At 39.7% G+C, this 57,671-nt stretch carries 50 protein-coding genes (1 of these 50 running past the window's edge); 19 read left to right on the top strand and 31 right to left on the bottom strand.

Translation table 11 applies throughout. From position 1 onward, the window contains the following. The first annotated feature begins 649 nt into the window (after positions 1-649). The gene (locus ACED20_RS08945) at positions 650-2,188 is read left to right on the top strand and encodes a hypothetical protein (protein WP_378104229.1); all 1,539 of its coding nucleotides are present in this window, start codon (positions 650-652) and stop codon (positions 2,186-2,188) included. 237 nt (positions 2,189-2,425) lie between these two features. Here the strand turns inward: ACED20_RS08945 and ACED20_RS08950 are convergent, their stop codons facing one another. From ACED20_RS08950 to ACED20_RS08960, 3 genes are all read right to left on the bottom strand, one after another. Continuing rightward, on the bottom strand, positions 2,426-2,860 hold the full coding sequence (locus ACED20_RS08950; RefSeq protein ID WP_378104230.1) for a hypothetical protein: 435 nt from the start codon (positions 2,858-2,860) through the stop codon (positions 2,426-2,428). Positions 2,861-3,332: 472 nt separating this feature from the next. After that, the gene (locus ACED20_RS08955; protein WP_294230567.1) at positions 3,333-3,563 is read right to left on the bottom strand and encodes a hypothetical protein; all 231 of its coding nucleotides are present in this window, start codon (positions 3,561-3,563) and stop codon (positions 3,333-3,335) included. 64 nt (positions 3,564-3,627) lie between these two features. Beyond that, complete coding sequence (locus tag ACED20_RS08960) at positions 3,628-3,864, bottom strand: hypothetical protein (RefSeq protein ID WP_294316952.1); 237 nt, start codon at positions 3,862-3,864, stop codon at positions 3,628-3,630. Between the two features lie 160 nt (positions 3,865-4,024). On the opposite strand from ACED20_RS08960, the gene ACED20_RS08965 reads away from it, so the two are divergent. Continuing rightward, positions 4,025-4,324 carry a helix-turn-helix domain-containing protein gene (locus ACED20_RS08965; RefSeq protein ID WP_294316949.1) on the top strand — a complete coding sequence of 100 codons (300 nt, stop codon included), beginning with the start codon at positions 4,025-4,027 and terminating at the stop codon, positions 4,322-4,324. 98 nt (positions 4,325-4,422) lie between these two features. Here the strand turns inward: ACED20_RS08965 and ACED20_RS08970 are convergent, their stop codons facing one another. From ACED20_RS08970 to ACED20_RS08985, 4 genes are all read right to left on the bottom strand, one after another. After that, positions 4,423-5,739 carry a sensor histidine kinase gene (locus ACED20_RS08970; RefSeq protein WP_378104232.1) on the bottom strand — a complete coding sequence of 439 codons (1,317 nt, stop codon included), beginning with the start codon at positions 5,737-5,739 and terminating at the stop codon, positions 4,423-4,425. Positions 5,740-5,882: 143 nt separating this feature from the next. Next, entirely contained in the window at positions 5,883-7,226 is a 1,344-nt protein-coding gene (locus tag ACED20_RS08975; RefSeq protein WP_294199322.1) for a sigma-54 dependent transcriptional regulator, read from the bottom strand. 14 nt (positions 7,227-7,240) lie between these two features. Further along, positions 7,241-7,483, bottom strand: a complete 243-nt coding sequence (locus ACED20_RS08980; RefSeq protein ID WP_294199321.1) for a PDDEXK nuclease domain-containing protein — start codon at positions 7,481-7,483, stop codon at positions 7,241-7,243. Continuing rightward, on the bottom strand, positions 7,392-8,282 hold the full coding sequence (locus ACED20_RS08985; RefSeq protein WP_378104234.1) for a PDDEXK nuclease domain-containing protein: 891 nt from the start codon (positions 8,280-8,282) through the stop codon (positions 7,392-7,394). Before ACED20_RS08985 ends, ACED20_RS08980 begins: the two co-directional genes overlap by 92 nt. Positions 8,283-8,497: 215 nt before the next feature. Between ACED20_RS08985 and ACED20_RS08990 the strand changes: the two genes are divergently transcribed. From ACED20_RS08990 to ACED20_RS09020, 7 genes are all read left to right on the top strand, one after another. After that, complete coding sequence (locus tag ACED20_RS08990; protein ID WP_294330594.1) at positions 8,498-9,739, top strand: efflux RND transporter periplasmic adaptor subunit; 1,242 nt, start codon at positions 8,498-8,500, stop codon at positions 9,737-9,739. 6 nt (positions 9,740-9,745) lie between these two features. Continuing rightward, entirely contained in the window at positions 9,746-11,152 is a 1,407-nt protein-coding gene (locus tag ACED20_RS08995) for a DUF4932 domain-containing protein (RefSeq protein ID WP_294330591.1), read from the top strand. Between the two features lie 76 nt (positions 11,153-11,228). After that, positions 11,229-11,951 carry an ABC transporter ATP-binding protein gene (locus ACED20_RS09000; RefSeq protein WP_294264583.1) on the top strand — a complete coding sequence of 241 codons (723 nt, stop codon included), beginning with the start codon at positions 11,229-11,231 and terminating at the stop codon, positions 11,949-11,951. A 100-nt stretch (positions 11,952-12,051) separates the two neighbouring features. Continuing rightward, positions 12,052-14,466 (top strand): ABC transporter permease, encoded by a 2,415-nt coding sequence (locus ACED20_RS09005; protein ID WP_294330588.1) that lies wholly within the window; start codon positions 12,052-12,054, stop codon positions 14,464-14,466. A gap of 170 nt (positions 14,467-14,636) precedes the next feature. Further along, a complete protein-coding gene (locus tag ACED20_RS09010) occupies positions 14,637-17,054 on the top strand; it encodes an ABC transporter permease (protein ID WP_294264589.1) in 2,418 nt (805 codons plus the stop codon). A gap of 91 nt (positions 17,055-17,145) precedes the next feature. Beyond that, entirely contained in the window at positions 17,146-18,429 is a 1,284-nt protein-coding gene (locus ACED20_RS09015; RefSeq protein ID WP_294264591.1) for a TolC family protein, read from the top strand. Positions 18,430-18,711: 282 nt separating this feature from the next. Then, complete coding sequence (locus ACED20_RS09020) at positions 18,712-19,179, top strand: hypothetical protein (protein ID WP_294232067.1); 468 nt, start codon at positions 18,712-18,714, stop codon at positions 19,177-19,179. A gap of 454 nt (positions 19,180-19,633) precedes the next feature. On the opposite strand, the gene ACED20_RS09025 is transcribed toward ACED20_RS09020, so the two are convergent. The 5 genes from ACED20_RS09025 to queG form a co-directional block, all read right to left on the bottom strand. Then, positions 19,634-20,932: a cryptochrome/photolyase family protein gene (locus ACED20_RS09025; protein WP_378104236.1), complete on the bottom strand. Its 1,299-nt coding sequence runs from the start codon at positions 20,930-20,932 to the stop codon at positions 19,634-19,636. Between the two features lie 4 nt (positions 20,933-20,936). Next, positions 20,937-21,398: an SRPBCC family protein gene (locus ACED20_RS09030; protein ID WP_294223366.1), complete on the bottom strand. Its 462-nt coding sequence runs from the start codon at positions 21,396-21,398 to the stop codon at positions 20,937-20,939. A 402-nt stretch (positions 21,399-21,800) separates the two neighbouring features. Further along, positions 21,801-22,451 (bottom strand): murein L,D-transpeptidase catalytic domain-containing protein, encoded by a 651-nt coding sequence (locus ACED20_RS09035; RefSeq protein WP_294238432.1) that lies wholly within the window; start codon positions 22,449-22,451, stop codon positions 21,801-21,803. 4 nt (positions 22,452-22,455) lie between these two features. Further along, positions 22,456-23,133, bottom strand: coding sequence for a TIGR02117 family protein (locus tag ACED20_RS09040; protein ID WP_378104358.1), 678 nt, complete (start codon positions 23,131-23,133; stop codon positions 22,456-22,458). Between the two features lie 355 nt (positions 23,134-23,488). Beyond that, entirely contained in the window at positions 23,489-24,433 is a 945-nt protein-coding gene (gene queG / locus ACED20_RS09045) for a tRNA epoxyqueuosine(34) reductase QueG (protein ID WP_294238428.1), read from the bottom strand. 122 nt (positions 24,434-24,555) lie between these two features. On the opposite strand from queG, the gene ACED20_RS09050 reads away from it, so the two are divergent. Next, on the top strand, positions 24,556-24,855 hold the full coding sequence (locus ACED20_RS09050) for a rhodanese-like domain-containing protein (protein ID WP_294224167.1): 300 nt from the start codon (positions 24,556-24,558) through the stop codon (positions 24,853-24,855). Positions 24,856-25,084: 229 nt separating this feature from the next. Further along, complete coding sequence (locus ACED20_RS09055; protein WP_294238425.1) at positions 25,085-25,702, top strand: hypothetical protein; 618 nt, start codon at positions 25,085-25,087, stop codon at positions 25,700-25,702. A 209-nt stretch (positions 25,703-25,911) separates the two neighbouring features. On the opposite strand, the gene ACED20_RS09060 is transcribed toward ACED20_RS09055, so the two are convergent. The 13 genes from ACED20_RS09060 to ACED20_RS09120 all read right to left on the bottom strand — a co-directional run bounded on the left by ACED20_RS09060 (position 25,912) and on the right by ACED20_RS09120 (position 44,161). After that, entirely contained in the window at positions 25,912-26,691 is a 780-nt protein-coding gene (locus ACED20_RS09060; protein ID WP_294232057.1) for an alpha/beta fold hydrolase, read from the bottom strand. A 16-nt stretch (positions 26,692-26,707) separates the two neighbouring features. Beyond that, complete coding sequence (locus ACED20_RS09065) at positions 26,708-27,697, bottom strand: NAD(P)H-dependent flavin oxidoreductase (protein ID WP_378104239.1); 990 nt, start codon at positions 27,695-27,697, stop codon at positions 26,708-26,710. A gap of 79 nt (positions 27,698-27,776) precedes the next feature. Continuing rightward, a complete protein-coding gene (locus ACED20_RS09070; RefSeq protein ID WP_294199849.1) occupies positions 27,777-29,147 on the bottom strand; it encodes a peptidylprolyl isomerase in 1,371 nt (456 codons plus the stop codon). Positions 29,148-29,235: 88 nt separating this feature from the next. Next, entirely contained in the window at positions 29,236-30,159 is a 924-nt protein-coding gene (locus tag ACED20_RS09075; protein WP_294199850.1) for a PfkB family carbohydrate kinase, read from the bottom strand. 28 nt (positions 30,160-30,187) lie between these two features. Continuing rightward, the gene (gene gldD / locus ACED20_RS09080; protein WP_294199851.1) at positions 30,188-30,745 is read right to left on the bottom strand and encodes a gliding motility lipoprotein GldD; all 558 of its coding nucleotides are present in this window, start codon (positions 30,743-30,745) and stop codon (positions 30,188-30,190) included. Between the two features lie 309 nt (positions 30,746-31,054). Next, positions 31,055-32,101, bottom strand: coding sequence for an A/G-specific adenine glycosylase (mutY, locus tag ACED20_RS09085; RefSeq protein WP_294238422.1), 1,047 nt, complete (start codon positions 32,099-32,101; stop codon positions 31,055-31,057). Between the two features lie 122 nt (positions 32,102-32,223). Beyond that, a complete protein-coding gene (locus ACED20_RS09090; protein ID WP_294238419.1) occupies positions 32,224-32,676 on the bottom strand; it encodes a hypothetical protein in 453 nt (150 codons plus the stop codon). Between the two features lie 77 nt (positions 32,677-32,753). Continuing rightward, positions 32,754-34,118, bottom strand: a complete 1,365-nt coding sequence (locus ACED20_RS09095; RefSeq protein WP_294238416.1) for a DUF5458 family protein — start codon at positions 34,116-34,118, stop codon at positions 32,754-32,756. 18 nt (positions 34,119-34,136) lie between these two features. Beyond that, positions 34,137-34,583 carry a type VI secretion system contractile sheath small subunit gene (locus ACED20_RS09100; protein WP_294199855.1) on the bottom strand — a complete coding sequence of 149 codons (447 nt, stop codon included), beginning with the start codon at positions 34,581-34,583 and terminating at the stop codon, positions 34,137-34,139. 257 nt (positions 34,584-34,840) lie between these two features. Further along, a complete protein-coding gene (locus ACED20_RS09105) occupies positions 34,841-36,940 on the bottom strand; it encodes a M13 family metallopeptidase (protein ID WP_378104240.1) in 2,100 nt (699 codons plus the stop codon). A 262-nt stretch (positions 36,941-37,202) separates the two neighbouring features. Beyond that, complete coding sequence (locus ACED20_RS09110; RefSeq protein WP_294199857.1) at positions 37,203-39,230, bottom strand: M13 family metallopeptidase; 2,028 nt, start codon at positions 39,228-39,230, stop codon at positions 37,203-37,205. A 195-nt stretch (positions 39,231-39,425) separates the two neighbouring features. Further along, entirely contained in the window at positions 39,426-42,824 is a 3,399-nt protein-coding gene (locus ACED20_RS09115) for a polysaccharide deacetylase family protein (RefSeq protein WP_378104241.1), read from the bottom strand. An 86-nt stretch (positions 42,825-42,910) separates the two neighbouring features. Beyond that, entirely contained in the window at positions 42,911-44,161 is a 1,251-nt protein-coding gene (locus ACED20_RS09120; RefSeq protein ID WP_378104242.1) for a CinA family nicotinamide mononucleotide deamidase-related protein, read from the bottom strand. A 106-nt stretch (positions 44,162-44,267) separates the two neighbouring features. Between ACED20_RS09120 and ACED20_RS09125 the strand changes: the two genes are divergently transcribed. Then, on the top strand, positions 44,268-44,744 hold the full coding sequence (locus tag ACED20_RS09125) for a hypothetical protein (RefSeq protein ID WP_294324166.1): 477 nt from the start codon (positions 44,268-44,270) through the stop codon (positions 44,742-44,744). A gap of 266 nt (positions 44,745-45,010) precedes the next feature. Here ACED20_RS09125 and ACED20_RS09130 read toward each other — a convergent pair whose 3' ends face one another. From ACED20_RS09130 to ACED20_RS09140, 3 genes are all read right to left on the bottom strand, one after another. Beyond that, positions 45,011-45,550 (bottom strand): lipocalin family protein, encoded by a 540-nt coding sequence (locus tag ACED20_RS09130; protein ID WP_294324164.1) that lies wholly within the window; start codon positions 45,548-45,550, stop codon positions 45,011-45,013. A gap of 282 nt (positions 45,551-45,832) precedes the next feature. After that, positions 45,833-46,567: a LytTR family DNA-binding domain-containing protein gene (locus tag ACED20_RS09135; RefSeq protein WP_294264618.1), complete on the bottom strand. Its 735-nt coding sequence runs from the start codon at positions 46,565-46,567 to the stop codon at positions 45,833-45,835. Further along, a complete protein-coding gene (locus tag ACED20_RS09140; protein WP_378104243.1) occupies positions 46,564-48,348 on the bottom strand; it encodes a histidine kinase in 1,785 nt (594 codons plus the stop codon). The genes ACED20_RS09135 and ACED20_RS09140 overlap by 4 nt, the downstream gene beginning before the upstream one ends. 385 nt (positions 48,349-48,733) lie before the next feature. Between ACED20_RS09140 and ACED20_RS09145 the strand changes: the two genes are divergently transcribed. From ACED20_RS09145 to ACED20_RS09160, 4 genes are all read left to right on the top strand, one after another. Next, a complete protein-coding gene (locus ACED20_RS09145; RefSeq protein ID WP_294264624.1) occupies positions 48,734-49,123 on the top strand; it encodes a hypothetical protein in 390 nt (129 codons plus the stop codon). Positions 49,124-49,315: 192 nt separating this feature from the next. Then, positions 49,316-49,591, top strand: coding sequence for a hypothetical protein (locus ACED20_RS09150; protein WP_294232039.1), 276 nt, complete (start codon positions 49,316-49,318; stop codon positions 49,589-49,591). Between the two features lie 131 nt (positions 49,592-49,722). Further along, positions 49,723-50,397 (top strand): SIMPL domain-containing protein, encoded by a 675-nt coding sequence (locus tag ACED20_RS09155; protein WP_294222723.1) that lies wholly within the window; start codon positions 49,723-49,725, stop codon positions 50,395-50,397. Between the two features lie 229 nt (positions 50,398-50,626). Continuing rightward, complete coding sequence (locus ACED20_RS09160) at positions 50,627-51,007, top strand: STAS/SEC14 domain-containing protein (RefSeq protein WP_294199875.1); 381 nt, start codon at positions 50,627-50,629, stop codon at positions 51,005-51,007. Between the two features lie 104 nt (positions 51,008-51,111). Here the strand turns inward: ACED20_RS09160 and ACED20_RS09165 are convergent, their stop codons facing one another. Then, positions 51,112-52,314 (bottom strand): MFS transporter, encoded by a 1,203-nt coding sequence (locus tag ACED20_RS09165; RefSeq protein ID WP_294238388.1) that lies wholly within the window; start codon positions 52,312-52,314, stop codon positions 51,112-51,114. Positions 52,315-52,453: 139 nt separating this feature from the next. Between ACED20_RS09165 and ACED20_RS09170 the strand changes: the two genes are divergently transcribed. Then, entirely contained in the window at positions 52,454-53,308 is an 855-nt protein-coding gene (locus ACED20_RS09170) for an AraC family transcriptional regulator (RefSeq protein WP_294238385.1), read from the top strand. A gap of 712 nt (positions 53,309-54,020) precedes the next feature. Here ACED20_RS09170 and lipA read toward each other — a convergent pair. Then, the gene (gene lipA / locus ACED20_RS09175; protein WP_294238382.1) at positions 54,021-54,887 is read right to left on the bottom strand and encodes a lipoyl synthase; all 867 of its coding nucleotides are present in this window, start codon (positions 54,885-54,887) and stop codon (positions 54,021-54,023) included. A 108-nt stretch (positions 54,888-54,995) separates the two neighbouring features. On the opposite strand from lipA, the gene ACED20_RS09180 reads away from it, so the two are divergent. After that, positions 54,996-55,628, top strand: a complete 633-nt coding sequence (locus ACED20_RS09180) for a hypothetical protein (protein WP_378104244.1) — start codon at positions 54,996-54,998, stop codon at positions 55,626-55,628. An 87-nt stretch (positions 55,629-55,715) separates the two neighbouring features. Here the strand turns inward: ACED20_RS09180 and ACED20_RS09185 are convergent, their stop codons facing one another. Further along, positions 55,716-56,276 carry an RNA polymerase sigma factor gene (locus ACED20_RS09185; protein ID WP_294238377.1) on the bottom strand — a complete coding sequence of 187 codons (561 nt, stop codon included), beginning with the start codon at positions 56,274-56,276 and terminating at the stop codon, positions 55,716-55,718. 190 nt (positions 56,277-56,466) lie between these two features. On the opposite strand from ACED20_RS09185, the gene tyrS reads away from it, so the two are divergent. Further along, a protein-coding gene (tyrS, locus tag ACED20_RS09190; RefSeq protein WP_294199881.1) for a tyrosine--tRNA ligase crosses the window boundary here: on the top strand, positions 56,467-57,671 show its 5' portion. 91 nt of this gene lie beyond the right edge of the window; the window shows 1,205 of its 1,296 coding nt (coding positions 1-1,205); it begins with the start codon at positions 56,467-56,469; its stop codon lies beyond the right edge, outside the window.

Here is a 57,671-nt window from a genome sequence, read left to right on the forward strand (position 1 = left end):
TAATCACCTCATGGTTTTTACCCGAGTTCACGTTAGTTTTAGTATGTACTACCCGATTTTCCTTATTTGATTGACTTTGACTATCGCAAGAGATTGGTGAAGCCAGTAAAAATGTCCAGCAAAGGATAACAATGTTTTGATTACCTAATTTCACTTTCATTATAACGGTAATTTTAGATACAATAATTTTCCACAACTTAGTTGAAGTTCATGAAATTACAAGACAGGAGATTAAATTAAACCCCACACGAAAATTTAGTGACCATTCCACAATACATTGCTTTAAAATTCAGTAATAGTACTGAATGATTTTTAAATAAATTACATTAATATTGTGCTATTGATAAAGTATCGGCTAATATGTTAGCTGCAGATTGGGGATTGATGTTATTCTCTATAATTTATCTGTTGGTCATAATTTAGCCATGATTTTAGTAACTATTATTATGCTAACAGAGCATATGGGAACATCATCGAGTTCCTAAGTGGGAAATTAATTTCAGTCTAAATTTTTACAATTTATATTATATAAAATGGGATTTGTAAAACAGTGTAATAATTTTTTTTAATAACCACCCTGCTTATAACTAAAAAATGTTATTGCAATTTTAAAGATATAATCAACTAAAAACTAATAATCTAAATAACCATGAAATCAAAATTCAAAAAATTGATGCTTTTGAGCATTACAACAGCTACTTTACTGGGGCTTACATTTTGTAAAAAAAATACTTATTCTAAAACTACAACAAGCTTAGTAAGTATTTTTGAAGATTACAATAAGAATAACGAAATTAAAAATACAGTTGATACCATAGTTCTTGACAATGATCAAATGTTTATTGACTGGTCTTGGCAAAAATTTTTATGGTTAACCTCAAATACCAAAGATAATGTTCCTGTATTTATGAAAGAACTAAAACAGGTTAATGATTTTGGTGAAGAAATAAAAATAGATTTTTTAAAAAAGAAAGGATTACCATCTTCATACTTAAAAGATGGTAAATTACCATTAATCTTAGATTTGTATCAACAAGCAGACGGAACAAAATTGAGTAGCAAGAGCAATTCTCTCGTAAGATATTCGATACATGCTAATGACGGAATATTAGAGATGTTTAATTCAGACGATGCATCAGCAATTATTAGCCAAGCAGCTGAAATACTAAAAAATGATAGCTTAAAGCGCTCTATTCGTGAGAGTAAAAATCAATATCCTGTTGGTGCTACCGAAATTAAAATAGCTTGGATAAAAACATCTGAAGTAGTAGATTCTACTAAAACTTTTAATATCACTGCAATTGTTAATAAACCTGATAAAAATTTGGACGAAAATTATAATAACGTTGAGCTACAAAGAATGTCTATGATTGGTTTTCATATATTTACAGTTACAGCAGAGCACCCTGAAGGCGTGTGGTCAACTTTCGATCAACGAGATTTAGCACCAGATAGAACAAGTTTTCATGGAAACCCTGTAAATTCTAAATCAGATAAATACACATTATTCGATGGAAACTCTGTTGGAAATACAGAAGATGGAATTATTCAAGATACAACCACTCTTACTCCGAAAGTTAAAAATAAAGTATTTCAATCCCATCCTGAAGGAGTTAGATACAATCAGGCATCTCAAGGAATGGACGTTATCAAAGAAGATAGAGAGTTTGTTACAATGATTAAATCTAGTAACGAATTAGCTAAAAAAGCCCTTACGAATGATAAAGTTAAAATATGGGCGAACTATAAATTAGTGGGCTCTATATGGTCAAAAACTAATGCTCCAATTAATGAGTTGCTGGATGGAAATTTATCAAAACCATATGGTATCGGTAATGGGCAAAGTTTTGGCAGTTTAAATTTAGCAAATGTCACTATGGAAACCACATTCCAAGCAGAAGGAATGAATTGTTTTACTTGTCACTCTATGAATAATAATTTATATAGGACAAATGCATCAAAAAAAATAAATGTTAAGTCTCCTTTGATTAACTCACACTTATTTGAAAAATATGCAGAGTTAAAAGCAGCATTATTAGCAAGTCAAGGAGCAGCCAAAACTGACATTAATAAAAAATTGAATACTACTACAATGAAATCTTCTAATAATATAGATGAAATTAATAAGTTAAAAAATAGCATAAGGGAATCATCTCGTGAAGAAGCTAGAGAATTACTTAAAAAGTAGTTATAATACAATAAAAGATTTATAGAGAACCTATTTAATCATTATTCAGCTCTACAATTCTTTCCAAATCCTCCACCAAATGCTTCCGATATCCCTCCGGTTACCGGTACAAAAAACCTCTGAAATCATTTGATTTTCAGAGGTTTTTATTTAGTTGATTTCGGCAAATACCCAAATTCTATTCCCTGTAATATTTTTATAGAGCTCATCAATTATATAATTCCCATTGTTATCTTTTTACATAAGATTATCCAGTAATGAGATTTGCCGAATAAAATCAGAATTTTGATAATCTTCTTTCAAATTTTTGAGAGATAATTTTTTAATAAGTGATTTAAGATTTTTACTGAAAAAATAATGTTCCCTGCTGTTAAATGAAGAATAATACCTTTCTTTTTTAGAATAAATAACCAATCCTGATTTATCATTCTCCAGTACACGAACATATTCGTAATCTTCCCAAAAAATACCCTGATTATAAAAACGGAATATTTCATTTCCTTTTTGGTAACCCCAGATTTCGTCGTTAGAATAAGCATGCCTTATGTTTCCCAGCCTGAGAGTAATAAAATTATAATTTATACTTATTTTATTTTTCTTATCATCCAAACATAACTTGTCATGAAATTTCTCATTTGAAAAATCCCGATAATTCTTGTATATTTTAACCATTTCAAGACAGCTGTCTTTTGGATTTGAGTATATTGTAAAAAGACTCAAAAAACAATGTAAAATCATAGAAAATAGTATTTAATCGCCAAACAAAAATGTTGCAACAGATTTACCTCCGCCGATGGCATCTAAAACACCACCTACTATAGCTCCGGCACCTCCGGCAGTTGCTCCTCCTATAGCTTCTCCTATGGCACCGGCAACAGCTCCATGAGCATCCGCTTTCCAAGGGCACTTCAGTTAAAAAAATCCCATTTTGCCCTGCGTTACTTTGTAAGTAGAACTGCTTTTAGCCACTGCTGCAAATTCAATGACAAACATAAAAAACTTTTTAACACATTTCCTTTTACAGTGGTAAAAAAAAATTAATATTTAAATCTCTAAAAAATCATTTTTATATTTAAACAGGGAAAATATAATGTTAGCTTTCAATATTTTAAAGTTAATGCAGAAATTTTATAAATTCATTTATTCAGATATTGCATTTTGTATTATTAGATATAAATCTTTTTAATTTTTTCGCCAGATGCGGCTGCGGCAAAGATAAAACGCTTAGAAAAGTAGTGTTGGTACGGTTTCCGTCCTTATCCACTTTTAAAACGATGGAACCGCAGCACGGAGAAGGAAAAAAGTAGTTTTCGTACCATGCCCCGCACGCGAAGCATTCTGTAATAATGATTTCTTTTTTTTCAGAATTTTCCATAGTCATTTTGTTTTTTTGGTGTTATTTAAGTCGTTTTAATTTTTCGCATACCTACGGAAAATTATTAATCATCAGTCTCTACCTGTATCTTGTTAAGCAGGGAAACTTTGTACAGCGCGTCAATGACACGTTCATCGATCATCCGCCTGTTTTTTACCCGTCTTATGTAGGCAGGATCCTTTGCTTCTTCTTTCAGGATCATATTGACGGAAGTGGTATAATGCGCAGGCAACCATTTGTCAATGAAATCAAATTTATCGACGATTTTTTTCTTCAGGTAGCGATGTATCGGTTGGCCCATAGAAATAAATAAATTTTGTTTAACCTTTTTTCGTAATTTTGTGTTTGTCCTAAAGGACAATTGTAAAAGCAAATATACAACTATATATTTAATCAACAATATATTATTTAAATTTTAACAATTATTAATTGTTTATTTTAACACAAATTAGCGACTCAATATGAAAATTTACGAAAAGATCCGTGAGTACAGCAAGGGAAAAGGCGAAACCATGAAGGAGATTGCCGAAAAATACGGGGTAACCCCACAGGCTATTCAGATGTATTTTTCAGGAAAAAATGCGATGCCCCTCAACTTCTTGGTTTGGTACATCGAAGAACATCCGGAAATAGACCTGTATGCGCTTTTCAGCAAAGAACACACCCAGATTGTTTCTGAGCCGCGCGCAGAATATCACAAGAGATACAGGAAACAGCACGTAATCGACCGGATCGTCAGTATCCTGGAAGAAGAACTGTAAATAAAATCTACTTTTATATTAGAATACTTATTACCGGAAAAGGAGTTAAAGACTGTCTTTTTCCGGTTTTATTTTAATTTTCATAATGCCGGCAATAACTAATCAATAAACCAGATCTCAAAACGGCTTCCTTGCTCCAGGGGCTTATAATTAAGATAGCCCTTATGCGCTTCGATAATACTTTTGCTGAGGGTTAATCCAATGCCGGAACCACCGCTTCTGGTGGTAAAAAAAGGAAGGAATATTTTATTCTGAATTTCTTTCTGAACGCCCGTCCCGTTATCCTCCACACTTAAAACAATACGTTTATTCTGCATTTTGATTTCCGTTTTAATTGTCTTTTCAGCGCTTCCGGAAACCGCATAAATAGCATTCAGATAAAGATTGATCAGACAGCGTCCGATCATTTTTTCATCCGCCGAAATGGTGAAATTTTCTAATGAATTAATAATTGTGATCTGATTTTTTTCAAATTCGGACTTAAGGAAATTAAGTGCCGACTCTGTAATATCCTTCAGTGAAATATTTCTGAAAACAGGTTTCGGGAGTTCTGCAACCTGCCGGTAGTCGTCCACAAAATTCAGCAGCTGTTTTGATTTTGAATTGATGATCATCAGGCTCTCCTTCATGTCTTGCTGATCTTCTTTTTCGATAACATCCTGATTGGCAATATACTCAAGATTCTGAATCAGGCTGTTTACGGGTGTCAGAGTATTCAACAGCTCGTGGGAAATCACCTTCATCAGATTATTCCACGCCAGCTTTTCTTTCTGTTCGATAATTTTCTGAACCGACTCCAGGCTGATGATACAGAAACGGTGTCTGGCATTCTGAACCTTTTTCGTCCTGAGGGAAAACGACTGTTTTACATTTTCATTAATCGAAATTTCAAAGAATTCCTGTGAGTTTTCGTATTGTGTCTGTTCAATAACCTGATAAAAACCGGGCGCTTTATTTTCGTAAAGACTCCATGAATTGTATTTGGGGATCTGCAGGATCTCCAGGAATACCGGATTTACATAGAAAACGTTCCATTCTTTCTCCTGTTCGGACAGTATCATCAGTCCGATTTCCAGCTGATTCAGGATTTCTTCATACAAAAGTTTATAGGAAGATTGCGAAAGATGTTCCTCTTTGCTTTGATAATAAAGCTTTACTGCATTATCCGCCAAATTGTTACCTTCCGTTTTCGGAAATAATGAAAAATCCTTTTTCTGAATCGCTAACAGTAGTTTTTCCGTTTTCTGAATGTAAGATAATGCTGAAGTCTTTGCCAAAAAAATAAAGATAAGACTCACAAGTGAAAACAAAATACAGTTGATCCACTTATTCTGAGAATAAAAATCAAATGCAACAATTCCGCAGACAATCGACAGCAGAATAAACAATATCCAGAAAATTTCTTTTTTATTCATTATAAATTATAGCCAAGACAGGCCTGAAGCATATATAATTAAACTTTTCATCCAGGATTTATTGCAATAAGTTTGTGGAAGCTTATCAAAATCCAGTATTATTCAACATATTTTAGTGATGCGTACCATGAACCGGCAGCTATTTACAGTTCAAATTTTTCCATCCTCCTGTATAATGCTGCCCGCGACAATCCCAGATCTTCTGCTGCCAGAGAAATATTACCGCGGTGTTTTTTCAGGGCCTTTTTAATCAACAGCTCTTCCATGTCTTCAATATTCAGGTTCGTAATGGACTTCTCCGGTTCTTCATCCTGAGGCATCAGCAATTTCAGAACTTTCTCATGGGAAAGAATTACGCTCCTTTCGATACAGTGGTCAAGTTCACGGATATTGCCCGGCCAGGAATAATGCACCAACTCCGAAACCAAATCTTCATTCAGCATCAGGTCAGTCTTATGGTATTTCTGCTTGTATCTATCCAGAAAATAGGTAGCTAATCCCGGAATATCTTCCTGCCGTTCTTTCAGACTGGGAATATTTAATTCAACCGTATTGATCCTGTAATATAAGTCTTTCCGGAAACGGTTTTCCGAAACAGCTTTTTTAAGGTTTTCGTTGGTAGCAAAAATAAACCGCACATCCAGTAATCGTTCTTTGCTCTCCCCTATTCTGGAGAGTTTTCTGTTTTGGATCAGGCTTAACAGCTTCGTCTGAAGATGAAGGGGAAGATTCCCGATTTCATCCAGGAAAACCGTTCCGTTTTCAGCATTTTCAATTTTTCCGGCATAATCCCGGTGCGCATCGGTAAATGCGCCTTTTTTATATCCGAATAATTCCGCTTCAAAAAGATTTTCGGAAAGGCTACCCAGATCGATATGCACAAAAGGCTGGCTCTTCCTGTTTGAAAGTTCATGAACATATTCTGCCAAAACATATTTTCCCGTTCCATTTTCTCCCAGGAGCAAAACATTAGCATCTGTGGCAGCAACCCTTTCGATCTGTCCCATTACCTCCTGCATCGCCGGCGATTTGGTTTCAAGCTGATATTGATTAATTTTAATGCTTACACTTTCCCACTGATTTAGCTTTCTGTTTTTCCGCGATATATCGACGGCCAAATTTACGGAAGCATATAGCTTCTCATTATTCCAGGGTTTCAGGATAAAGTCGGATGCTCCGTTTTTCAGGGCTTCAACAGCCAATTCCACTTCGCCGTAAGCTGTCATAAGGATGATCGGAAGCTGGGGTTCCAATGTTTTGATCTCCTTCATCCAGTACAACCCGTCCTGCCCGCTTTCAAAACCTTTCCGGAAATTCATATCCAGAAGCACAGCATCCACCTGGTGCTCGGATAAAAACTTCAGAATGTTTTTGGGCTGACTCAGGCAACTGACTTCGGTAAAAAATTTCTTGAGCCAAACCCTCGCCGAAAACAAAATATCCTCGTCATCATCAACAATTAATATATGGGCTTCTTTTTTTCGCATTTCTGAATTAAAATTTATAGCAATTTTTTACGTTCAAAACGTTCTTTTGCTTCAATTGGAGCTAAGTGTAATTTTCTTTCCAGTTCTTTTTTAGGCGGCAGTTCGGTCCGGTATTCAGCGACCATGATGCCATCTTTGTGCATTTCCAGGAGTTCTATCTGTTCCTTACTGCTTTCGGCACAAAGGATTAATCCGATCGGCGTTTCTTCTCCTTCCTGTTTTTCGTTTTTGTTGAGCCATTTCAGGTACAGCTCCATTCTGTCCTTTATGCTTCGCCTGGAATTTCCCCAATTTCAGTTCGATGGCCACTAATCTTTTAAGCGAACGGTGGAAAAATAACAAATCAAGATAAAAATCTTCGCCGTCGATAATCATTCTTTTCTGACGTTCCACAAAGGCAAATCCTCTTCCTAATTCCAGAATAAATTTTTCCAGTCCGTGAAGGATGGCCGTTTCAATGTCTTTTTCCAGATAATCGTTTTGTAACCTAAGAAAATCTAATAAATAAGGATCTTTAAAAGTATTGATGGGAAAATTTTCGCTTTGAGATGACTGCAGATTGGCAATTTCTGTCCGTTCAAAGGTTTTATTGGCGATTTGTTTGCGAAGTTCTCTTTTTCCAAGTGCTCCTTCAATAGCCAAATTTGCATAAAACAATCTTTGCTCTATTGACTTTAAAGGAATTAGAATCAAAAAATGTGACCCGCTTAATTGTCGTGCCAGTGGAACGACAATTTGCATATCCGGAAAAACATCGGCAAACTGAATCATTCTCCGTACATTTTTTTCAGCAAAATTTCTTCCATAAGCATTTTCCAATTGTGTCGCTACTGTCGTCACAATCTGTTTTCCATATTCTGCGCGCTGGTTTTGCAGAATGTCGTCATTGATCCTTTTACCCACCTGCCAAAACAAAATCGTAAGTGTGCTGTTGGCCTGCATTGCCACCTGATGACGGCTTTGCTCGATCAGCCTTGATAGGTCAATAAAAAGTTCTTCGTTGGAAAATACCTTTAGGTTATGGTGAGACTGTGTGTTTTCAAATTTTTTAGCCATCGTTTTTACTATTCATCATTTATAAAGTTTACCCGAAATAAAAATCCCTCATCAATTATACTAAAATGTCCGTTTCCGTACAAAAAGTGTCCGATACCGAACAGTTTTAAAATTAATAAAATTATATTCAATCACATTTACAGAGAGTTACAGTATTATAAACCTGTGGCATTTTCATTGTGTAATTTCCTGTAAGTAAAAGAGTTATCTACAATATGGATACGAAAATAGTAAAAAAGAAATCCAAACTGAAATTTATCTTTATCATCATCGCACTGGCTTTGGCCATTTCGGCTTTTGGGTGGTATTTTATTAATCAGAAAAAAACATATAATGTAAAACAGGAAGACATCACCATTGATGAAGTAACCCAAGGGAAATTTGAAGATATGCTGATGGTGACTGCGCAGACGCAATCGCTTAATTCTTCCCTGGTCAACGTTCTGGAAGGCGGTGCCGTGAAAGAAATTTTTGCGGAAGACGGGCAGATGCTGACGAAAGGACAACCGATTGCAAGAGTTTATAATCCAAATACGGAATTCAATTACCTCAATCAGGAAACGGGAATCATGCAGCAAATCAGCCAGATGAGAAGTTCACTTCTGGAACTGAAGAATCAGGAATTCAGCCAGGATAAGGAAGTACTGCAATCACAGAATGATTACAATACGGCTTTGCAGACTTTTAATCTGCAGAAAAGATTGTACGATGCGGAAATCGGCAAGAAAACGGACTACGACGTAGCCCTTCAGAATCTGACTTATCAGAAGGAGAGAAAATCAATTGTAGAGAAAGGTGCCCGCAATGAAAAAGCCTCCCGGAATTCACAGTTTGCAGCGATTAACAGTTCCATCAGACAGATGGAAAAAAGTTTAAGCATCCTCCGTTCCAATAAAAATAATTTCCTGATTATGGCTCCGGCTTCGGGACGGCTGTCTTCATTCAGCATTTCTCCCGGACAAAATTTAACCTCGGGTGAAAGCATCGGAAAAATCGATCTGATGGGCGGATACAAACTGGTGGCAAAAGTGGATGAATATTACATCAGCAAATTAACAAACGGCATCAAAGGAACGCTGGACAACAATGGCAAAGAATACGAAGTGATCATCACCAAAATCCTTCCGGAAGTAAAGGAGGGACAGTTTTCGGTAGAGCTGAATTTTATAGAAGCTAAAATGGAGAATCTGAAAATCGGGATGACGTTCGGTGTAAAGCTGAAATTATCCGCCGACACCCAAAGCATGATGATTCCGAAAGGCAATTTCTACAAAGACACCAATGGAAAATGGATCTTTGCAGTCAAAGGAAACAAAGCCGAAAAACGCAACATCAGCCTGGGAAGGGAGAATCCGCTATATTACGAGGTGGTTTCAGGGCTTAAGCCAGGCGAATCGGTAATTACGTCGGATTATTCGGAGCTGAAAAAATATGAAATTCTTGATATTCAAAAATAAATTAAAATGATTTGGACAAAAAAATTCCTGTGTGTATGCATTATTGTTCTTTCAGCTTTCAGTTCTGCGCAGGAGCAGCTGATGCCGGAGGTAGATGAAAGAGTGGAGATTGTAAGTATTGTTTTCAGGCTGGCAGGGGCAGAAGAATACAGCCAGGATTATAACAAAAAATATGCAGAGGACATTAATGCCTATTTTGAACCTTACAAAAATGCAGAAGTTATAAAATTTGTACAGGAAAACCGTAACAAACACGGTCTTGGATATGATGCCGTGATGTCTATGGCACTCCATCTTTCATTTAAAAATAAAAAATTCAGCTTCACCAAAGAAAAGGAAAGCACACTGGAAAAAAGATGGGAAAAAGTAGAGGTGAAAAAATTTGTCTCCCTGCTGAATAAATTTTATAAGAATTCTGATTTTCAGAAGTTTTTCGATAACCATTCTGCCAGTTATGCAAAGGCAGTGCAGGCATACGGGCAAAGTATTCTGAAGGATTTTAATCAGAACTGGTATCCCCATTTTTACGGTAAAGCCCCTAATGAGGAATACAGGATCATTTTAGGTTATGGGAACGGTGGCGGCAATTACGGGATCACCCTGCATCCTGAGCATCATAAGACCATTGTATACGCTGTGGTTGGCGTTTCGGACTTTGATTCCGACGGAAACGCAATATTTGATAAAAATGAGTTCCAGCCTTTGCTGATCCACGAATTCAATCATTCGTTTGTCAATTACATCCTGGAAATGAAGAATTACAAATCCGAGCTTAAAGCGCCTGCAGAAAAAATTTATTCCCTGGTAGAAAAAGAAATGAAATCGCAGGCTTACGGTGATTGGGAGACCATGATTAACGAGAGTCTTGTAAGAGCAGCAGTGATCCGGTACATGATAGACAACCATTATCCTCAGAGCACTATTGATGAGGAAATCCAAATGCAGAGAGGACGTAAATTTTTATGGATTAAAGAATTGACGGAACTTCTCGGAAAATATGAAGAAAGCAGAAACAGATTCCCTGTTTTGGAGGATTTTTATCCGGAAATCATTGCATTTTATAAAAATTTAGAGCCAAAGTTACAAGGGATTATCGATAACCAGCCAAAAGTCGTTTCGGTCTCTCCAGATATTATGGATAAAAACGATGTTGATTCTAAGATTACGGAGATTATCATTACTTTCAGCAAGGAAATGTTAGGAAAAGGAGTTTCCATCAATCTCGGGGAATCGGGAAAAGAGCATTTTCCGCTGAAAAAATTTGAAGGATACTTAAACAATAATACAGCAATAAAAATTCAGACCGAAATGAAGCCTGACACAGAATATGAGTTTGTTTTAACGGGTAATAAATTTATATCGAAGGATGGATATCCGCTGCAGCGAACCTCCATTAAGTTTAAAACTAAGTAAAAACTCGTTAGGCACGACCAATAAGCTATTCACCAGATCATATATTAAATTTTATCTAACCTTAAAAAATTTTCAAATGATAAACATTACAAACCTTTCCAAAATCTATAAAACCGAAGATGTTCAAACCCATGCACTTAATAACGTCAGCCTTCAAATCAAAGAAGGCGAATTCGTAGCAATCATGGGACCATCAGGCTGCGGAAAATCGACTTTCCTCAATATTCTGGGCCTGCTGGACAGTGCTTCCTCAGGTTCTTACCAATTTGAATCGGTGGAAACCATCGGGATTTCTGAAAAGAAAAAGTCGGACATCCGAAAGAAAAATATTGGTTTCATTTTTCAGAATTTTAATCTGATTGATGAACTCACTGTCTACGAAAATATCGAATTGCCATTGATCTACAACGGCATTTCTTCCTCAGAAAGAAAAAGACGGGTGGAAGAAATTATGGAGAAAATCAACATCGCACACCGGGCAAAACATTATCCGCAGCAACTTTCCGGAGGTCAGCAGCAGAGAGCGGCCGTTGCGAGGGCTTTGGTAACAAGACCAAAACTTATCCTGGCTGATGAGCCCACGGGAAATCTGGACAGTTCTAATGGAAATGAAGTAATGAATCTCCTCGCAGAACTTCACAGAGAAGGCTCTACGATCGCGATGGTAACGCACTCTTCCTATGATGCCGGTTACGCTTCAAGAATCGTGAATATGAAAGACGGTGAGATTTTCTCCGAAGAACATGCTGAGCAGAGAAAAGATGTTTTCGAAAAAGCAGACGCAAAAAACTTTGAGTAAAAAAGCAGTAAGCGTGGTGATCGGAACAGGATGTTATTGAACGTAATAATTTAAACATCCAACTTCCATCATCCAGCTTCCAACCTAAAAAACTACAATTATGCTAAACAACTGGCTCAAAATTGCCTTCATCAATTATAAAAAGAACTGGCTTTCCACGATCATCAACCTGTTTGGACTGACCATTGGTTTGACAGGTTTTATGCTCATCCTGATGCACTGGAATGATGAAGAATCTTACGAAAAATGGAATCCGAAGAAGGATAACATCTACGCATTTCAGCAATACAATCCAAAAGAAAATACCTACAGCCCGAGTATCTCATATCCTCTTGCAGACCGTACATTGAAAGTTATTCCGGAAATCAGGGATTATGTTTTGTTCAGTGGTTCGGGAATGGCTTTTAAGATGACTGCTAAAAATAAAACCGTTTACCAGAAGGAAGGAATGAACGTCTCCCAGAACTTTTTCAACTTTTTTCCATTCAGACTGGCAGCAGGAAGTTTTAAGGATGCTTTAAAAAATGAAAATTCAATTGCATTTTCCACCAAAGCGGCCAAAAACCTTTTCGGTAAAACAAATATCGTCGGAGAAAATGTAAAATTCGATAATAAAAATTATATCGTTACCGCAGTTTATGAATTACCAGAAGGAAACAGTGTGATAAAACCGGAATTTGTAGTGCTGGCTTATGATAATTTAAAAAATGATAAAGAAGGTTGGGGAAATTTTAATTACGGATGCTTTTTTATGCTGGATAAAAATGCAGATACGGAAGCCATTCAGGAAAAAATACTGAAAGAGGTGTTTCTGTACCGGGCAAAAATAAATGCGCAGGGAGCGGGTGTTACCCCTGAAAAATATCTGGAGTTATACGGTCCGCAAGGAAGCCTTTTAACCCCGCTGGACCAGATGAAACTCCATGGAAAAGCTTATTGGTTTGGAACAGGCGATTTTAAAACCATGATGATCCTCTTCAGCCTTTCCGTTTTAATTGTTATTTTGTCGGCCATCAATTTTATCAATCTGAAAACAGCGCAGGCTTCCCAGCGTGCCAAAGAAATCGGGGTGCGAAAAGCCATCGGAAGCACGAAAACCCAGCTGGTCCTTCAGTTTTTACTGGAAACATTTTTACTTTGTTTTACATCCTATTTTTTATCGCTGGCACTCACCGAACTCCTGTTGCCAAGCTTCAACAAATTCTTTGATAAAGAAATCGTGATGAACGACTGGCATATTTACCTGTATTCATTTGCAATGGTATTGGCTGTAACGCTTATTTCCGGATTGGTTCCCGCTACCTACCTGGCCAACTTCAAAGCCATCGAAACACTGAAAGGAAATTTTGCCAGAAGCAGACATGGAATATGGCTCAGAAACGGCATTTTAACGCTGCAGCTTATTATTTCTTCATTCTTCATCATCGGCGGTCTGATCGTCAACAGCCAGGTAAAATACATGATGGGTAAAGACCTTGGATTTAATGGAAAACAGATTTTTCTTGTTTCCTTCAATGAAAATAACCCTAAACCCTGGCTGAAATACGAACGCCTTAAAAATGAGATGCGGAAAATACAAGGTGTTGAGGAGGTATCATATGGAGAAGCCGTGGCCGGAAGCTACCGTTACAGCAATTCTAATATCGATTACAAGGATAAAACCATTTATGCACAGCACGGCTCAATGGATTACAATTATCTTCCTTTTATGGGCATTAAGCTTCTCAAAGGACGCTGGCTGGATCCAAAACTGGCTTCAGATACCATCAATAATGTGCTGGTGAATGAGACTTTCGTGAAGCAATTCGGATGGACGGATGATCAGGCTTTCAAAAATGAATTTCGCCCGGGTTTTGATGATAAACCGTACAAAATTGTAGGGATCGTAAAAGATTTTAATCTTAAAAGCCTGAAATCCGAAATAGAACCCATGATATTTTTCCATTACCGGGCCACATCATGGAAACGCTTTAATGTTTACAACATCCAGCTGAAACTGAAACCCGACGATATACCGGCCACCGTAAAAAGAATTAAAAAATACTGGGAGAGCAATGTGGAACCGGGCTATCCGTTTGATTCCTATTTCATCGACAAGCAGTTCGCAAAAACGTTCGAGAAATACCAGAAGCAGCAGACCTTATTCACGATCCTGAACGCAATGGTACTGATGGTAGCTTTATTAGGATTATTCGCTTTGTCATCATTGATGATCGAGCAAAAACTTAAAGATGTCGCCATCAGGAAAACTCTAGGCGCATCAGACGGAACTTTAATCATGGGATTAACAAAACAATTCCTGTGGATTACTTTGATCGCCGTTTTAATAAGCATCCCGATCAGTTATTATCTGATGAACGAGTGGTTGAAAGACTTTGCCTACCGTATCGATATGCCGGCTTTTCCTTTCGTTCTCAGTCTGATTCTATTGTTGATCCTGACCTTTGCTGTCGTGAGCATCAAAGCTTACCAAGCGACAAAAGTGAATCTTGTGAAATATTTAAAGTACGAATAAAAGAACCCGAAGGGTTCAAGATAAATAGCCGTAAGTGAAACCTACGGAAGCTTGTGAAATATCTGAAATATGAATAAGATGGAAGCTGGGTAATGGGAGCAGGACGTTTTTCTGCACAAAAGTTAACAGGATCTCCCATCATCCGGCTTCCAACCTAAAAAACAACAATTATGCTAAAGAACTGGCTCAAAATAGCATTCATAAATTACAGAAAAAACTGGCTTTCCACCATCATCAATGTGTTGGGGCTGAGTGTCGGGCTGTGTGTTTTCCTGTTGATATTTATCCATTGGCAGGATGAAAAATCGTATGAACAATGGATTCCGGACAGGGAAAATATCTATTTCGTAGAAAACGGCAATGCTTCTTTCGGAATGATGTCCAGCTCCAGCTATCCGGAAATCTTTGTCTTAAAAGAAAATTTCCCGGAGATAGAAGATGCCACGATCCTCAATGATTGGGGAAAGCAGAAGCTCAGTTTTAATGGTAATTCCGCATATGTTCCAGGAACGGCTTCGGTAGACTCTTTTTTCAGGTTTTTCAGGTTTGAAGAAATAGCGGGGAATTTCCGGAACGCTTTGTCAGATAAAGGAAAAATAGCCCTTTCAATGGAAACCGCCCGTTTGCTTTTCGGTGACGATTATCTTAACGCGATTGGCAAATCCATTACCAACGATTCTAATGACAACAAATACGTGGTCACAGCGATTTACAGACTTCCCGAAGGCAATACGGTTTTCAAACCCGGTTTTATTTACAAAAATCCGTATCTGGAACAGTCAAAAGATCAATGGACCAGCTACAGTTATAATGGTTTTTTTAAAATCAGACCCGGCACGGATATCAGAGCACTCGAAAATAAACTGTCAAGACAGATGCAGGTGCAAGACGAAATTGCTTCAAAAAAATGGGGCTTAACCATCGATAAGAAAAATCTGACGATGGTTTATCTTACCCCAATCAACAAAATGAAACTGGATGCCAGAAGTGACGGCATCAGCAAAGGGGACAAAAAATCGATTATGATCCTGATGGGATTGTCTGTTTTGATTTTAGCCTTGTCGGGAATCAATCTCATTAATCTCAAAACCGCGCAGGCGTCCCAAAGAGCCAAAGAGGTCGGCGTGAGAAAAGTGGTAGGAAGCTCGAAAACAGCTTTGGTTTTACAGTTTTTGCTTGAGACTTTTATGATTTGTCTGGTAGCTTATGTAGTTGCTTTTGCAATGGTGGAGCTGCTCCTGCCTTCTTACAACAAATTCCTGAGCAAAGATATTAAGCTAATTGATCCGAATCTGTTTGTTTACACAGGATTATTGCTGATAGTCTTTTCCTTGATTTCAGGATTGATTCCGGCACTTTATCTGTCGAATTTCAAGCCGATCAATACGCTGAAAGGCAACTTTGCAAGAAGCAAAAACGGGGTCTGGCTGAGAAACGGGATTTTGACTTTGCAGTTGATTATCTCATCGTTTTTCATCATCTGCTCATTGATTATCCACACTCAGGTACGTTATATGATGAATAAAGATCTGGGCTTCAGAGGCGACCAGGTAATTCAGATTAATTTCAAAAAAGGAAGCTGGGAAAATAATTTCAATGTTAAAAAATACAAAAGGCTGAAAACCGAACTGGCAAGAATTCCCGGTGTAACCGATATCACCGGTTCTGTAAATTCTATAGGGAACGGCACAGCCAATGCCTCAGTTGTAAAATTGTCTACAGATACTACCCAAACAGCTCAGACGATGCTGGGCGGGATTGACGAAAATTTTTTAAAATTTTATAAAGTAAAATTCCTTGCCGGGCGGGATCTGGACTGGAAAAAAGCCTCCGACACCATTAATGGTGCTGTTGTGAATGAAACCTTTGCGGGAAAGTTAGGCTTTAATCCGAAAACGGCTTTGGGAAAAGAATTCTTTACGGGTTGGGACGGCAAGAAAAAATATACAATCCTGGGCGTGGTGAAAGATGTTAACTATGCTGGTGTAGAACAAACGGTTATGCCGATTGTCTACTTCAATTATGACAGGAACTGGGTTAAAAATAATATGAACAATCTTCAAATCAAAATTTCCGGAAAAGATATCAACGGAACCTTGGCACGCATCAAAGAATTCTGGACCACCAAAGCGGAACCGGGCTATCCTTACGAATTTGAATTTGTAGATAAACAATTTGCGAAAACATTTGAGAAATTCCAGAAACAACAGACCTTATTTACAACATTAAATATTGTGGTTTTGGTCATCGCATTATTAGGATTATTTGCTTTGTCATCATTATTGATTGAACAGAAACTAAAAGACGTTGCCATCAAGAAAACCTTAGGCGCAGATGAAAAAACCATTGTCTGGGATTTAACCAAAAGATTTCTGTTGATTTGCGTCCTTGCCGTTTTCATGAGCATTCCGTTTGGATATTATGCGATGAACGAATGGCTGAAAGATTTTGCTTACCGAATTGAGATGCCTGTTTGGCCATATATCCTGAGCATGCTTTTGTTATTGATTCTGACTTTTGTTGTCGTGAGTTTAAAAGCCTACCGTGCTACCAAAATCAACCTTGTAAAATACCTGAAGTACGAATAAAGCCGGAAGCTGGGTGATGGAAGCTGGAAGTTTTAGAAACTGCAATCAAACGTCCATCTTCCAATATCCTTTATCCAATCATCTAAAAACAATGAAAAAACTATTCTTCCTATTCATTATTAATCTTCTTCCGGCTCAGCAGAACTGGACGTTAAGGCAATGCCTGGATTATGCTTCCGCCAATCATCCGCTGATTAAGCAATCTGCGGTAAATGTTCAGAAAAACGAAAGGCAGATCTCTGCGGCCAAAGGAATGCTGCTGCCTTCTGTAGACGCAGGAATCAATCACAACTATAACTTCGGAAACGGAATCAATCCGCAGAACAATCAACGGGAGGCCATCAATACCCAGAGTGACAATCTGTACGCGCAAGTCGGTTGGGAACTGATGAACTGGCGGAATTACCTCAATATTTCTTTGTCGAAAATTAACAAAGAGACCTCGACCTACCGAATGAAACAGGCTCAGAATGAAGTCAGGCTGAATGTCATCCAGATGTTTTTCACCTATCAGAACAGTAAAAGCTGGCTGGAGGTTTTGGAAACGCAGCTTTCCGGAATTGAAGATCAGATCAAACGTACCGAGAAAGAAGTTGAAATCGGAAACCGTCCGAAAAGTGATATTTACGACATCAAAGCCAACCTCGGAACCATGCAGGAACAGTGGGTATCCGCAAAAAATCAACGCGATATTTCCAAAATAAACCTGCTGAATGCTCTGGCGATTACTAAAGACACACTGGAATTCTCAAAGCCTGAAGAAAGCCTTACCGAAGCAGATTTTACCGACAGCAATTTTGTCCGGGATCTCCTGGAGAAAAATCCCGCTTATCAAACGGCTCTCACAGAAATTAAAGCCCAGCAGAAAAATGTTGAGATCGCAAAATCCGGTTATTTACCAACAATAAACGGCTCATACACATGGTCCAGTTTTTATAATAAAATTATGGGGCAGCCCGCCGCTGATTTTTCGGAGCAGATCAAAAACAACAAGAATCAGCAGGTCTCGGTGGGCCTTAATATTCCTGTTTTCAATAAATTTCAGGTGAAAAATAATGTAGAGATTGCCCGGCTGAATGTCATCAATTCAAATTATGACCAAGATATCATCATCAACAATCTTACCCAGAGCATCAATTCAATCAGAATCCAATTTCTGAATGCCCGTGAAAAATATCACCTGCTGGAAACCAATTTTGAGAACCAGAAGCTTTCTTTTCAGAAATCGGAAGAGAAATATCGGGAAGGGCTGATGGATGCTTATACTTTCTTTGTGGTAAGGAACAACTGGCTGCAGGCCAATTATAACTTAATCAACAGCAAAAATGATGTGATCCTGCAAACGGAACTTCTGAAGGTTTTTCAATATAGGTGATAACCATTCATACTATTGCTCCGAGCTTAATATTCATAAGATACCTTTTTCACTTAAATTTAGACGGATTCTAAACTATTTGGCAAATTATATTTAATTGTATGGATAAGCCCTTGCCGACGTGCGGGGCTTGTTTTTTGATTAAATAATTACATTGATTTGTCATAAAATTATTTGAGGGTTTTTGGACAATTTAATTATCTTCGCTTTTTTAATAATGTATAATTAATTTTGCCTTAAGAAATAGTACATATGCCATTCAGCCCGCATAAATTGATTCCGATGACGGATTTCGTGATAGAATATTATTCCCATGAAGGATATGCCGATCTGCAAACCCTGAAACTGATGAATAATTATGCAACCTTCCTGAAAAAACCGCTGACTTTGGGCATGTTCGTACCGGTAGATGAAAAAGGAAATATCCTGAAGGAACCGAAAAATTATATTTCCTGGAAATCTCTCAGTCACAATAAAAATACTTCTGCCGGCGGTGGAGAAAGTACCGTATTCGAAGAATATAAGATATATCGGAAAGCTGAAAAGAAATGTCTTTTTGACAGCTTTAGAATTGCTTATAACGGCTATTCTGTAGTGAGAATCGTAGCGGAATATGATGGATCTGTAGAATTGTCATTCAATAAAAACGAAAAGATATTTCAGAATTTTAATGACGTAGAATCACTGACCTATTTCAATGAAATATATCTGAATGAAGTTGCTTTAAAGAAGATAGGTATCCACAAATAACTATCTTATAAAATGATCTTCGTTGATCATGGAAATAAATTCAGACATATTGCTTGAGTCTGAAAAGAAGGAAAGCTTTTTGACGACCTTTCTGATCACCGGTAAATTAAGAATTCGCTTGGCCATAACTGGATTTTTTATTAAATGTTTATAAGACTAAAAGCTACTGTCGATCCTAAGTCTCTTATTCTGAATAAACAAAGTCTGTACCCATTTGTATAAACCGGAAATAATTAACGTAAAAATATTAGTTTTAATAAAGTTTATACCTTATTAAAGGCTTGGCGAAAGCTAAAGCAATTCCCGCAGATTGATCAGATCTTATCAACAAAAATCTTTAAAATCGGCAGGAATTAAAATGAGTTATTGTTTAGTACGTCCGGATTCAGCAATATGCAATGATTTTCAGAACATACGTCAGGTTAATAAAATGTCCTGCTTCTTTCTCCGGCTATTACCCTTTCACCGCTTTTCCGTAGACATCCAATGCCCTTTTCCGGGCCGAAGTATGTTCCACGACAGGCTCAGTCTTCAGATCGTCTTCGCTGAGCCACTTTTTGATGTATTTCTGGTCCTTATCGAATTTTTTCGTCTGCTCCGACGGATTGAATACCCTGAAATAAGGAGCCGCATCGCAGCCGCATCCTGCTGCCCACTGCCAGTTCCCGTTATTAGAAGAAAGTTCATAATCCAGAAGCTTTTCTGCGAAATAAGCCTCGCCCCACCGCCAGTCGATCAGCAGGTGTTTGGTAAGAAAACTGGCTACGACCATCCTTACGCGGTTGTGCATAAATCCTGTTTCATTCAGCTGCCGCATTCCTGCATCCACGATCGGATAACCGGTTTTCCCTTCGCACCATAGCTTAAATTCCTTTTCATCATTCCGCCATTTGATGTTTTCATATTTATCCTTAAACGGGTAATTGACAACCTTAGGAAAATGATAGAGAATCTGCATAAAGAATTCCCTCCAGATCAGTTCCTTCAGCCAGGTTTCATTATTTTTTAACGCATACTGAACACATTTACGAACAGAAATGGTCCCGAAACGAAGGGCAACCCCTAAATGTGTCGTGTGATCCAGACCTGGATAATCCCTGTATTGACCGTAATCTTCGATAATTGATTTTTTAAGGACCGGCTTTTCATCCTGGATATCCGTTTTCTTAAAACCGATGTCTTTCAATTCCGGATATTTTGGAGCTTTGTATGGTAAAAAACCGGAAAAATCGGTTGTATAGATTTTGATTTTATCTGACTTCAAAACTTCTTTCCATTTTTTGGAGTACGGTGTGTAAACAGTGTACGGCTTACCGTCTTTTTTAACAACCTCATCTTTATGGAAAATCACCTGGTCTTTAAAACTTTTCAGTTCAATATTATTTTTCCCCAGAAAATCGGCTACTTCCTGATCTCTCCTGATGGCTTCAGGTTCATAATCTTCGTTGCAGAATACCGTACTGATCTCAAAATCTTTGGTCAGTTTTTTAAAAGCTTCCACAGGCTTAGTCTGAAAAGTCGTTATTCCGCTTTTATGTTTTTTCAGTTCTTCGTGCATGTGTTTCAGTGCACGGTGGAAATAATCTACTCTTTTGTCGGATTTGTTTTCCAGCTTATCCAGAATCCCGGTATCATAAATAAATATCGGCAGCACCTTCAGTCCGGATTTCAAAGCTTCAGACAACCCGCAATTATCCTCCAGCCTTAGGTCCCTTCGAAACCAGAACACATTTATTTTTTGCTTTTCAGACATGGGATTATTTTTGATTAAACATTTTCTCCAGAATCTGATACCGGTAATCAAAGATACTTTCCACCTTCTTCTTCACGAGGATGCTGTGGGCGATTTCTCCCAGGAAGCCCAACGGCAGTTCGTAATCTACCGTGTCTTTCATAAGTACCCCATTCTCATTCTCAATAAATTCGTGGAAATGATGCCAGAGTTTGTAAGGACCTTTCTTCTGAAAATCCGTAAAGCTCTTCCGGTCATCGACATGAATGATTTCGGTCTGCCATTTCATTTTAATACCGAAGAGCGGCGACACAAAATAATCGATGATCATTCCTTCGTAAATTTCATCATTTTCGAATGTTGTCAGCACGATGAAATTCATTTCTTTTGGGGTAATTTTTGAAAGGTTGCTGGCGGAGGAAAAAAATTTCCAGGCCGTTTCAATGTCGCAGTTCAGCTGCTGTTCACGGTAAAGTCGGTGTTTCATGTATTCCGTATTTTTATCGGATTGGGTTATACAAAAATCAGACTAAACGTGGTAGGAAAAGCCAAAAGCTGAAAATTAAAACCATAATTTGAGCCGGGCATCTGACTAAACCTACATAGGAAAGCTTTAATGTATATCAACAGTATGCTGACACGGAGAGCACGAAGTTTTTTTGACCAATTCGCTGTTTTTAAGTTTCACAGAGCCGTTTCACTTAACGAAGACCACAAAGGTTTAAATATACAATGATTGCTTTTACAAAATCTGCTAAATCTGCGTGAGATCTATTTAAATGGTATAAATACTTGAAATAATTTAATAATACGTTTTTGAATTTTAAAATTCTAAATGTAAAGCCAGTAGCAAAAAGCTAATTGCTATCTGCTACCCAACAATTTAAATTTAATTAAAAATCCACATGAGTACAGGCTTTTCCGAGCGTTGCAGCATAGGATCGATCTGTTTCATAGCATGGTTGGAAACCGTAGGACAGCCCCAGCCTTCCGGCGAACCTTCGGGATAAATTTCGTCATCGCTCATGAGGTTCCAGGAATGAAAAACAATAAATCGTTTCAGCGCATTGCTGTTCGTTTCTTCCAGGCCATGCATCAGGTATTTCACATGGATTCCCCAATCGCTGTAGCCGCGTTCCTGCACTTTATATTTGCCCAGCGACGAAAGATGGCTGCCATCCGTATTACTGAATCCCGGACGGTCTTTCGACGCATCACGGCTCCATGGATTGTTACCGCAGCCGTGACCGACGAGATATTTCCCCATTACTTTATTCTTCTTGAAATCCCACACAAAAAATCTTTTCAACCCCGAATGCAGGCTCATGTCGATCAGCAGGCAGAAATCCGTGCTGAAGTTTTGCTTTCGGCAGAACTGCAGGGCTTCTTCCGCCTTCTTCCTGATTTTAACGGAGTCGGCAACAGGACGGACTTCATCAACTGTTTCTGAAACCAGGCCATTCGCAGAAGCTGATTGGGAAAATTCCTGCTTACAGGATAGCAATAGGAGGATCGTGAAAATGAAGCTTAAAAACCGCACTGAATTATTTGTAATGAAGAAAAATCCCGTAATCCGAAGGGGTCCACCATGCTGCTTTCTGTCCGGCTGCTTTTAAAGCATTGTTTGCCCATGTATTGCAGGTATCCAAAAAGCTGTATTTTCCTTTAGCGTCGTAAAAGGCATCGTTATTTCCGTATACGGCATTGGTAGGAACCAATACATAGTTTCCGCCGGCGTCCTTATCAAATTTTTCATCCACAAATTTAACCAGGTCCTTATATTGGTTTCTGCTGATCATAATCTTCTTACAATCTTCCCCTTCTTTCATTTCTTTATAATAAGTACAATGCATCGCCGATTCGCTCAGCCAGAATGCTGCTTTAAAAGCCGTTGAAAACTTCAGGTCGGCCCAGGTCGGCGTGTCGAGATAAAAACCTTTGTCGCCCCATCCAATTCCGACGAAGCGGTAATCGGTTTCTTTGGATTTGGTATTGCTGTACGGGATTTTCATACTCCAGTCCTGAAGATCATTCTTTACCGGCATGACGATGTCCGTATGAACGCCGTTGGTGTAGATGTAAATCGGGATTTCTTTTTTCTGGCCGTCATCTTTCGCAGAAATTTCTATGAAAGGCAGGAAATATCCGGCAGCTGCATATAAAACAATTATCCCTAAAAGAATTCCCAAAGTCTTTAAAATGAGCAATACCATTTTTTTCACCGTCATGTTTTTATGATTTAATAAAATTTAATATCCTTGTTTCGTAAAAGTATTGGTTTCAATTGAAATTTTCGCTAAATTTAAGTACAAATACTTCACAAATATGCAGAAAAACGCCAAATCAAACAAAAGATTTAAAATCAGGGTAAAAGTAGCTCCAAAAAGAGTGCAGAAAAAACGTTGATTTTTCGGCGAGAAGTATCTCCCGGAAGTCAATTTTTCTTTTATAGCCAACGCGTAACCGCCTGTAAAATCTTTACCTTCTTAAAATTAAAATTTTAGGAATGACCGCTTAACCGCCTTTGCCCGGAACTTCAACCTTTCCGGATAAGGCTGTATCCGCAAAAAACAACGTTTAATCCCGCTCCGAAGAAGCTTCCAGAAATTCGATATTCCGCTTCAACCCGGCGAATTTTGTGCGTTTTACGGGGGATTTCCTGAAAATTTCAGAAAACAGTTCCTGCGTCAGTTCCCGCCACTCCCCTTTCTTAAAATTTTTCAGTGCTTCATTCGGTTTGAATTTGCCCTGCTTGTGCGGTGCCGAAAAACGGTTCCATGGACAGACATCCTGACAGACATCGCAACCAAACATCCAGTCGTCCATTTTATCTTTAAAATAGTCCGGAATAGCGTCTTTTAATTCGATCGTCGCGTAGGAAATACACTTGCTGCCGTCAACCAGCTTTTCGGAAACAATAGCATTTGTAGGACACGCATCGATACATTTCCGGCAGGTACCGCAGTGGTCGGTAGTAGCATGATCAGGCATCAATTCCAGATCGCAGATGATTTCTGCCAGAAAATAGAATGATCCGCTCTGCCGGGTAATCAGGTTGGCATTTTTACCGACCCATCCGATCCCCGATTTCCTGGCCCAGCTCCGTTCCAGCACCGGTGCCGAATCCACGAATACCCGGAATCCGAATTCGCCTATTTCTTCCTGCAGCTCGCTCACCATTTCACGGAGAATGTCTTTGATGACTTCATGATAGTCTTCGGCATAGGCATATTTTGAGATTTTAAAATTTTCAAGCGTAGAAATCTTCTCTTCCGGAAAATAATTGTAGGAAAGTGAAATCACCGATTTTGAACCTTCCACCAAAAGCCTCGGATCCAGCCGCTTATCGAAGTAATTTTCCATGTACTTCATTTCGCCGTGGAAGTTGTTCTTCAGCCAGCTTTCCAGCGGGCGGGCATCTTCTTCAAGAAACTCCGCTTTTGAAATTCCACAGTTTTGGAATCCAAAACTTTTGGCTTTGGTTTTAATGAGCTGTGAATATTTTTCTGCGGTTGAATTCATCTTTTTTACCTTGCAAAACTAAGATTATTTTATAAATTTGTTTGGACTTTGGCCGATCGATTTCCTGTATGGGTATTTTCAGGCGGTCATAAGCAATTTTTAATCTTAAATATTAATATACTATGTCTTTATCAGAAGTTTTAAAATCAGGAAATTATCAGTTAATCGACGTCCGTGAGCCTATGGAGCTTGAAATGGACGGATCTATAGAAGGGGCTAAAAATATCCCGTTGGGTGAAGTGGAAGACAGACAGGAAGAGATCCTTTCAATCGAAAAGCCGGTGGTAATCTTCTGCAGAAGCGGAAACAGAAGCGGAAAAGCACTGGAATATTTAAATACCCAAGGACTGAAAGACGGCTACAACGGCGGAGGCTGGGCCGATCTTAAAGCAACCATCGAAGCAAATCAGGGAACTTTTTAAAGTTCCTTTTTTTGTGCTGAACTTTTTAGGTTAAAAGGCAGGAAGAGGAAAAGAGATGCTGGAAGTTGCTTTTCTCAAAATCACTGCTGACAATTTTTATCAAATGCTATTGTTTGCATTCTGTTAAGGATAAGCTATTTAAATTCCTGATTATTTCTGTGCTTTTATTTTTAAATGCTATCAAATTTTAATTAATTTTAAAATGCACGGATTTACTGAAAATTAAGTTATGAATTTAAAGGAAAGATTTTTACAGAACTGTCTGCCATTTACTGATGATTATCAGCTTATCGGAAATTTATGGGCTCAAATTGAAAAACAATATACCGGAAAAGGCAGGCATTACCATAATCTGCAGCATCTTGAAAATATGTTTCCCGAGCTTGAGACCCTAAAGGCTGATATTACGGATTTTTCAATAATTACGTTCTCTGTTTTTTATCACGATGTCATTTATGATACTACTTCAAAAACCAATGAGGAAAAGAGTGCCGAATTCGCTGCTTCAAGGATGAAAAGAATGAATATCGATCAGGATACTGTTAGGAAAGTTTCAGAACAGATTATCGCTACAAAAGGACATCAGCGGTCTGACGATTCGGATACCAATTACCTTCTGGATGCTGATCTTTCTGTTTTGGGAAAAGACCGGGAAACCTATATGGAGTATACCCTGAAAATAAGGAAGGAATATGCTGTTTATCCCGATTTTCTGTATAAACCGGGCAGGAAAAAGGTATTGCAGCATTTTTTAAAGCTGGAAAGCATTTTTAAAACCGATACATTCAGGAATCAATATGAAGATCAGGCGAGGAAAAATATTGAATGGGAGATTGAAAGTTTGTAGGGGATTGATGTCAATGGTGAATTCTGTTGTGCAGGTGAAGGGTGAATTGTAAGCGGTACTCAATTTTATCAAAGCTAAAATCATTGCAACTTTTCCACAGAAAGTATTTAAAATTCTTTCGCGACTTTATATTTTCTAACATTGGCTTCCTATAAAAAATTCATTATTGACTATTGACAAGCGGAGCGAATTCACTATGGATCATTACATCATTCACTTTTCAAAATGCTGTTGATAAAGCCGGCAGCTTTTTCCAAAACCATTCCTGGAACTTCTTTATGCGGGGTATGTCCCACATTGGGAATAATGAACTTTTCGGCTTTTCCATTTACCTGAGAAACGGTTCTTTCGACCTGATCCAGCGTTCCGTATTCATCATTTTCGCCCTGGATGAAAAGTAACGGTGCGGTAATATTCTTTAGTATCTGTTCAATATTCCAGGTTTTAAAACGGTCGCTGAGCCAGATTTCGGTCCAGGCTTTCACCAGCATTTCCGTTTTATCGCCGTGGTATTTTGCCAGGCGTTCGGGAAGATTGGTTGTTTTATATGTTTCCAAGGCATCCTTTACCCCCTTTATGGTAACGTCTTCTACGAAAATATGTCCGGCCTCACAGATGACTCCATTTACGCTCCCGGGATATTTTGCAGCCATGATCAGGGCAATGGTTCCGCCGTCGCTGTGGCCGAAAAGAATGACCTTATCTATTTTTAGTACGTCCAGCAAATCATTCAGCACGTCGGCTTCGGCTTCCATATAGCTGTTTTTCCTTTCGTGGGTAGGCATGGGAAAAGATTTTCCATAGCCCAGGCGGTCGTAGACCAGCACATTGCATTGAACCGCTTTCCCTAATTCGGACGGAAAATCCCTCCAAAGCTGCGTGCAGCCTAAGGAATCATGCAAAAAAACAAGGGTCGGCCTGTTTTTAAAGACCTGATTATATTCAATGTACAGCTTTTGCCCTTTTACGTCAACAATCCTTCCTTCCATTCTGTTTTATATCCGACTACAAACTCGGATTCCCTGCCTGGTTAAATTCTTCAAGCAAATTTCTGAAAACCGTTTCTACCGGCAATACTTCATCGATCAAAGCCGAAACCTGGCCGATTTCCAGTTCGCCTTCTTCCATATCGCCCTCAAACATCCCTTTCTTTGCCCTCGCACGGCCTAAGGAAGCAATAAGAGATTCCTTGTTTCTTCCGGTATTGTAAATTTCTTCCAGTTCGTTGAAAAATTTATTTTTAACCATTCTCACAGGGGCAAGCTCTTTCAGGGTTAAATGGGTATCCCCTTCCTGAAGTTCAGTGATTTTCTGTTTCCAGTTTTCGTGGGCACTGGCTTCCACCGTAGCTGCAAAACGCGAACCGATCTGTACGCCATCTGCTCCTAAAATCATGGCTGCTTTTATCTGTGAACCCAGAGCAATTCCTCCGGCCGCGATCAATGGTCTGGAAATATGCTTCCGTACATTCGGAATCAGGCAGAATGTAGTGGTTTCATCCCTTCCGTTGTGGCCTCCTGCCTCAAAGCCTTCCGCGACAACAGCATCCACACCGGCATCTTCACATTTCATGGCAAATTTGGTGGACGAGACCACGTGAGCAACCTTTAACCCTTCTTTCTGCAGGGTTTCGGTATAGGTTTTCGGGTTTCCGGCCGAGGTAAAAACGATCTTTACACCTTCTTCCAGAATAATACCGATCACTTCATCCAGATTCGGATACAGCATGGGAACATTTACTCCGAAAGGTTTATCCGTAGCCTGTCTGCATTTTCGTATGTTTTCCCTTAAAACATCGGGATACATGCTTCCGGCACCAATCAGTCCCAGTCCGCCACAGTTGGAAACCGCCGAAGCCAGCTTCCATCCGGAATGCCAGATCATACCTGCCTGGATAATCGGATACTGTATCTTAAAGAGTTGGGTAATTGCATTCTGTTGCGACTGCATATCGTGAAGCTTTTTTGCTGAATTGAAATCTATAAAACTGCTCATGCCGTAAAAATAATAAAAACCTCTGTTACCAGATGGTTTTCCATAAAAAAAACCTTCAGAAATTCTGAAGGCTTATGTTTTATTTTTTAATAGCATCTTTTTTCCAGTGTCCCTTGAAGTTACATTCGTCATAACGTCTGTCGATGGAAATGAAAATGGTCGGAAGCTTTGAATTTACATACTTTTCAACCATTTCATTTTTTTTCTTGTTGAGTGCCATCTGCTTGATCCTGTCGTAATCCGTTTCCAAAGTAATTTTGTGTGCCGGAATGACATCTTCAATTTTGATAATCTTCACCACTTTTCTTTTTCTTTCGTCTTCGTCATCAAAAGCGGTGGTGATATCTCCTTTATTCAAACCTGCCAATTCGTAGCTGATGGTTCCCGGAAGCGTTTCTCTTTCGATCTTGTTTGAACCGTCTGCTCCCGGAATGATCCCTGCGTTGTATTTAGTTCTTTTATCATCAGAAAATCTGAAGGTCGCATCTTTGAAGGTCATTTTTCCGCTTTGGATCAATCCCCGGATGCTGTCGAGTTTTGCTTTAGCCGTTTTCATTTCTTCGTCTGTTGGTGTTGCCATCAGAAGAATATGCCTTGCATCGTATATCTTCCCTGATTTTTTTACCAACTGAATGATGTGGTAGCCGAATTCGGATTCTATCGGGTCCGAAATTTCACCTTCCTGAAGGTTCAGTGCTGCGGCTTCAAAAGGCTTCACCATCTGTCCTTTGGAAATGTTCTTCATTAATCCTCCGTTTGAAGCGGATCCCGGATCTTCGGAATAGATTCTAGCCTGGCTTTCGAACGTTTCTCCACCTTCGATATCTTTTTTGATTTTCTTAAGCTTGTTGATCAGCTCATCTTTATGGGCTTCCGTAAGCTTAGGGAACATCATAATCTGGGACAGTGAAACTTCATCCTTGATTTCCGGCAGCTGTGCTTTGTACATGTTATAAAAATCCGTTACTTCGTTAGGCGTAACGTCAGCTTTATCCGTAATCCTCTGGTATTTTGCCTGTCCGTAATATTGGTCGGCATCGATTTTTTCGATGGCATTTTTCATTTCATAACCATTTCTGAACTTATAAGCTGCCAGCATTGTCTTTTCGTCCGGAAACTGGGAAAGCAGCTGCTGGTATTTGGCATTCGCCTGTTCCTTGATGGCTGCCGAACGGTTCTCGATCAATGTATCTTTTTTTGCTTCGTAAACAAGAAGTTTGTTGTTAAGAAAATTTTCTAAAAACTCACACTTATCTATATTAGAAGCCCCCTGCTGTTTTGCGTAGTTCATCTGCTCGTTTACATCGGACTCCAGCACAATTTCATCACCGATTACAGCAGAGATACCATCCACTAAATCTCCTTTTTTCAGCTGTGCGTCCATCGTATTTATTCCGAACAACATGATGAAAATTCCAAAAAGAAAAGTGATCTTAAGTTTATTTGTCATTTTACTATTTTAAACAAGTTGCAAATTTAGAATTCTTAATGAATTACACTAAATTTTTTATTATAAATATTTCTTAAAAGAAAACTATTTACTGGAGTTCCACATCGAAAGTCGTCAGCTCCTTGAACTGCTTCAGTCTTCCGAAAACATCGGCTTCGTTTACTTCCTGAATTCTTTCCGTTCCGAATCTCTCTACCGTGAAAGAAGCCATTGCCGAACCTACGATCAAAGCGGATTTCATCGTTTCGAAATCGATCTTTTCTTTTTTGGCAAGGTAAGCTGCAAATCCTCCGGCAAAAGTATCTCCGGCTCCTGTCGGATCGAAAACATCTTCCAGCGGCAATGCAGGAATAGCAAATACTTTATTGTCGTGGAAAAGCAGGGCTCCATGTTCTCCTTTTTTAATGATTACATATTCAGGACCCATGGCGTGGATCTTTTTAGCAGCTTTTACAAGAGAATATTCTCCTGAAAGCTGTCTTGCTTCTTCGTCGTTGATGGAGATTACATCTGTCTTGGCAATCATTTCCATTAGAATTTCCAGTGCGGAATCCATCCAGAAGTTCATGGTGTCCAAAATAACCAGTTTCGGACGGTTCTTCATTCTTTCCAGTACTGAAAGCTGTACGCCCGGATGAAGGTTTCCTAATAAAAGGATCTCGGCATCCTGCATGGAATCAGGGATTTTAGGATCGAAATTTTCGAGCACGTTTACTTCAGTCGCCAGCGTGTCTCTTGTGTTGAGATCGTTATGATATTTTCCCGCCCAGAAGAATGTTTTTCCTTCTTTTACGATTTCTATTCCTTCAATATTAATGTCTCTGTCGGTAAACATATCCAGGTATTCCTGAGGAAAATCACCCCCAACTACCGATACTATTCCGGATTTAACGCCTAAAATGGATGAAGTGATCCCGATATACGTAGCAGCACCTCCTAAAATTTTATCTGTTTTCCCAAATGGCGTCTCGATTGCGTCGAACGCAACACTTCCTACAACTAAAAGTTTCATATTTTTTTCAAAGTATTATAAGAGTCAATTATTTTTTCCATTCAAAAGTATCCAGCAGGTGCTTCATATCTTTTTTGATATAGTCTACCGCAGGAGCCAGTGAATCAGGCTTCGGCCTCGTATTGAAATATAAGTAAGCCGTTACGAAATGCTTCGTGCTATCCGTAATATAAAACTGAAGATTGGATGCACTCTGCCCTTTCAGCTCGTAAAAGTTGCCGTATACCTTTTTATTAGGATATTCGAAAGATTTGGTATCGATGGCACTTGCCTTAATCGTATGTTCATACACCATTTTCTCCGCTTCCTTGATGTGATCGGCAAAATCGTTCTGTATCGGATAATAGGTTACAAAAACCTTGGCTTTCATTTTCGGATAATTCAGATAATACCAGCAAGGCCTTTTTGCATCCGTAATTTTCGCAAAATCAGAATATTCAAAAGTATAATTGCAGTTGTTTTCAAATTTGCGGTACTGAGGCTTCGGATATTCCAGACGGAGCTCACCGTAAGGCTTCGGCACCGGATCTTTGCCGCAGGATACCAGAAGCATGGCTACAAAAATAAAAATCGCGTTTTTAAACATTTTGCAAAAGTACAAATTAGATTTCAGATTTCGGAAGACAAATTTCAGCATTTCAAGGAGTTTTGGATTTGAGTGGAATGCTGCTCTTGAACACAAAGGCCACAAAGATATTTTTACTACTAACTGGTTTTAAGTTTCACAAAGCCGCTTCACTTGTAAGAAACCGCGTAGATGTATTTTGTGGCATCTTTGTCATTGACTCCGTCGAATCTGCGATTTCCGTAGGAATCTATCACCGAATCTTTCCGTGCTTCTCTCTAATACTATGTTTACATTCCCTGCGGGAATGACAAATAGTGTGGTAAATGGTTACAAAAACCGATAAGCCTCCTCGTAATTCCTGATGTATGTTTCCAGCGGCTTCGGGAATGATTTATCTTGGGAAGTTTCCACATCGGTAACGAGATAATTGTTTTCGGCAATAAAATGGTTCCAGATTTCTTCGGACTGCACTTCCACGTTGTAAATATCGATGCTGAGATTTTTATGCGTCAGCTTATGGCTGACGGTTTTCATTCCTACAATGAACGGTACTAGTGCATCGGAAATCTCAGGAGAAAATTCAAACAGTTTTTTCCAGATAAAGTCATCTTTCCGCTGCTGAATTAAAAATTGCCCGTTTCTGTGGACGAAATAATATTTTAATTCGAGATCCTTCGCCTTCGTTTTTTTTGCTTTAACAGGAAATTCGGATATTTTGTTCAGAGAAAAAGCCAGGCAGTCTTCATTCAGCGGACATTCCCTGCAAAGCGGATTTTTAGGTTTACAGATCTCGGAACCCAGATCCATCATGGCCTGATTGAAATCGCCTACATTATCAGGTAAAATAAGATGCGCCAGTTCGGAGAAATAATTAAAGGCCTTTGAGCCGGATATATCAAATCCGTCGGCGAAGATTCGGCTTAACACCCGGTAGAAATTTCCGTCTACGGCAGGTATTTTCCCATCAAAGCAAATGCTGGAAACAGCCGCCGCCGTATATTTTCCAACTCCTTTCAATTTTAAAATTTCTTCATATTGATGAGGAAAAGTTCCGCCATATTCAGTCATAATCTGTTGAGCAGCCTTATGAATATTGATTGCCCTGGAATAATATCCCAGCCCTTTCCAGTACAGCAGCACTTCGTCTTCTTCAGCTTCAGCAAGCGTTTTTACATCCGGAAATCTTTTAATGAAATTATTGTAATGGCCCAGGCCCTGGTTAATCCTGGTCTGCTGGAAAACGATCTCGCAGATCCAGATTTTATAGGGATCTTTTGTCTGTCTGAATGGCAGATCCCTGGCGTTTATATTGTACCAGCTGAGCAATTTGTTGCCAATATGCCTGAATTCCGGCACTTTATTTATATTTTCCAAAATTTAATTGTTATTCAGATATTCCGACAGAGTTTAATACAACTTGAATACAGCCGACTGTTTGGCAGATGGCCAAGTATTAAGTGAATGTGTCAGTATTTTAATACTGCAAAGATAATGCTTTATTGTTCAGATTTTACCGAATAGACGGGTGCCGCTTTCAGCCACTGGTATTTCAGGTGCATCGGTTTGGCTATAAAACGGTAGCCTTCGAGTTTTTTGAGATAAATATAAGAGGTGGAATCTCTTTTAAACATCAATCGTTGACCGGAAAGAAACTGAAACGGAAAGCTTACCACGGAATCCCTCGTGGTTTTAAGAACTTTCCCGGAAAGGACACGGTAGATAAAAATGGGTTTTCCGCGGCCGGAAGACTGGTCGACCAGCTTAATATCTACTGAAGAAACCACCAGATCGCTTTCGTAAAAACATTCCTGGGGTTTCATGATGTAAGCTTTTCCTTCCTGCCTTTCGTCTGCAAAAAGGTCGATTTTCTGATTGTGCTGCAGTTTTTTATCTTCACAACCGAATACAATGAATACCAATGGCAAAAAATAGAACAGCCTGCCTTTCATAATACTTTTTTTAATAATTCGGTAGAAAAAAACCGATGTGAAAATCCCATCGGTTTAATATTTTAATACGGTTAAGATCAATCCTGAAGGTATTCAGCATCCCATTCGTTGCCGTCGTCACCTTTATGTCCGTCCAGTTTGATCACAAAACTTTTCGTAGGGAAATAAGGCGTTAAACGAATATCCAGCCATACCCGGTCTTTATTGACTTTATCCTGCTCGAAACGGACGATCTTGAACTTTTCGATCAGCTTGTCCGGACCTTTGATCCCGTCAAGGAAGGTAACGATCTGTCTTCTCAGATCATCCTCATTCTTGGCATTCCAGTTTTCGAAAGCCCTTCTGTTCAGGAAATCGAGCAGTACTTTTGTCACATAATCGAATACACGAACTACGGAATAGGTTTGTAATCCAATATTGTCTCCGGTAAATAAAGTTTTCGCAGAGAAGGCCATGATTTTTCCGTATTCATTCACCATAGGCACCAATCCCATTTTTTCAAGCTGGGAAATTTCACTTTTCTTAAGCTCGAATTTTACAGCGTCTACTTCGTTTATGTTTCCGTGCTTTTTCCCCGCAGCTACCTGGGACATAAGTGTTTTATGGATTTTTCCAGCTAATGAGGTGGAAGGCGGAAGCTCAACGTTTTCTTCTTCGCCTACTTCTTCGGCTTTTCCCCGGCCTACAAGCCAGTTGCACGTCATGATCACATTACTTCTGTGCAGTTCGCCACCCGTAAGGTTGGCAGAATGGAAAAGATCCACCACGTCGTCCGGCTTGTCAAGGTTTGCGAAATCCGTAATCATCATGACTTTATTCTCATTACAGATTTTGGCCCATTTTTCAATAACCTTATTGGAACCCAGGTATCCCGGAATCGCCAGGATCGAGTAATTATCCCTAAGATCCAGACGGTCGTAGTAGTTTTTGAATTCTTCTGCGACAGCATCTATGAATAATGGATTATCAAGGTCCGAAACCTGGTCCAGACTTGCATTTACAATGCTCACATTGTCTACTTTATCCAGCTCCGTATTTTTATAGAACTGCGCCACCGTTCTATAGTTGGTCTCAAGCATACGAACGGAGTCCAATGTATTTTTTAAATTTAATTTTAGATTCTGGTCGGCAGCCTGGGCTTTTGCTTTGCAGGTATCTGCCATCTGATCTGCAGATTCGTTTCCTTCCAGCAGTTGTACCCAAAGGTTGATTTTCTGAAGAAGCTCTTTCCTTTCATCGGCTTTGTTGCTGTCGTTCAGGAAGATTTCCTTTCTGGCTTTCCTGGTAGGGTTCATATTGGCGATGCCGTCTACAACGGATTCTACAAAACCAAAGCCCCCTATTTTATTGAGTTCGGCAAGCGGATTACCTTTGGGTTGGCCCGCGTGTTGCTGCTGCCCCTGCTGTTGTTGGTTTTCAGCTGCCTGTAATTTACTGTCCATGATTCATACGTCTTTAGGTTATTTTTCAAGTTCTTGGGCCACTTCTTTCAATACTTCCACAAATGCAGCCCTGGTCTGATCATTTTCCAGCATGTTCCGCAGAATTTTATTGGTTTTCAGCTGGCGTACGATTTTATTGTACTGCTCCTGCTCCATGCTGAGCTTCTGTAAGTATTCCGATTTCTGAGTAAGATGTTTGGGAGTGAAGTCTGCAAGATTCCGGAACCGGAATTCTTCTTCTACGATATTACCGTCTTCCGTTTCGTGCTGAACCTGCACCGAAGGCTGGAAATGCCTGAAGACGTCTTCCACGGTTTTTAATCCTGTTACGATTTCAGGAACGTAAGATTCATCTGTTGTAAGCTGGCTCACTATCAGCGATTTATTCTCCTGAATCTGCTGTATAGCTTCATTCGCGTCTACTTTTACCTCGTTTCCGCCAACGCCATAATTAAACATTGCCATATTATTGTTATTTTGAGATTTCTTATTGTGGTGTTCATTGTTTTTATCAGCATCAAATAACTGACCAATCCAATGCTTAAATTTAAAAAAAAACTGTAACATAAAAAATTTTGTTAAGATTTTTTTGAAATATTATTCATCATAATAAGCATCAGTAAAAAACCGATATTTACGATATCACTAAACTAGAAAAAATTAAATAAAAAAACGCATCATTTCTGATACGTTTTTCATTTCTAACAATTTTCCGGCTTTTATTACCAGATTTTTATCCTGTCCTGAGGTGCTTTGTACATTTTGTCGCCCGGCTTGATATCGAATGCCTTGATGAAAGAATCCTGGTTCACCAACGGCCCGAATGCCCGGAAAACACCCGGCGAATGCGGATCGGTTTTCACCTGGTTGGTCATATACTGGTCGGTAGATTTTGTTCTCCATACGGTTGCCCAGCTCATAAAGAACCGCTGATCCTGAGTAAATCCGCTGATCGGTCCCGGATTGCCGTGGTCTTTCAGGTACATCTGAAGCGCATCGTAAGCAACGGCAACTCCTCCAAGATCCCCGATGTTTTCACCACTGGTGAATTTACCGTTCACAAAACTTCCCTTTACCGGCTCGTAAGCACTGTACTGGGCTGCCAACTGGGCTACTTTCGCATCAAAGTTTTTACGGTCGGCATCCGTCCACCAGTTGTTCAGGTTACCGTCTCCGTCGAATCTGGAACCGCTGTCATCGAAACCGTGAGAAATCTCGTGGCCGATTACTGCTCCGATTCCGCCGAAGTTTACCGCCGCATCAGCCTTCGGGTTGTAGAACGGAGGCTGAAGGATTGCCGCCGGGAAAACGATTTCGTTGTTCGATCCGTTGTAGTAAGCATTTACCGTCTGCGGCGTCATGCCCCATTCCGATTTATCAACAGGTTTTCCTACTTTGTCGAGACTTCTCTGATACTGCCATGCGGAAACATTCTGTAAATTGGAATATAAAGTTGCTCCTGCTTTCGGGGATTCCACTTTTAATTGCGTATAATCTTTCCATTTGTCCGGATAAGCGATCTTCACGGTAAATTTCGATAATTTTTCCTGTGCTTTTACTTTAGTTTCCGGAGACATCCAATCCATATCGTTGATATGGGTTTTGAATGATTTTAAAATATAATCGATGTACGTCTCCATTTGCGCTTTGGCTTCAGGAGTAAAGTATTTTTCAACATACAGTTTTCCGAATGCTTCCCCTAAAACATCGTTTACCAGAGAAAGTCCTCTCTTGTTCATCGGACGCTGTTCTTTCTGCCCCTGAAGGTATTTGGAATAGAAATCGAATCTGATCTGCTCCAGGTTCTCATCCAGGTTGCTTGCGTTTCCGTTAATCAGATGATATTTCAGATAATCTTTCAGCAACGGAAGGTTCTTCTGGTTAAGGAAAGAATCCATATTCTGGTAATATTTCAGCTCGCCTATGATTACTCGATCGGTATTTACCCCTGCTTCTTTTAAGTATTTCGGAAGGTTGATATTTTTTACGAGTGCCGGCAGTTCGGATACATTTTTAGGATTGTATCTTAAATTGGCATCCCTGTTCTGCTCAAGGGTCAGCAGGTAATTGGCCAGCTGTTTTTCGAAATCCACTACGTTTTTAGCAGCAGCATCCGCATTTTTATATCCGAGTACACCAAATAATCTTCCGACGTACGATTGATATTCTGCAAGGGTTTTGGTATTTGCTTCATTTACTTTCTGATAGTAATCTCTTCCCAATCCAAGATCCGGACCGCCCAGATAAACCGCATTCATAGTAGAATTTTTCATATCGGCACTTACCCTCCATCCGTAAAAGGAGTTATCGCCCACTTTCGTAGCCTCCAGCAAGTATTTCTGAAGATCATTCAGGTTTTTAATGGCATCGATTTTTGCCAGGTCCCCTTTTATAGGGGCAAGACCTTCCGCATTTCTTTTTCCGGTATCCATAAATGAAGCATACAGGTTCTGGATTTTCTGGCCTTCTGAACCGGCAGGATAAGATTCTGATAGAATTTTATTTAAGATATCCAGAGAAGCGTCATCCACATTTTCCCTCAGGGCATTGAAAGATCCCCAACTCGCTTTATCGGATGGAATCTGGGTGGTTTTCACCCAATTTCCGTTTACATAGCTGAAAAAATCATCCTGTGGACGTACTGCTTTATCCATATAGGCCAAATTCAGTCCTTCTTCTTTCACTTCTTCTTTTTTTACCGGATCCACAGCCATTTCCTTTGTCATTTCCGGCTTCTGGGCATCCGCCGTCTTTGCCGTACCACACGAATTTAAGAATACCAAGCCGGAAAAGGCAAGTATCCCGATATTTAGCTTTTTCATTTAAATATATTTTGATTTACACAAACTTACCAAATATACAAATTTATTGCAATCTGGTACCGCTTATTCGTACCACAGAAAATGTAAGAGTCTGCTTAATTTTTAATTTAGAAGAGCTGTAAAAAGGTTTTGGCTAAAGCCGGATTTCCTCGAATTTGAAAACAGGCTAAAGCTCGTTTCTATCGATAGAGTTGCAAGATACCAGGTTCTAAAAAAGAAAAACCGCTCATTACTGAACGGTTTTTTATGATTTAAAGAAGGGCTACCAGATTTTGATTCGGTCTGCCGGCTTCTTATACAATTTATCGCCTTCTTTCACATCAAATGCTTTGTAGAAAGCATCAACGTTCGTTAAAGGTCCGAAGCTTCTGAAATACCCCGGAGAGTGCGGATCGGTTTTCACCTGATTTACCATATATTTTTCACTGGATAAAGTTCTCCAAACGGTTGCCCAGCTCAGGAAGAAACGTTGATCCTGGGTATATCCGCTGATTACTCCCGGATTCCCTTTATCTTTCAGATACATTTGCAGCGCGTCATAAGCGATATTTACTCCACCTAAGTCGGCAATATTCTCACCGTTAGTGAAAGTTCCGTTAACGAAAGTTCCTTTTACCGGCTCGTATTTGTCGTATTGCGCAGCCAGCGCTTTGGTTGCTTTTTCGAAGTTGGCTTTGTCTTCCGGTGTCCACCAGTCTACCAGGTTTCCGTCTGCATCGAACTGTGCTCCGGAATCATCGAATCCGTGGCTCATTTCGTGACCGATAACCGCTCCGATTCCTCCGAAGTTCACCGCAGCATCTGCTTTTGGGTTGAAGAACGGCGGCTGAAGGATGGCAGCCGGGAATACGATCTCGTTGTTTACCGGGTTGTAGTAAGCATTTACCGTCTGTGGTGTCATTCCCCACTCTGATTTGTCTACCGGTTTTCCGATTTTCGCAAGGTCTTTGTTGTACTGCCATTCCGTGATGTTCTGAAGGTTGGAATACAGGTTTCCTCCTTTGGATTCCGGAACGATGGTTAACTTTGAATAATCTTTCCACTTATCCGGATAAGCCACTTTTACCGTAAACTTATTCAGTTTCTGCATCGCTTTTTCTTTCGTAGTTGAAGACATCCACGCTAAATTATTGATGTGAACGGCAAAACTCTTCTTTAAGTAATCGATAAGTTCCACCATCTGCGCTTTCGCTTCTGCAGGGAAATATTTCTCAACATACAACTTTCCGAATGCTTCGCCCAAAGTTCCGTTGATGAGCTCAAATCCTCTTTTGTTCAGCGCTCTCTGTTCCTGCTGCCCTCTCAGGTATTTACCGTAGAAAGCAAACCTCATGTCCCCGATCTTTTCGCTTAAATAAGAAGCACTGCCGTGGATCATGTGGAATTTCAGATAATCTTTGATTACAGGAAGATTCTGTGTATTAATAAATTTGTCCAGATTTTTATAATAGCCTAATTCTCCGATAATTACCTTATCCGACGTTACGCCAACTTTTTTAAGGTAACCCGGAAGGTCTACATTTTTCACCAGTGCAGAAAGTTCTGCCATGGTTTTAGGGTTATACTGAAGCGTATTGTCCCTGCTCTGTTCATTGGTAAGATACGTCTGTGCGATACTCTTTTCGTAATCAACAATCCCTTTTGCGGCTGTATCGGCATTTTTATATCCTAATTCTTTCAGCATGGAAGCCACATACTTTGTATATTCTGCCAATGCTTCGGTATTCTTTTCATTAACTTTCTGATAGTAGTCTCTTCCCAATCCTAAAGAAGCGTCTCCCAAATATACCGCGTTCATTTTAGAATCTTTAAGATCCGCATCCACACCCCATGCATAGAAATTATTTTCCCCTTCTTTCGTTACGGAAATTAAATAATTCTGAAGGTCATTCAGATTTTTAATAGCATCAATTTTGTTAAGCGTTGCCTGGATCGGCTTGATCCCATCCGCATTTCTCTTGGACATATCCATATACGATGCGTAAAGGTCCTGGATCTTTTTGCCTTCTGTTCCGTCTGCAAACTTATCTTTTAAAAGAGAGTTAAGGATGGTCATGGAATTATTGTCCGTATCCTCAGCCAGTTTGTTGAAACTTCCCCATGTCGGTTTATCAGAAGGAATTTTAGCCGTTTTCATCCAGGTACCGCTTACATAGCTGTAAAAATCGTCCTGCGGACGTACCGATTTATCCATCAGACTAAGGTCCAGACCTTTATCTGTCGCCTGTGCGTTCACTGTCTGTGAACATATTCCTCCTAATAAAAGCAGAGAAAGCGTTAATTTTTTCATTATAATTACAATTTATACGATAAGTATATCTTTTTTTTTATTTGTTACTGTACAGCGGAAACAAATTTAACCAAATATTAAAAATCCATTTACAATTATCTTTTTAAATTTTCTATAGGTCCATATTGTTTCTTCGATAGTTATTTTTTTGTTAAAATTTTAAATCATCTATTTGATAATCAAACCGAATGATACTTACGAAGTCTGAATTTCCTTCACGTTCCCTGTTCTTTTCAGGAATCCCCAGGATTGCATTTCTCCTTTTAAAGCCCTTCTTAAACTTCTGAACAGGACAATGTACATCAGCCAGCGGTAACCGAACCTTTGTGGAATAACGTACAACAGGTTGACGAATTTCTCCCGCTGCATAATGAAGGCGATAAAAGCCAGCGAAGCATCTACCAGCAGGAAGATCAGATAATAGCTGAATATCTTGCCGCCATTTCCTGATAAAATCCCGAAGAACATGATGAGGTCTGCCATCGGCGAGAAAAACGGAATGATATACTGGAAAAGCAAAATATTAGGCATGGCCCATAATCCAAGCCCTTTATATTTCGGATTCAGGAAGGTCTGCCTCTGTTTCCAGAACATCTGCATAATTCCGTAGGTCCATCTGAAACGCTGTTTTAAAAACTGCTTTACGCTTTCCGGGGCTTCCGTTACGGCCACCGCTCGGTTTTCATTGGCCACGGTGTAGCCTTTTCTGAGAATTTTCACCGTGATGTCGCAATCTTCAGCCAGGGTGTCGGAAGAGTAACCGCCCACCTCTTCGATCGCCGATCTTTTAAAAGAACCGATAGCTCCCGGAATTACCGTGATGGCATTGATATAAGCATAGGCCAACCTGTCGAAATTCTGACTGGTGGTATATTCAATCGACTGCCATTTGGTAAGCCAGTTTACGGTATTTCCCACTTTTACGTTTCCTGCAACGGCAGCAATTTTCTCTTCCTGGCCTGCATTTAAGAATCGGGCGATTAAATATTTCACGGCATCCTGCTCCAGTTTGGTATCGGCATCGATGCAGACTACATACTCCGCATCGGTTCTGGAAATCCCGAAATTAAGAGCCGTCGCTTTTCCGCCATTGGCTTTGGTAAATATTTTTAGTTTCGGGTGATCTGAAAATGCAGTTTTCGCTTTCTCATAGGTAGAGTCTTTGCTGCCGTCATCAACCATAATGACATCGAAATTCGGATAGGTCTGCTTTAACAGGTTGTTTAGGGAAGAAACGATATTCACCTCTTCATTATATGCGGGAACGATGATGGAAACCTTCGGATAACTTTCCAGCACCGGGAATTCTCCCAGCTTTTTTTCTTTTTTCTTTTCTTTAAACGCCCAGTACAGCATGATGAATAACCTGATAAGTCCCAACCCTATAAAAATTGTGAACAATGCTACAAGGAAATGACTGATCCCATAGATCACCGTTGCCAGCACCAGGTTAAGCTGCATCACATAGTACGCTCTGGTTTTAGGTACTTCCGGCATCAGTTCACTTCTTTTCTTGTGAAGGATGCTGGTAAGATTGGTAAAATGATATCCCTGTTTCTGCAGGGTCGGAATTAAAATTTTCAGTGCTTTTACGGTTTCTTCCCGAGTATCGCCACCCGCGTCGTGTAACAGGATGATATTTCCCCGTTCCGCTTTTACGCCGGCCATTACCCTTTTTACGATTTCATCGGCCTTAATGCCGGGCTGCCAGTCTTCAGGGTCGATATTTTCACCGATGTCGAGGTAATTCTGCTGTCTTGCCAATGCCACGGGAATAATTTCCTCGGAAGTTGTTGGCTCAGAATCGGCGTTATATGGTGCCCGGAACAGGATGGTGCTGTGTCCGGTAATGCATTCGATAAGCAGCCTTGTAAGCTTCAGTTCGAGCAACGCCCTTTCGGGACTGACTTTCGCTACGTTTTCGTGGGTAAAGGTATGATTTCCGATTTCATGGCCTTCGCGGTAAATTCTTTTCACCAGCGGAAGGTTTTTTTCGGCATTTAATCCGACAAGGAAGAATGCAGCGGGAACGTGGTATTTGGAAAGAACATCCAACACCTGCGGCGTGTAGGTTTCATCCGGCCCGTCGTCAAAAGTAAGAACCAGCTCTTTCTGCGGAGCTCCGCCATACTTTTTCACTTCGTAAGAACTCGGATAGGTGATATAATTTTCATCGGTTATGATTTTCTCTTTCGGATCGATTTCCAGGGCTATCTTTCCGTCATGCGGAGTGTTCAGAACATCCAACACTTCCCCGTCACCGATATAATCCACCATGGTTTGTCCTTTTACATTTTCCAGGACTTTTAAATTTAATTTTGAAAGCCCGGCAAACGTTAAGTCTTTATCGTAAAAATTCCAGATCCGGCTGTCTTCGCTACCCAGCCTCCAGAGGGCAGTTCCGGCGAGCGGATATTCCGAGGAGAAACGCATGGTGTTGAAAATCGAAGCGGCATCGTTGAAAAATACGGTGTGGGTGTTATTCTTGGAATCGGTATAAGAATAATTCAGATTAAAAGTATTGTCATCGAAATTAATTGTCGCCTTACTGGCACTGGCTTTGGTGATCGCCTGCATGTAGGTCACGGAACTGTTGTCGTTTTTATCGGTACTCCAGTCGTAGCCATAAGCTCCCAGCCCCAGGATGATTTTTTCGGGTGAGATTTTCTTTAATATTTTTCCGGTCTGTGCTTCGATCCATTTCTGTGAGGAAATAGGCCCGGCATCGCTGTCTGCGGAATATTCGTCGTAGGCCATCAATACAAAATAATCAACATACGGACTCAGTTTTTCAACATTGTAATCGTCGTTATCCGTCATGATGTCCATGGAAACCAGCAATTTATTCTGTTTAAACGTATCCGAAAGCTCTTTCATAAAAGCAATCAGGTTTTCGTCGGAATCCAGATTCATATCTTCAAAGTCGATATTGATGCCTTTGAAATGCAGTTTCTGGCATTCCATTGTAAGCTTCCGGATCAGCTTTGTTCTTTTCAGAGGATCTTTCAGTACTTTCCCCAATCCTTCCGAATGGAATTCCTGATTAAAATTATTGCTGAGGATCGGCATGGTTGCTACGCCCGTCCTTCTTATTACTTTATATCCTTCCGGATCAACATTGGTTTTCAGGTCTCCTGTTTTAGGATCCAGGAAGAACCATTCCGGGAAGACCAGGTTGATATGCCGGATGTTTCTTTTCAGGGACATCAGGGATTGCGGATCCCAGGCTACATAGAATGCAGAACGGATCCCGCCCGGAAATTGTGACCAGTTACGGTTCTGGTTTTTAAATCTTTCAGCTCTTGCCTTTCTGATCTTGGCAAGGTTGGTATGTATGGTTTTTTCGGAAATAAAGCTTCTGAAACCTTTGTATTCTTTTGATATTTTATTTTCCTGAAGATAGGGTTTGCTGGCGGTGATCACCGCTTTGTAATCTTCCTTGAAAGGAATTTTCGGGCTTCTGCCGAATTTCATCATCAGACCCAGCGCCAGAAAAAGCAGCACCGCAACAAAGATAAAAATACGGCTTCCCCACTGCACATTCCTCCAACGCTTTTTGTTGTTGGTCTGAAAGATCTGTTTTGAATTTTCCACCACTTAAACTTTTAGTTTTAAATTACAAAAGTCGTGAAATATCCGGTTATATTCAATTAAAAAAATATTAAAATCAAAATTTACTTTCAGTTATTAATAAGAATGCCTACCAAATCCTGAATAATCTTCTGTGCTACGAAATACATAAAATCCAGCCTTTCCAGATGTGGCATATACAATTTGGATGTCACTTCCGTATCGTGTACACGGATGGTGTAAAAGACCGTTCCTACCTCATTGCCGTCCTCCCCTTTTCCTGGCCCCGCCACTCCTGTTGTGGACAGTGAAATATCGGTATTAAATAATTTCTGACAGCCTTTTGCCATTTCTGCCGCCACCTGTTCACTGACCACTGTAAATTCTTCTACGGTTTCTTTCTTTACATTTAAAATACCGATCTTCTTTTCGGCAGCGTAGGGAATGATCCCGCCAAGGAAATAATTGGAACTTCCGGGAACGGATGTGATCATCTTTGCGAGTTCTCCTCCGGTACAGCTTTCCGCCGTGGAAATGGTGAGTTTTCTTTCTGTTAAAATCCCGGCAAGGATTTTTTCGATTTTATCTTCGGAAGTGGCAATTACATTGTCTTTAATCAAAGGCAACAGTTTTTGGATTTCCTCTTCCAGTTGCTGCTGTAAAGCCGTTTCGTTTGACCCCGTGGCCGTGAGACGTAATTTAACACGGGTTCCCACCGGCAGATAAGAAAGAGAAAGATTTGAAGGCAAAGCCAGCTCCCAGTTTTCAACAATATCTGCTAAAATGCTTTCAGGAATGCCTACTACGGAAACAATTCTTGTGGAAATATAATTTAAGCTGAATTTTTCATGTAAATAGGGAATAATCTGGTCTTTGATCAGCGGTTTCACTTCATACGGAACCCCAGGCAGGCTGAACAAAAGTTTTCCGTTCTCTTCCATCATGGTACACGGTGCTGTTCCGAAATGATTCTGAAAAACTCTTGACCTTGTCGGAACAAATGCCTGCTCCCGGTTTCTTTCCAGGATTTCCAGTCGGCCGCGTTTTTCCATGTAAGCTTTCAGATGGTTGAAGGTGGCCTCATCCAAAGCAAGTTCGTCATTAAAAAATTCGGCAATGGCTTTTTTGGTTTTGTCGTCTCGGGTGGGTCCCAAACCTCCGGTCGTAATAATAACATCCCCTGTTTCAAAAGCAGTGCGGATGGTCTTTTTTATGGTCTCAATTTCGTCTGAAATGGTAAAGATCTGCAGAACTTTTATCCCGATGTTTTTAAGTTCGTTCGCAATAAAGTTGGAATTGGTATCTATCGTGTTCCCCGAAAGGATTTCGTCACCAATGGTGATCAGAACAGCATTTTTCATATAATATGGGTAGAAAAAATTTCTACGCAAATGACGGAAATTTCTGTCTGCCGGGCAATATAAATTGATTTTTTCTATTTTTGACGGAAATTGTTAAACTATCATTATGTCTAAATACGACGATGCTTCGTGGCATTACGGCGGAGATTTTCCAGAAGAGCTTTCTGAAAACAACGGAGCCACGCACACCGGGATGTTCCTTAATTGGTGTATCAATAAAGGCCTGATCTCCGGGGAATTAAAAGAAGACACCGGAGAAGAAATCGAAAAGATCAGACGCCGTGAAATGACGGGTGCTGAATTTGTGATGGATTGTATGGACGGGAAGTTCTCGGAACATGACCTTAATGCGATGGGAAATGCCTTTGCACAGGATTATTACAAGGACGAAACAGATTTCGGAAACCTATTTAGCTCATTTGCAGACGATTATGTAAATCTCTTTGATACGAAAGCTGAAGAGAACGATTATGAATACGAAACCTTCTATCATATTGAAGATACCTATGAAAACTATGACCTGATGAAACAGGTGATCGATCATCGTTTTGAGGAATGGAAAGAGTATAAAGGTTTGAACTGAAAATCTTAACACATAAGAAACATAAGATTTTAGGCTTTTGGCTTTGAGAATATTTTAGAACACATGAGAAAGAAAATCTGAGATTTTACAACCGATATGCATTGTACTTGTATTGACTCCGTCGAATCTTCGATTTCCGCAGGAATCTCAGCGTAGTATTAGCATCGTGCGAAAGATTTGCGTGTAGATTCCTGCGGAATAACAAAGTAATGATAGATTTGTTTTTTTAAAAATGGATCATTGATAATTAATGACCGATTTTCAATTTAATCATGCTTCACCCAAATCAACTCCTCGGTATTATAGCCTACATTTTTTGCTTTTGCAAGAAATCTTTGCTTAATGCTGTCCGGGATTTCTTTGGTCCGTGAAAGGATCCACAGGTATTTTAAATTGTTACCCATGATTAAAGCATACTGGTAATTGTCATCGATATCAACAACATTATACCCGGCCCAGATCGGCTTGAAGAAAGAAACTTTTAATCTTGCTTCATTTTCACCGTTTATAAACCGGGCTTCGCCGATGGATTCTTTCCATTCTTTTTTTACGTAGTTATAGCCACGGTTATCGACCCTAATGGTTCCGTCAGGATTTTTAGAATAAGTAGCCGTCACGTTATCCATGTTTTTCTCGAATTTATAATCGAAACGGGCTATTTCGTACCATTTGCCAAGGTATTGATCAACTTTGAAGTTCTGAACTGCGGTAGCACCTTTCGGAATTCCAGCAGCACAGGAGTTTAAAATTACGAGTCCTAAGATTCCCAGTGAAACGGGAATAGCAATTTTCTTCAGCATTTTCATAACAGAATATTTTTGTGGTATCCTGAATTCTTCAAAAATGATGCCTGAAAGGATTGCGGCTTTTCTTTCTTCAAGAGCCTGTTTTAAATTTAGCCTTTGTTTTTCAACATTAAGAATTAAGATATTTTAGCTAAAAAAAAAACAATTCATCAGTTTCTTCGCAGTATATCACCTGTTTTACTGAAATCGTCATATTAAAGTGAAGCATAAACAAAGTTTATTTTAATTCAGAAAATTAAGAGTAATGACGGAATATTTTATAAATAAGAATCCAAACAGTTTCTATGAAAAAACCTTCAGGAAATTATCCTTAAAACTGCCGGAGACTTCGATTTCTGTATCGTCGGAAAGAGTTACGGTTCCGCTTTTATGGTAGGATTTTACAAAACGCGTATTGATGATGTGCGAACGGTGAACTCTTACAAAAGGGGATTCAAGGAGGTCGTCGAAATGCTTCAGGAAGCGGCAGACCATCTTCTTGGAACCGTCCGTAAGGTAAACCTGGGTAAAGTTGCCATCCGCCTGGAGCCTGATGATATCTTCTGTCTTTACGACGTCAAAGCCTTGTAAAGTAGGAAGAATCAGCTGTTGTTTCTCCGGTTTTAATTTTAAATTTTCGAGTAATATTTTATTCCGGTTGAGCGCTTCTTTGTTCTCAATGCTTTCTGCCGCTTTGTTTACCGCCACGATAAGCTCCTGAATATCGATAGGCTTCAGGATGTAATAGCTTGCCGATTTGTTCAGTGCCTGTAAGGAATACTGTGAAAACGCGGTAATGAAAATGGTTTCATAGGAAAAGTCTTTGGTGGCTTCCAGAACATCAAAGGCATTCCCGAAGGGCATTTCGACATCCAGGAATACAAGCTGCGGTTGTTTATCGGCAATTATGGGAACGGCTTGTGTGATGTTTTCAGCTTCCCCTAAAATTTCGACCTGCGGACAGTATTTGGTGAGATAGCTCCTTAAAACTTCTCTCGCCATCAGTTCATCGTCTACGAGTACGGCTTTTATTTTCATTTATTCAGCAATTTATAGGTGATTTCCACAGCAACTCCCTGTGCATTTTTTTTATCGGTGATCTTACACTGTATATCCTGGTGATGGAGGTCATTCAGCAACGCAATCCGCTCCAGTGTATTTTTCATACCCCGGCCTTTCCGGGCTTTCTGGTGTTCCGTTTTCTGCTTTTTGCTTTCTTCGATACCGATGCCGTTGTCTTGAATCGTTATTTTCAGATTTTGATCTTCCTTTTCAAAATGCAGGGTCAGAAATCCTTTGGTGGTCCTGTAACGAAGTCCGTGCCAGATGGCATTTTCGAGGAAGGGCTGCACGAGCATTCCGGGAACTTTCAGGCTTTGGGTATTGAGATTTTCATCCACCTCGATTTCATAGTCGAATTTATCGGCAAAGCGTGTTTTTTCCAGCGCCAGGTAATTCTGCAAGAGGTCCAGCTCCTGCTGAAACGGAATAAAGTCTTCCGTGGAGTTCTCCATTACGCAACGCATCAGCTTTGAAAATCGTGTTAAATACTGATTCGCTTCCAGTTCGTTATTCGTAGCAATAAAATGGTTTACCGAATTTAAGCTGTTGAAAATAAAATGGGGATTCATTTCACGGCGGAGCGACTGTAGGGCGATCTTTTTATTTTTTACCTGAACTTTTTTCAGGGTTCTGAAAATGAACAAAACCAGCGCGATGAGAATAACCACAGCGGCAATCAGGCTGTAATTAAAAACATTTTTCTTGCGGATCAATTCGTCTTTTAATTGTTTTTCCTTTTCAAGCTGCGTGATTCTCTGCTCGTTATCCTCCAGGATCTTTTCATCGACCAGGCTTTTGTCTTTGGAAACAAGTTCCGGCAGTTTTCCTAAAAAATCACGGTAAAGTTTTACCGAAGCATCCGTATTTCCGGAAACACTATAAAGACTGTCTAGTTTTTTCACGCTTTTCCGGGCCTCCAGGGTGTGGCGTTTCTCAAGAGCGATCCTGTATGATTTTTTCAACAAGCCTATGGCTTCTTCCGGATCATTTTTCTTAATGTAAATGTCTGCCAGTTCGCGGATCTGCTCGACTTCCTTTTTAGAATTTTTCTTTACGAAATCTTCTTTCAACATTGTCTTTTTTGTTGCAATAGCTTTGTCAAATTTTCGATTGTCTACATAGAAATCAGTCAGTTTCTGATTGATTTCCAAAGCCTGTTGCGGGGCTTCCTTTTTGGAGATTCTATAAGCACTTGTAAGATTGGCCTCCGCTTTCGGAATATCATTTTGCTGAATATTTACATCCGCCATCTGGCTGTAGCTTGTTGCCAGCGCACTGTTATCCTTTTCTTTTTCGTTCAGCCGGATATTGCTCTGGATGGCTTCTTCTTTTGCTTCAGGAGAACTTACGGAGAGCCGGGTTACATCATTGGAATTGAGAACACGGCTTTTAGGCGGGCTGACCTCTGCCGCTCTGTTGTAATTGCTGATGGCCGGGATAAACTTATTCTGTTTTTCCTGAGACTGTGCCAATTTACGGCTTGTCTTTTCAATATTGGACCTGTCATTTAGTTTTTCATAAATGGCTTTAGCTTTGGCATAATATTCTTCACTTTTGCGGAAATTACCGTCTTTAAAGAAAGTTTCACCAATGTTGTAGTAGGAATCAGCCTGTGCGGATTCGTCTTCGGTATCGACTGCCTTTTCCAGTTTTTTGGTCTGCATCCGCACCTCTCCCACCACATTACCGCTTTGGGCATGCACCATATTTACAAAAATCACTGAAAAGAAAACGGTAAAAAGTCGGAGCATCTTCATAAAACAAAGATATACATATCTGTCATTTGCTGAAAACGATTCACCAAGTGGAAACGGAAACCCACCAAGTCTGCCGTTTTTCTCCGGGATCCGAACCTAATTTTACGGCAGAATTTTAAATTTTATGATCATGAAAAATTTTTCACCCTTGTTTTCAGTCTTATGTTTTCAACTTTCTTTTCCATAAGTCTCCGGAAAAATCAATTACGGAAATCAGATCCAATATCCGGAAGTTAATATCAACATTGCTGCTCTACTCATTATTTCGGAAACGAATAAGGATTATCAGTATAAAAGGCATGGCCTTTTATCAAAGAATGAAATTTATGATCTTGTACGGGTAGACTATTTTGCCGCCACCATCAAAAATATCCGTAAAGAACTGATGGCCAAAGCCAAAATACTTCTGGAGGAGAAGATGAAAAACCTGGCGTATTTTTCAGGGGACGATTTTACCAACGCAACAAAAAATGTAAATGATGGCTTCAGGACGCTTCTGCCTACGGAAATTTATAAATCGTATGAATCCTACAACAGTTCGTCACTGGCGCTTACCAGGTTTGCCAATGTAAATCCGGCAGCCAAGTCCGTAACCATGTATTATCAGCCTGTCCCGGACAAAGAATTCGATTTTGTTATTAATCCGGTTGTTCACGAACCCGTTATCCAAATACTCTACGAAATAAAACTCAGCATCAAAAGAAATCCCGAAAGAAAAATAACAGCAGAACTGAAAGCGTCAAAAAAAGAAAAAAAGCGTTTCAGGTTGTTTTAAAAACATGCTTATGAAAGATTTTAACTTCCGTAGCAAAATCTTAATATTAATTGAAATTCCGTTAACAGTCAACCGGTTAGCATTGAGTACATTTGTTTAAAACCAATCATGATTATGAAAAAACACTTTTACTTTTTGGGCTTATGCGCTTTATTCCTGCAAAACTGCTCTTTTCTGGAGCAAAGCAATTTCATGGAAACGAAAATTATCTCCAGTGACCCCAACGAGAAAATTATTTACAAATATTACCAGACGGGAGTTCATGATTATAAAGTGGATTTTTATTCGGTAGATAAAGCCGGCACGACAAAATTGTTTGAACATTATTTTAACGATGCTCTTTTCGCTTCAGAACCTTATCATATTTCCGAAAACGATGAGGCACTTATTATTAAAACAAGACTCTTTTCACAGGCTAGAACCTTCGTTACCAGAAGCGGGAAATCGATCATTTTAACAAACCGGTAGCTGATTGTAAAATACTGCTCTTTTCAGGTATATTCACCAAGTCAAACCTCAGTTTCACCATGTCTCACAGTTTTATATTTTAATTCTTTTGTAATTTTACTTTAGAAATTTAAAATTAAAAAAAGGAAATTATGAGATTGAGACATTTTTTACTGATCGGATTTCTGGTATTCGGAAGCCTGATCAACGCACAGGAAATTAAAAAAAATTTTATTGAAGTAACGGGAGTAGCGGAAATGGAAGTGGAACCGGATGAGATCATTTTCAATATCGGCATCAAAGGCGATAATAAAAACCAGCTGGCCGACAATGAAAAACAGCTGTTCGAGATCTTGAAAAGCAATGGGGTGAAAAACGAAGACATCAAATTCAAATCGATGTACCAGAATATGTATTCCAAAGTGAAAGTTTTCACAAAAAACCTTCAGTTTAAGGTCACCAAGAAAACGGATGTGGGAAATCTTTTTGAAAGCCTCAACCAGAAATGGGTAACCAGCATCAACATCAGCGAAATCAAGAACACCAAAATCGCCGATTTCAGAAAAACCGTAAAGGTGAATGCTTTGAAAGCTGCCAAAGAGAAAGCCGACTACCTGCTGGAAAGCATCGGTAAAAAGGCGGGAATGCCTCTTGAGATTACAGAAATTGAAGATTATACCAGCGATACCATCCTGCCGATGAACTTCAGAAGCAAAGTAGCCAACATCCAGATGGAAGCTGCAGATGCCAACGTAGATTATTCATTTGATAACATCGATAATATTAAGCTGAAATACAGCATCAAAACGAAATACGAAATTCTTTAACCTATTTTATACGAGCTGAGATTTTTTTCAGCATACATATATATTTTGAGTGTGCAACCCGTGGCCGAAACGACTGCGGGTTTTTTCATCGTAAAACAAATAGATTACAGATATCTTTATGTTTTTTTCATCTAAAAAGGAATAAATTATCTTTAATACCACAAAAATTGGAGTGATGGTTTAATTGTTGTTATCAACTTAAAATCAACCACCATAATATATTTGCAATATGATAACGATTATTCCAGAGGCTCCTGAGAATGTTGCCGCTTTCAGCGCAATAGGAGATGTGACGAAAGAAGACTTTGAAAACCTTGTACTTCCTCATGTACAAAGGAAAGTAAATGAGTATAACGAATTGAATTATCTATTGTATCTGGATACAGACCTGGATAAGTTTACCATGGGTGCATGGCTGCAGGATGCTTTGTTAGGCTTGAAAAACCTGACGATGTGGAACAGGGCAGCCATTGTTACCGATAAGGAAGGAGTGCAGAACTTTACTGATATTTTCAGTGTCGTGATGCCGGGAGAATTTAAATCTTTCCCGAAAGGAAACCTGTACAATGCCTTGTACTGGTGCAAAAACGGGAATGAAGTGGAAGCGTAAACAGCTTATTATAAAAACAACGGAAGACTGTCTTTCTTAAGGGGCAGTCTTTTTTGTTTGATGTATTAAAAAGGCTGCTCCTTCCGGAGCAGCCTTTATTTATTTTATTGATCACAAGAAACGCATTCTGCAGCCATTTCATTTTTATGTAACTTCTGCGAAGCATACAACTGTTTGTACCGGAAAGCAATTACCAGTCCTATCAGCGTCATTCCCACCCCGACCAGAGACGGATAATTATAGGAATATCCTTTTTGCAAAGGAATCCCTCCCAGAAAAGCCCCCATGGCATTGGCACAGTTGAAAGCTGCCTGCATAAAGGCTGCCGCCATCATTTCGCTTTTCGGAGCTGCCTTCATCATCATGATGTTGATCGGAGCTGCTACCGACATGGATAAAGCCCCACAGATAAAGGTTAATACCAGAGAAATGATTTTGTATTCCGAAAAGAAAAAAACGCCGCCCAATGAAACCATCATCAGGGTCATCAGCAGGACACAGGTTTTTTCAGGGTTAAGCCTGTCCGACAAGTATCCGCCAACCAGGTTTCCGACCACCATCCCCGCTCCGGCCAGGATCATGACATAAGCCATCTGACTTTCCTTAATCCCCGAAACAATCGTCATCAGCGGAGTGATATAACTGAACCAGGTGAAAAGACCTCCGAAACCAATGGCTGTAATCATCAAAACAAGCCAGGCTTGTTTTCCTTTAAGAAATTTCATCTCTTCCATAAAACGGGTGTCCTGATTGGTTTCCAGCACAGGAAGCCAAAGTTTTAAAAACAGGAGAGCCAGCAGTCCGATCACCGAAACAATGGCAAAATACCATCTCCAATGAAAAGTATGCCCGATATAGGTTACCAAAGGAACCATCGCCAGGTTGGCAATAGTAAGCCCCGTAAACATCAAGGAAATATAAAATGCCTCTTTTCCTTTCGCTGCCATTCTGGTAGCTACGACGGTCCCCACTCCGAAAAACGCACCATGCGGAAGTCCCGAAAGGAAACGGATGATCATCATGGTCGTATAATCCGGTGCAACAGCCGATAAAGCATTGAATATGGTAAAAATTACCATCAGGGCGATCAGCACTTTCTTCGGCGGAAACTTTACCGAATAGCCGATCAGCATTGGTGCGCCGACGACAACCCCGAAGGCATAAGCCGAAATCAGGTGTCCCGCCTCTGGAATGCTTATCCCCAGGCTTCTCGCCATATCGGGAAGCAGCCCCATAATGGTAAACTCGGTAGTTCCGATTCCCAGTCCGCCGATGGCCAGCGGTATTATTCTCTTATCAATCTTCATTGTATTGCCTTTTAACTAATTTCAAAGTGCAAAAGTCGACAGAATTTACCGGTTATACTTTAACGGAAATGATATAAATTTGTTCTGTATTAACAATTTTAATTAAATTTAAATTAATTATTAATCAAAAGAGAACCTAATGAAAATCCAGAAGGAGATTATTGAATTTGAAGAAGGCAAATCTTTCAAGCTGTTTTCACCATCGCTTAAAAATTGCTTTTTCTGGCATTACCATCCGGAAACGGAACTTGTCTATGTGGAAGCCAGCAACGGCATCCGTCATGTAGGAAAAAATATTTCAGATTTTAAAGACAGCGATCTGCTGCTGATCGGATCCAACGTCCCTCATCTCAATTTTGACTATAAAATCCAGACGGAATGCAAACAGCTGGTCCTGCAAATGCGGGAAAATTTTCTGCAGGAATACATCTCCCCCGTGCCGGAATTTAGATATATCAGAAAACTGCTGGAACGTTCTTACCTGGGTCTATCGTTTTCAGGCGAGACAAAACGGATTGTTGTGAACAAGCTTCATGAGATGAGAAACGAGAATTCATTCAGTTCGTTTATGGGACTTATTGAAATCCTGCAGATCCTCGCCCAGTCTGATGAGGTAAAGGAACTGAATACCGAAGATACCCGGATCAAATGGTTTCTGAACGATAAGATCCGGATGGGAACCATCTACGATTATATTCATGAAAATTACGACAAAGCTCCCAATGTGAATGTGATTGCTGAAAATGTAAATCTCAGCACCCCCGCTTTCTGCCGGTATTTCAAGAAACAAACAAATATGACCTTTACCGACTTTGTTAATAATTACCGGATCAATCAGGCTAAATTGCTGCTGCTGCAAAATGCAGTGATCACGGAAGTCGGTTTTCAGGTCGGTTTTGAAAGCCTCTCCTATTTTAATAAACTGTTTAAAAAATACATTGGTGAAACGCCTTCTGCTTTTAAGAAAAAGCATTTGAGTAAAATAGCGAATTAGCCCTAGCAATTAACTTCAAAAATTTTAACCACAAAAGTCACAAAAGATTTAGTTTATTGCTTTGGGAATATTTTCAGATCACAAAAGAAGAAAATCTAAGATTTTCAGTGGTGCTGCATCAAACTAATGCGCGGTGGAGACACTCGGAGCCCTTGTCAAAGGCCGTATGAAATCCTTCAAGAGCCTCAACATAGCGCTAATATCAAGGTGAACTTATATTCTGCTTAAACAAATGAGCTATTTTAATTCAAACTAAACTATATATGCGTATTGTCAGGTTGAGGCTCCCGAAACCAAGCATTATCCGTGTAAATCTGTGGGAGATTATATTTGTTGCTAGTACTATACTTAGTTCCCTGCGGGAAATCGAAGATTCGACGGAGTCAATGACAAACAGAGTGCTGAAATATGATTTACCATAATTGTATGGAACGGCTGTCCGGTGAAGATTTTTTACCGCAAAAGTCACAAAAGATATTCATGCCGTAGAATAAAGTTAGATACCTGATGCTGGAAAAAGCGCGCAAAAGTTTTAAAAATCTTTGATTTTTAATCTCATGTGTGCTGAAATATTTTCAATCTATTCAAATCTTCTCTGTGACTTATGTGTTAAAAATAAATACAATCATTTGTGAAAATCCAGCAAATCTGTGGGAAAACCATAACCTATTCATAAAGCAAAAAAAACGCTCCAAAAAGGAGCGCTGTGTTTCTAGTGGATATGCTTTTCTGCGTGATAGGAGCTTCTCACCAATGGCGAACTCTCCACATGCCTGAAACCTAAACTTCTGGCAAAATCACCAAATTCATCAAATTCTTCAGGAGTAATGAATTTTTTTACCGGAAGATGCTTTTTGGTCGGCTGTAAATACTGGCCCAGTGTAATCACGTCTACATTGGCGTTCCGAATGTCTTCAATGGTCTGGAAAACCTCATCCTTCGTTTCACCAAGTCCCAACATAACACCGGTTTTGGTTCTTCGCTGACCGGCTTCTTTCAGGTATCTCAAAACGTCAAGGCTTCTTTCGTATTTAGCCTGAATTCTTACCTCTCTTGTAAGACGCTTTACCGTCTCCATATTGTGGGAAATAACTTCCGGAGCTACCTCTACCAAGCGGTCGATATGTTTGGTGATCCCCTGGAAATCAGGAATCAAAGTTTCCATCGTGGTTCCCGGAGAAATCCTTCTTACCGCATTTACCGTTTCCGCCCAAAGAATAGAACCCATATCTTTCAGATCGTCACGGTCTACCGAAGTCAAAACGGCGTGTTTGATCTTCATTAATTTGATCGAACGGGCCACTTTTTCCGGTTCATCCCAATTTACATCCATTGGCTTTCCGGTTTTTACCCCGCAAAATCCGCAGCTTCTGGTACAGATATTCCCTAAAATCATGAACGTCGCCGTCCCTTCGCCCCAGCATTCTCCCATATTCGGACAGCTTCCGCTCTGGCAGATGGTGTTTAATTTATATTTGTCCACCAAAGTCCTCAGTTCCCTGTAATTCTTACCGGTAGGCAGCTTTACGCGAATCCATTTTGGTTTCTGAACGGTTGTATCCTGAACTAAATTCTCCATTTATTTCTTAAATTGAGGGTCAAAGTTAGTGATTTTTTTATCGAAACAATCAAAGACCGGGATTGACGAAACCCATAATTTTGTATTTTTAAGTTTAAATTTGATTTTATGAAAAACATATTTTGCCTGCTGCTGATCCTGTTCAGTTCATTTTCTTTTGCTCAGAAAGAATTCCAGCCCAAAGGTGCGACGATGATTGAAACGGTGGACGGTGATCTGGACGGCGATCAGATTGCTGAAAAAGTAATCGTTTACAATACAAAAGATATCACGGAGTTCGGAAATATTCGTGAAATACAGATCCTGAAAAAAGCCAATGGAAAATGGACGATTCTGGAAAAGTCCAGAAATGCCATCCTTAAAAGCGGGGACGGAGGAATGATGGGCGATCCTTATCAAAGTACTGAGATTGAAAAGGGAATTTTAATGATTACCCAGGCTGGAGGGAGCAGCTGGAAATGGGGATATACCGACAAATACAGGTTTCAAAACGGCCGTTTTGAACTGATCGGTTATTCATCAAGCAGCGGAAAACCGGAAGAATATTCAACGGATGTTGATTTTAATTTATCAATAGGGCAGCTGACCTTTGAGAAAGAAGTTGAAAATACAAAAGAATACGGACCATCCAAAAAGGAAACGGTTATAAAAAAAGGATTGAAAATAAACCTGCAGAACAGGAATCAGGAAAAGCGAAGGGAAATTCTTCTGCCCAAGACAAAAGAGAAAGTTTATTTGTAATTTGATGCAGGCAGATTGTGAGTGTATAATGAAATCTAACGGTTTTTAAAAATTCGTTAGGTTTCTGGCCATCAATTTATTATTGCTTTAATTGTCTTCAAATTCATTATTCTTCAACATTTCTGCCAATACTTTTTTGGCACGCATGACGCGGACTTTTGTATTCGCGACTGAGATTCTCAGCTCTTCGGCGATTTCCTTTATGCTTTTTTCCTCAAAGAACCTTAGCCGGATAATCTCCTGATAGTTAATATCCAGCGACTCGATGGTTTTGATAATTTTTTTCTGCTCTTCTTCGGAGATCATCAGTTCTTCAGGAGATTTGGCATACTGGTTTTTTACTTCATCCAGATTTTCGGTAGGATCCTGGTTTTCCCTGGATCTCTTTCTCCAGAAATCGATGATGGTATTCTGTGCAATGGTAAGCACCCAGGTTTTAAACTGGAAATGCGGATCGTACATATCGAGTTTGGAGAGTACTTTCGAGAAAACATTTACCGTAATTTCATCGGCATCATTTTCATCATGAACTTTTTTCATCACAAAAGAAAAAACATCTACCCAAAAGATGTTGATGAGCCTGGTCTGGGCCTTCTGGTCTTTTTCCTTTGCCTTACCGATAAGCTGGAAGAGTTGTTCGTCGTTCATTGTAAACAAATATAATGATTTCATACGGAAAATAAATGAAGTTTTTCTCCCTAAAAGCTGAAGTAAAATTGCCGTCAAATGCTTTTTACTTACTGAAAACAACATAAAATCAGCCTTGCAAGATTTGATTTGCTACCTACTTCCCTCTGAATTCCTTATCTTTGCACCTTAAATTTTAAAGCAGAATATAATGAACTCTTTTATTGAAGAACTGAAATGGCGCGGTCTTTTTGCCGACATGATGCCCGGAACGGATGAACAACTGGATAAGGAAATGACGACAGCCTATATCGGTTTTGATCCGACTGCAGATTCTTTACATATCGGGAGTCTTATTCAGATAAAAATCCTGGCGCATTTTCAGCAGCATGGCCACAAGCCGATCGCATTGGTAGGCGGTGCTACCGGAATGATCGGCGATCCTTCTGGAAAATCTGCCGAAAGAAACCTTCTGGACGAGGAAACCCTTCTTCATTACGTAGACTGCCTGAAAAACCAGCTTTCAAGATTTCTGGATTTCTCGGGAAGCGAACCGAACAGAGCAGAACTGGTGAACAACTACGACTGGATGAAAAATATTTCTTTCCTTGATTTTGCGAAAAACGTAGGAAAAAATATTACCGTTAATTATATGATGGCGAAAGATTCCGTGAAGAAGAGATTTTCGGGAGAATCGGGAGCAGATGGGATGAGCTTTACAGAATTCACTTATCAGCTGATCCAGGGATACGATTTTTTACACTTATACCAGAACAATAATGTAAAGCTTCAGATGGGAGGTTCCGACCAGTGGGGAAACATCACGACCGGAACGGAGCTTATCCGTAGAAAAGCACAGGGAGAAGCGTTTGCCCTTACCGTTCCTTTGATCACCAAAGCAGATGGTTCCAAATTCGGGAAGTCTGAAAGTGGCGAAAATTACTGGCTGGACAAAAAGAAAACATCACCATACAAATTCTATCAATTCTGGCTGAATGCCACGGATGAAGATGCTGAAAGATTCATTAAATTTTATACATTCCTTGGTAAAGAGGAAATCGAAGCACTGATCGAGGAACATAAAACAGCCCCACATGAAAGAAAGCTTCAGAAAAAGCTGGCTGAAGAAGTAACGGTTTGGGTTCACGGAAAAGAAGAGTATGAAAAAGCTTTGAAAGCTTCTGAAATTCTTTTCGGAAGATCTACTGCTGAAGATCTGGTGAGCCTGGATGAAGAAACGTTCCTTGAAGTTTTTGACGGTGTTCCACAGAAGGAAATAGCGAAAACCGATGTGCTGGGCATCAATATCGTGGATCTTCTTTCCGAAAAGTCGGGGTTCCTGAAATCAAAAAGTGAGGCGGCCAGAGAATTGAAAGGAAATTCCATTTCGGTGAATAAGCAGAAAATCAATGAAGC

The sequence above is a fragment of the Chryseobacterium sp. sg2396 genome, assembly GCF_042610505.1.
Lineage (GTDB): Bacteria > Bacteroidota > Bacteroidia > Flavobacteriales > Weeksellaceae > Chryseobacterium.

Bases quoted from the DNA above. Each gene is read 5' to 3' on its own strand.
- ACED20_RS09065 (WP_378104239.1), bottom strand. From the start codon at position 27,697: ATGAGCAGTTTTATAGATTTCAATTCAGCAAAAAAGCTTCACGATATG.
- ACED20_RS08990 (WP_294330594.1), top strand. From the start codon at position 8,498: ATGGATACGAAAATAGTAAAAAAGAAATCCAAACTGAAATTTATCTTT.
- ACED20_RS09055 (WP_294238425.1), top strand. From the start codon at position 25,085: ATGAATTTAAAGGAAAGATTTTTACAGAACTGTCTGCCATTTACTGAT.
- ACED20_RS09060 (WP_294232057.1), bottom strand. From the start codon at position 26,691: ATGGAAGGAAGGATTGTTGACGTAAAAGGGCAAAAGCTGTACATTGAA.
- ACED20_RS09005 (WP_294330588.1), top strand. From the start codon at position 12,052: ATGCTAAACAACTGGCTCAAAATTGCCTTCATCAATTATAAAAAGAAC.
- ACED20_RS08950 (WP_378104230.1), bottom strand. From the start codon at position 2,860: ATGGTTAAAATATACAAGAATTATCGGGATTTTTCAAATGAGAAATTT.
- ACED20_RS09105 (WP_378104240.1), bottom strand. From the start codon at position 36,940: ATGAAAAAGCTAAATATCGGGATACTTGCCTTTTCCGGCTTGGTATTC.
- ACED20_RS08960 (WP_294316952.1), bottom strand. From the start codon at position 3,864: ATGGGCCAACCGATACATCGCTACCTGAAGAAAAAAATCGTCGATAAA.
- queG (WP_294238428.1), bottom strand. From the start codon at position 24,433: ATGAATTCAACCGCAGAAAAATATTCACAGCTCATTAAAACCAAAGCC.
- ACED20_RS08975 (WP_294199322.1), bottom strand. From the start codon at position 7,226: ATGCGAAAAAAAGAAGCCCATATATTAATTGTTGATGATGACGAGGAT.
- ACED20_RS09015 (WP_294264591.1), top strand. From the start codon at position 17,146: ATGAAAAAACTATTCTTCCTATTCATTATTAATCTTCTTCCGGCTCAG.
- ACED20_RS09140 (WP_378104243.1), bottom strand. From the start codon at position 48,348: ATGAAGATGCTCCGACTTTTTACCGTTTTCTTTTCAGTGATTTTTGTA.
- ACED20_RS09180 (WP_378104244.1), top strand. From the start codon at position 54,996: ATGAAAAACATATTTTGCCTGCTGCTGATCCTGTTCAGTTCATTTTCT.
- ACED20_RS09030 (WP_294223366.1), bottom strand. From the start codon at position 21,398: ATGAAACACCGACTTTACCGTGAACAGCAGCTGAACTGCGACATTGAA.
- ACED20_RS09000 (WP_294264583.1), top strand. From the start codon at position 11,229: ATGATAAACATTACAAACCTTTCCAAAATCTATAAAACCGAAGATGTT.
- ACED20_RS08955 (WP_294230567.1), bottom strand. From the start codon at position 3,563: ATGGAAAATTCTGAAAAAAAAGAAATCATTATTACAGAATGCTTCGCG.
- ACED20_RS09125 (WP_294324166.1), top strand. From the start codon at position 44,268: ATGTCTAAATACGACGATGCTTCGTGGCATTACGGCGGAGATTTTCCA.
- ACED20_RS09025 (WP_378104236.1), bottom strand. From the start codon at position 20,932: ATGTCTGAAAAGCAAAAAATAAATGTGTTCTGGTTTCGAAGGGACCTA.
- ACED20_RS09185 (WP_294238377.1), bottom strand. From the start codon at position 56,276: ATGAACGACGAACAACTCTTCCAGCTTATCGGTAAGGCAAAGGAAAAA.
- ACED20_RS09020 (WP_294232067.1), top strand. From the start codon at position 18,712: ATGACGGATTTCGTGATAGAATATTATTCCCATGAAGGATATGCCGAT.
- ACED20_RS09145 (WP_294264624.1), top strand. From the start codon at position 48,734: ATGGCCAAAGCCAAAATACTTCTGGAGGAGAAGATGAAAAACCTGGCG.
- ACED20_RS09135 (WP_294264618.1), bottom strand. From the start codon at position 46,567: ATGAAAATAAAAGCCGTACTCGTAGACGATGAACTGATGGCGAGAGAA.
- ACED20_RS09010 (WP_294264589.1), top strand. From the start codon at position 14,637: ATGCTAAAGAACTGGCTCAAAATAGCATTCATAAATTACAGAAAAAAC.
- ACED20_RS09130 (WP_294324164.1), bottom strand. From the start codon at position 45,550: ATGAAAATGCTGAAGAAAATTGCTATTCCCGTTTCACTGGGAATCTTA.
- ACED20_RS09070 (WP_294199849.1), bottom strand. From the start codon at position 29,147: ATGACAAATAAACTTAAGATCACTTTTCTTTTTGGAATTTTCATCATG.
- ACED20_RS09100 (WP_294199855.1), bottom strand. From the start codon at position 34,583: ATGGCAATGTTTAATTATGGCGTTGGCGGAAACGAGGTAAAAGTAGAC.
- ACED20_RS08970 (WP_378104232.1), bottom strand. From the start codon at position 5,739: ATGAATAAAAAAGAAATTTTCTGGATATTGTTTATTCTGCTGTCGATT.
- ACED20_RS08980 (WP_294199321.1), bottom strand. From the start codon at position 7,483: ATGGAGCTGTACCTGAAATGGCTCAACAAAAACGAAAAACAGGAAGGA.
- ACED20_RS09050 (WP_294224167.1), top strand. From the start codon at position 24,556: ATGTCTTTATCAGAAGTTTTAAAATCAGGAAATTATCAGTTAATCGAC.
- ACED20_RS09165 (WP_294238388.1), bottom strand. From the start codon at position 52,314: ATGAAGATTGATAAGAGAATAATACCGCTGGCCATCGGCGGACTGGGA.
- ACED20_RS09150 (WP_294232039.1), top strand. From the start codon at position 49,316: ATGGAAACGAAAATTATCTCCAGTGACCCCAACGAGAAAATTATTTAC.
- ACED20_RS09160 (WP_294199875.1), top strand. From the start codon at position 50,627: ATGATAACGATTATTCCAGAGGCTCCTGAGAATGTTGCCGCTTTCAGC.
- ACED20_RS09110 (WP_294199857.1), bottom strand. From the start codon at position 39,230: ATGAAAAAATTAACGCTTTCTCTGCTTTTATTAGGAGGAATATGTTCA.
- ACED20_RS09075 (WP_294199850.1), bottom strand. From the start codon at position 30,159: ATGAAACTTTTAGTTGTAGGAAGTGTTGCGTTCGACGCAATCGAGACG.
- ACED20_RS09095 (WP_294238416.1), bottom strand. From the start codon at position 34,118: ATGGACAGTAAATTACAGGCAGCTGAAAACCAACAACAGCAGGGGCAG.
- ACED20_RS09170 (WP_294238385.1), top strand. From the start codon at position 52,454: ATGAAAATCCAGAAGGAGATTATTGAATTTGAAGAAGGCAAATCTTTC.
- ACED20_RS09090 (WP_294238419.1), bottom strand. From the start codon at position 32,676: ATGAAAGGCAGGCTGTTCTATTTTTTGCCATTGGTATTCATTGTATTC.
- ACED20_RS09155 (WP_294222723.1), top strand. From the start codon at position 49,723: ATGAGATTGAGACATTTTTTACTGATCGGATTTCTGGTATTCGGAAGC.
- ACED20_RS08995 (WP_294330591.1), top strand. From the start codon at position 9,746: ATGATTTGGACAAAAAAATTCCTGTGTGTATGCATTATTGTTCTTTCA.
- ACED20_RS08985 (WP_378104234.1), bottom strand. From the start codon at position 8,282: ATGGCTAAAAAATTTGAAAACACACAGTCTCACCATAACCTAAAGGTA.
- ACED20_RS08965 (WP_294316949.1), top strand. From the start codon at position 4,025: ATGAAAATTTACGAAAAGATCCGTGAGTACAGCAAGGGAAAAGGCGAA.
- lipA (WP_294238382.1), bottom strand. From the start codon at position 54,887: ATGGAGAATTTAGTTCAGGATACAACCGTTCAGAAACCAAAATGGATT.
- ACED20_RS09120 (WP_378104242.1), bottom strand. From the start codon at position 44,161: ATGAAAAATGCTGTTCTGATCACCATTGGTGACGAAATCCTTTCGGGG.
- gldD (WP_294199851.1), bottom strand. From the start codon at position 30,745: ATGTTTAAAAACGCGATTTTTATTTTTGTAGCCATGCTTCTGGTATCC.
- ACED20_RS08945 (WP_378104229.1), top strand. From the start codon at position 650: ATGAAATCAAAATTCAAAAAATTGATGCTTTTGAGCATTACAACAGCT.